This is a genomic window from uncultured Cellulomonas sp. (assembly GCF_947494015.1).
GTDB lineage: Bacteria > Actinomycetota > Actinomycetes > Actinomycetales > Cellulomonadaceae > Pengzhenrongella.
This window is the reverse complement of sequence record NZ_CANLTL010000002.1, coordinates 112,750-170,420: the sequence shown is the minus strand read 5'-3', so window position 1 is coordinate 170,420 and position 57,671 is coordinate 112,750. Positions and strand designations below refer to the sequence as shown.

At 73.3% G+C, this 57,671-nt stretch carries 47 protein-coding genes, 1 tRNA gene and 1 pseudogene (2 of these 49 only partly in view); 30 read left to right on the top strand and 19 right to left on the bottom strand.

Annotation, left to right across the window (positions count from 1 at the left end; translation table 11 throughout):
• The 6 genes in view from Q0840_RS02625 to Q0840_RS02600 are tightly spaced (at most 38 nt apart) and all read left to right on the top strand, a layout consistent with a single transcriptional unit that may run on beyond the window.
• A protein-coding gene (locus Q0840_RS02625; RefSeq protein WP_298455926.1) for a substrate-binding domain-containing protein crosses the window boundary here: on the top strand, window positions 1–997 show its 3' portion. It extends 197 nt beyond the left edge of the window; the window shows 997 of its 1,194 coding nt (coding positions 198–1,194); the start codon falls outside the window, past its left edge; the stop codon is at window positions 995–997.
• A 38-nt stretch (window positions 998–1,035) separates the two neighbouring features.
• Complete coding sequence (locus Q0840_RS02620) at window positions 1,036–2,601, top strand: sugar ABC transporter ATP-binding protein (RefSeq protein WP_298455924.1); 1,566 nt, start codon at window positions 1,036–1,038, stop codon at window positions 2,599–2,601.
• A gap of 2 nt (window positions 2,602–2,603) precedes the next feature.
• Window positions 2,604–3,593, top strand: coding sequence for an ABC transporter permease (locus Q0840_RS02615; protein WP_298455922.1), 990 nt, complete (start codon window positions 2,604–2,606; stop codon window positions 3,591–3,593).
• On the top strand, window positions 3,590–4,675 hold the full coding sequence (locus Q0840_RS02610; RefSeq protein ID WP_298455919.1) for a Gfo/Idh/MocA family protein: 1,086 nt from the start codon (window positions 3,590–3,592) through the stop codon (window positions 4,673–4,675). The genes Q0840_RS02615 and Q0840_RS02610 overlap by 4 nt, the downstream gene beginning before the upstream one ends.
• The gene (locus Q0840_RS02605; protein WP_298455916.1) at window positions 4,672–5,319 is read left to right on the top strand and encodes a gluconate 2-dehydrogenase subunit 3 family protein; all 648 of its coding nucleotides are present in this window, start codon (window positions 4,672–4,674) and stop codon (window positions 5,317–5,319) included. Before Q0840_RS02610 ends, Q0840_RS02605 begins: the two co-directional genes overlap by 4 nt.
• A 5-nt stretch (window positions 5,320–5,324) precedes the next feature.
• A complete protein-coding gene (locus Q0840_RS02600) occupies window positions 5,325–6,971 on the top strand; it encodes a GMC family oxidoreductase (RefSeq protein ID WP_298455913.1) in 1,647 nt (548 codons plus the stop codon).
• Between the two features lie 110 nt (window positions 6,972–7,081).
• On the opposite strand, the gene Q0840_RS02595 is transcribed toward Q0840_RS02600, so the two are convergent.
• The 3 genes from Q0840_RS02595 to Q0840_RS02585 form a co-directional block, all read right to left on the bottom strand.
• Entirely contained in the window at window positions 7,082–7,621 is a 540-nt protein-coding gene (locus Q0840_RS02595) for a helix-turn-helix transcriptional regulator (protein ID WP_298455910.1), read from the bottom strand.
• A 583-nt stretch (window positions 7,622–8,204) separates the two neighbouring features.
• Window positions 8,205–9,380 carry a zinc-dependent alcohol dehydrogenase gene (locus Q0840_RS02590; protein WP_298455907.1) on the bottom strand — a complete coding sequence of 392 codons (1,176 nt, stop codon included), beginning with the start codon at window positions 9,378–9,380 and terminating at the stop codon, window positions 8,205–8,207.
• Entirely contained in the window at window positions 9,377–9,916 is a 540-nt protein-coding gene (locus Q0840_RS02585) for an SRPBCC family protein (RefSeq protein WP_298455904.1), read from the bottom strand. Before Q0840_RS02585 ends, Q0840_RS02590 begins: the two co-directional genes overlap by 4 nt.
• Window positions 9,917–10,170: 254 nt before the next feature.
• On the opposite strand from Q0840_RS02585, the gene Q0840_RS02580 reads away from it, so the two are divergent.
• The 6 genes from Q0840_RS02580 to Q0840_RS02555 all read left to right on the top strand — a co-directional run bounded on the left by Q0840_RS02580 (window position 10,171) and on the right by Q0840_RS02555 (window position 15,453).
• The gene (locus Q0840_RS02580) at window positions 10,171–11,322 is read left to right on the top strand and encodes a glutathione-independent formaldehyde dehydrogenase (RefSeq protein WP_298455901.1); all 1,152 of its coding nucleotides are present in this window, start codon (window positions 10,171–10,173) and stop codon (window positions 11,320–11,322) included.
• A gap of 1 nt (window position 11,323) precedes the next feature.
• Entirely contained in the window at window positions 11,324–11,899 is a 576-nt protein-coding gene (locus Q0840_RS02575) for a type 1 glutamine amidotransferase domain-containing protein (RefSeq protein WP_298455898.1), read from the top strand.
• On the top strand, window positions 11,896–12,390 hold the full coding sequence (locus Q0840_RS02570; RefSeq protein ID WP_298455893.1) for a hypothetical protein: 495 nt from the start codon (window positions 11,896–11,898) through the stop codon (window positions 12,388–12,390). Before Q0840_RS02575 ends, Q0840_RS02570 begins: the two co-directional genes overlap by 4 nt.
• Entirely contained in the window at window positions 12,387–13,562 is a 1,176-nt protein-coding gene (locus Q0840_RS02565; protein WP_298455890.1) for a zinc-dependent alcohol dehydrogenase, read from the top strand. Before Q0840_RS02570 ends, Q0840_RS02565 begins: the two co-directional genes overlap by 4 nt.
• Before the next feature lie 135 nt (window positions 13,563–13,697).
• On the top strand, window positions 13,698–14,372 hold the full coding sequence (locus Q0840_RS02560; RefSeq protein ID WP_298455887.1) for a DUF1345 domain-containing protein: 675 nt from the start codon (window positions 13,698–13,700) through the stop codon (window positions 14,370–14,372).
• 46 nt (window positions 14,373–14,418) lie between these two features.
• Window positions 14,419–15,453, top strand: a complete 1,035-nt coding sequence (locus Q0840_RS02555; protein WP_298455881.1) for a potassium channel family protein — start codon at window positions 14,419–14,421, stop codon at window positions 15,451–15,453.
• Window positions 15,454–15,559: 106 nt separating this feature from the next.
• Here Q0840_RS02555 and Q0840_RS02550 read toward each other — a convergent pair whose 3' ends face one another.
• A complete protein-coding gene (locus tag Q0840_RS02550; RefSeq protein WP_298455878.1) occupies window positions 15,560–16,642 on the bottom strand; it encodes a response regulator transcription factor in 1,083 nt (360 codons plus the stop codon).
• Window positions 16,643–17,064: 422 nt separating this feature from the next.
• On the opposite strand from Q0840_RS02550, the gene Q0840_RS02545 reads away from it, so the two are divergent.
• Entirely contained in the window at window positions 17,065–18,306 is a 1,242-nt protein-coding gene (locus tag Q0840_RS02545; RefSeq protein ID WP_298456566.1) for an EAL domain-containing protein, read from the top strand.
• A gap of 183 nt (window positions 18,307–18,489) precedes the next feature.
• Here the strand turns inward: Q0840_RS02545 and Q0840_RS02540 are convergent, their stop codons facing one another.
• The 3 genes from Q0840_RS02540 to Q0840_RS02530 all read right to left on the bottom strand — a co-directional run bounded on the left by Q0840_RS02540 (window position 18,490) and on the right by Q0840_RS02530 (window position 21,716).
• On the bottom strand, window positions 18,490–20,241 hold the full coding sequence (locus Q0840_RS02540) for a selenocysteine-specific translation elongation factor (RefSeq protein ID WP_298455876.1): 1,752 nt from the start codon (window positions 20,239–20,241) through the stop codon (window positions 18,490–18,492).
• 5 nt (window positions 20,242–20,246) lie between these two features.
• Complete coding sequence (selA, locus tag Q0840_RS02535; RefSeq protein WP_367183059.1) at window positions 20,247–21,566, bottom strand: L-seryl-tRNA(Sec) selenium transferase; 1,320 nt, start codon at window positions 21,564–21,566, stop codon at window positions 20,247–20,249.
• A gap of 55 nt (window positions 21,567–21,621) precedes the next feature.
• A tRNA-Sec gene (locus Q0840_RS02530) sits at window positions 21,622–21,716 on the bottom strand.
• A 50-nt stretch (window positions 21,717–21,766) separates the two neighbouring features.
• Here Q0840_RS02530 and selD point away from each other — a divergent pair.
• From selD to Q0840_RS02490, 8 genes are all read left to right on the top strand, one after another.
• Complete coding sequence (gene selD, locus Q0840_RS02525; protein ID WP_298455869.1) at window positions 21,767–22,783, top strand: selenide, water dikinase SelD; 1,017 nt, start codon at window positions 21,767–21,769, stop codon at window positions 22,781–22,783.
• 66 nt (window positions 22,784–22,849) lie between these two features.
• Entirely contained in the window at window positions 22,850–26,176 is a 3,327-nt protein-coding gene (gene fdh, locus Q0840_RS02520) for a formate dehydrogenase (protein ID WP_298455866.1), read from the top strand.
• Complete coding sequence (locus Q0840_RS02515) at window positions 26,176–27,138, top strand: 4Fe-4S dicluster domain-containing protein (protein ID WP_298455863.1); 963 nt, start codon at window positions 26,176–26,178, stop codon at window positions 27,136–27,138. Before fdh ends, Q0840_RS02515 begins: the two co-directional genes overlap by 1 nt.
• A 170-nt stretch (window positions 27,139–27,308) precedes the next feature.
• Window positions 27,309–28,283, top strand: a complete 975-nt coding sequence (nrfD, locus tag Q0840_RS02510) for an NrfD/PsrC family molybdoenzyme membrane anchor subunit (RefSeq protein WP_298455860.1) — start codon at window positions 27,309–27,311, stop codon at window positions 28,281–28,283.
• 66 nt (window positions 28,284–28,349) lie between these two features.
• Window positions 28,350–28,892 (top strand): flavoprotein, encoded by a 543-nt coding sequence (locus Q0840_RS02505; RefSeq protein ID WP_298455857.1) that lies wholly within the window; start codon window positions 28,350–28,352, stop codon window positions 28,890–28,892.
• A gap of 316 nt (window positions 28,893–29,208) precedes the next feature.
• A complete protein-coding gene (locus Q0840_RS02500) occupies window positions 29,209–31,932 on the top strand; it encodes a family 43 glycosylhydrolase (RefSeq protein WP_298455855.1) in 2,724 nt (907 codons plus the stop codon).
• A gap of 188 nt (window positions 31,933–32,120) precedes the next feature.
• Complete coding sequence (locus tag Q0840_RS02495; protein ID WP_298455853.1) at window positions 32,121–33,794, top strand: non-reducing end alpha-L-arabinofuranosidase family hydrolase; 1,674 nt, start codon at window positions 32,121–32,123, stop codon at window positions 33,792–33,794.
• 212 nt (window positions 33,795–34,006) lie between these two features.
• On the top strand, window positions 34,007–35,158 hold the full coding sequence (locus Q0840_RS02490; RefSeq protein ID WP_298455849.1) for a LacI family DNA-binding transcriptional regulator: 1,152 nt from the start codon (window positions 34,007–34,009) through the stop codon (window positions 35,156–35,158).
• 72 nt (window positions 35,159–35,230) lie between these two features.
• On the opposite strand, the gene Q0840_RS02485 is transcribed toward Q0840_RS02490, so the two are convergent.
• The 3 genes from Q0840_RS02485 to Q0840_RS02475 form a co-directional block, all read right to left on the bottom strand.
• Window positions 35,231–36,241: a LacI family DNA-binding transcriptional regulator gene (locus Q0840_RS02485; RefSeq protein WP_298455846.1), complete on the bottom strand. Its 1,011-nt coding sequence runs from the start codon at window positions 36,239–36,241 to the stop codon at window positions 35,231–35,233.
• A gap of 92 nt (window positions 36,242–36,333) precedes the next feature.
• Entirely contained in the window at window positions 36,334–37,158 is an 825-nt protein-coding gene (locus tag Q0840_RS02480) for an alpha/beta hydrolase (RefSeq protein ID WP_298455841.1), read from the bottom strand.
• Entirely contained in the window at window positions 37,155–38,192 is a 1,038-nt protein-coding gene (locus Q0840_RS02475; RefSeq protein ID WP_298455839.1) for a LacI family DNA-binding transcriptional regulator, read from the bottom strand. Before Q0840_RS02475 ends, Q0840_RS02480 begins: the two co-directional genes overlap by 4 nt.
• A gap of 524 nt (window positions 38,193–38,716) precedes the next feature.
• Here Q0840_RS02475 and Q0840_RS02470 point away from each other — a divergent pair.
• The 6 genes from Q0840_RS02470 (at window position 38,717) to Q0840_RS02445 (ending at window position 46,617) form a co-directional block, all read left to right on the top strand.
• Window positions 38,717–39,673 (top strand): carbohydrate ABC transporter permease, encoded by a 957-nt coding sequence (locus Q0840_RS02470; protein WP_298455835.1) that lies wholly within the window; start codon window positions 38,717–38,719, stop codon window positions 39,671–39,673.
• Window positions 39,670–40,596: a carbohydrate ABC transporter permease gene (locus Q0840_RS02465; RefSeq protein WP_298455833.1), complete on the top strand. Its 927-nt coding sequence runs from the start codon at window positions 39,670–39,672 to the stop codon at window positions 40,594–40,596. The genes Q0840_RS02470 and Q0840_RS02465 overlap by 4 nt, the downstream gene beginning before the upstream one ends.
• A gap of 32 nt (window positions 40,597–40,628) precedes the next feature.
• Complete coding sequence (locus Q0840_RS02460) at window positions 40,629–41,972, top strand: ABC transporter substrate-binding protein (RefSeq protein WP_298455831.1); 1,344 nt, start codon at window positions 40,629–40,631, stop codon at window positions 41,970–41,972.
• 125 nt (window positions 41,973–42,097) lie between these two features.
• Window positions 42,098–43,609: an alpha-N-arabinofuranosidase gene (locus Q0840_RS02455; protein ID WP_298455829.1), complete on the top strand. Its 1,512-nt coding sequence runs from the start codon at window positions 42,098–42,100 to the stop codon at window positions 43,607–43,609.
• 56 nt (window positions 43,610–43,665) lie between these two features.
• A complete protein-coding gene (locus Q0840_RS02450; protein ID WP_298455826.1) occupies window positions 43,666–44,592 on the top strand; it encodes a glycoside hydrolase family 43 protein in 927 nt (308 codons plus the stop codon).
• Window positions 44,593–44,649: 57 nt separating this feature from the next.
• Window positions 44,650–46,617 carry a right-handed parallel beta-helix repeat-containing protein gene (locus Q0840_RS02445; RefSeq protein ID WP_298455823.1) on the top strand — a complete coding sequence of 656 codons (1,968 nt, stop codon included), beginning with the start codon at window positions 44,650–44,652 and terminating at the stop codon, window positions 46,615–46,617.
• An 88-nt stretch (window positions 46,618–46,705) separates the two neighbouring features.
• Here Q0840_RS02445 and Q0840_RS02440 read toward each other — a convergent pair whose 3' ends face one another.
• Window positions 46,706–47,932 carry an MFS transporter gene (locus tag Q0840_RS02440; RefSeq protein WP_298455820.1) on the bottom strand — a complete coding sequence of 409 codons (1,227 nt, stop codon included), beginning with the start codon at window positions 47,930–47,932 and terminating at the stop codon, window positions 46,706–46,708.
• Window positions 47,933–48,133: 201 nt separating this feature from the next.
• Here Q0840_RS02440 and lnt point away from each other — a divergent pair, with 201 nt between their 5' ends.
• Window positions 48,134–49,816 carry an apolipoprotein N-acyltransferase gene (gene lnt / locus Q0840_RS02435; protein WP_298455817.1) on the top strand — a complete coding sequence of 561 codons (1,683 nt, stop codon included), beginning with the start codon at window positions 48,134–48,136 and terminating at the stop codon, window positions 49,814–49,816.
• A 60-nt stretch (window positions 49,817–49,876) separates the two neighbouring features.
• Here lnt and Q0840_RS02430 read toward each other — a convergent pair whose 3' ends face one another.
• The 5 genes from Q0840_RS02430 to Q0840_RS02410 form a co-directional block, all read right to left on the bottom strand.
• Window positions 49,877–50,299: a hypothetical protein gene (locus tag Q0840_RS02430; protein ID WP_298455815.1), complete on the bottom strand. Its 423-nt coding sequence runs from the start codon at window positions 50,297–50,299 to the stop codon at window positions 49,877–49,879.
• Window positions 50,300–50,355: 56 nt separating this feature from the next.
• Window positions 50,356–50,880 (bottom strand): ATP-binding protein, encoded by a 525-nt coding sequence (locus Q0840_RS02425; RefSeq protein ID WP_298455812.1) that lies wholly within the window; start codon window positions 50,878–50,880, stop codon window positions 50,356–50,358.
• Between the two features lie 141 nt (window positions 50,881–51,021).
• On the bottom strand, window positions 51,022–51,804 hold the full coding sequence (locus Q0840_RS02420; protein ID WP_298455810.1) for an SCO1664 family protein: 783 nt from the start codon (window positions 51,802–51,804) through the stop codon (window positions 51,022–51,024).
• A gap of 16 nt (window positions 51,805–51,820) precedes the next feature.
• Window positions 51,821–52,387: a DUF3090 family protein gene (locus Q0840_RS02415; protein ID WP_298455807.1), complete on the bottom strand. Its 567-nt coding sequence runs from the start codon at window positions 52,385–52,387 to the stop codon at window positions 51,821–51,823.
• Window positions 52,388–52,397: 10 nt separating this feature from the next.
• The gene (locus tag Q0840_RS02410) at window positions 52,398–53,117 is read right to left on the bottom strand and encodes an MSMEG_4193 family putative phosphomutase (RefSeq protein WP_298455805.1); all 720 of its coding nucleotides are present in this window, start codon (window positions 53,115–53,117) and stop codon (window positions 52,398–52,400) included.
• A 130-nt stretch (window positions 53,118–53,247) separates the two neighbouring features.
• On the opposite strand from Q0840_RS02410, the gene Q0840_RS02405 reads away from it, so the two are divergent.
• Window positions 53,248–54,765 carry an ATP-binding protein gene (locus Q0840_RS02405; protein ID WP_298455802.1) on the top strand — a complete coding sequence of 506 codons (1,518 nt, stop codon included), beginning with the start codon at window positions 53,248–53,250 and terminating at the stop codon, window positions 54,763–54,765.
• A gap of 22 nt (window positions 54,766–54,787) precedes the next feature.
• Here Q0840_RS02405 and Q0840_RS02400 read toward each other — a convergent pair.
• Window positions 54,788–54,901, bottom strand: a pseudogene (locus Q0840_RS02400) (peptidase E); the annotation flags it as partial.
• 137 nt (window positions 54,902–55,038) lie between these two features.
• Between Q0840_RS02400 and Q0840_RS02395 the strand changes: the two are divergent.
• Complete coding sequence (locus tag Q0840_RS02395; protein WP_298455799.1) at window positions 55,039–55,758, top strand: SDR family oxidoreductase; 720 nt, start codon at window positions 55,039–55,041, stop codon at window positions 55,756–55,758.
• A 55-nt stretch (window positions 55,759–55,813) separates the two neighbouring features.
• Here Q0840_RS02395 and Q0840_RS02390 read toward each other — a convergent pair whose 3' ends face one another.
• Entirely contained in the window at window positions 55,814–56,965 is a 1,152-nt protein-coding gene (locus tag Q0840_RS02390) for a substrate-binding domain-containing protein (RefSeq protein WP_298455797.1), read from the bottom strand.
• Window positions 56,962–57,671: the 3' portion of a heparinase II/III family protein gene (locus Q0840_RS02385; RefSeq protein ID WP_298455795.1), read on the bottom strand. Its footprint extends 1,216 nt past the window's final position; only the last 710 of its 1,926 coding nucleotides appear in the window; its start codon lies beyond the right edge, outside the window; the stop codon is at window positions 56,962–56,964. The genes Q0840_RS02390 and Q0840_RS02385 overlap by 4 nt, the downstream gene beginning before the upstream one ends.

The window sequence follows — 57,671 nt, the reverse complement described above, 5'->3', positions numbered from 1 at the left end:
CGGCCCGAACGGGGAGGAGCCCGAGTCGGCCGAGGCGGCCGAGCTGACCGACGAGCAGGTCGAGCAGGTCAAGGCGCTCGGCGCGAGCGCCGCGATCGTCATGCACTACGCCGGCGACGACTGGTCGACGTCGCAGATCAAGGGTCTGCGGGACGAGTTCGGCCGCCTCGGCATCGAGGTCACCTCCGTCACCGACGCCGACTTCGACCCGGCTCAGCAGGTGTCGGACATCGAGAACGCGCTGACGCAGCAGCCCGACGTCATCGTCTCGCTGCCCACCGACCCGGTGGCGACCGCCGGCGCGTACCGCGCGGCCGCCGAGGCGGGCGTGAAGCTCGTCTTCATGGACAACGTCCCCGACGGCTTCGTGGCCGGCGAGGACTACGTGTCGGCGGTATCGGCGGACAACTTCGGCAACGGCGTCATCTCCGCGCACCTGCTGGCCCGTGCGCTCGGGGGCGAGGGGACCATCGGCGCGATCTACCACGAGGCCGACTTCTTCGTGACTCAGCAGCGCTTCGACGGCTTCACGCAGACGATCGAGGAGGACTACCCCGACATCGAGATCGTCGCGGAGCAGGGCATCGCCGGCCCCGACTTCGCCGGCGACGCGCAGACCGCGGCCAACGCCATGCTGAGCCAGAACCCCGACCTCGACGGCCTCTGGGCGGTCTGGGACGTGCCCGCCGAAGGTGTGCTGGCCGCCGCCCGCTCCGCCGGGCGCACCGACCTCAAGGTCGCGACCCAGGACCTCGGGCTCAACGTGGCGATCGGCCTCGCCCGGGACCAGACCGTCGTCGGGCTCGGCGCGCAGCGGCCCTACCAGCAGGGGGTCACCGAGGCCCGGCTGGCTGCCCTCTCGCTCCTCGGCGAGCCCACCCCCGCCTACGTGGCGCTGCCCTCTCTCGGGGTGACGCACGAGAACGTCCTCGACGCGTGGCAGACGGTGTACGGCGAGGAGCCGCCCGCGGACCTCACCGACTCCTACGTCGACTGACGCCCGGACGACACGGTCCAGAGCGCAGAGGGAGCGACATGAGTCACGTCAACGAGAGCCACAGCGACGTCGGCCACGCGACGGTCGACGTGCCCGCTGTGCGGATGCGTGCCATCCACAAGAGCTTCGACGGGGTCCCGGTGCTCAAGGACGTCGACTTCGAGGTGCGGCCCGGAGAGGTCCACGCGCTCGCCGGGGGCAACGGCGCCGGGAAGTCCACGTTGATGAAGATCCTGCAGGGGGTCTACAGCAAGGACTCCGGTGCGATCGAGGTCGACGGACGCGCGGTGGCTCTCAGCAGCACGCACGACGCCCGCGCGGTCGGCATCGGGATGGTGTTCCAGGAGTTCAGCCTGGTGCCGACCCTCACGGTGGCGCAGAACATCTTCCTCGGCGTCGAGCCGCTGGCGTCCGGGCTCATCCGGGACAGGGAGGCGGTGGCCCGGTCCCGGGAGGTCTTCGCCCGGATGGAGGTCGACGTCGACCCGGAGGCCACCCTCGGACAGCTCGGCACGGCGTACTGGCAGCTCACCGAGATCGCCAAGGCGCTCGCCCAGGATGCCCGGATCCTCATCATGGACGAGCCGACCGCCAGCCTCGCCAAGCACGAGGCGGACACCCTGTTCGACCTGGTGGGCCGGCTGAAGGCCCGGGGCATCTCGGTCATCTACATCTCGCACCGGATGGACGAGGTGTTCCGGATCGCCGACCGCATCACCATCCTGCGCGACGGCCGCTGCCTGCTCACCGAGGCGCTGAGCGACCTCACCCCGGCACAGGTGGTGGAGGGCATCGTCGGGCAGCAGATGGACGGCGAGCTGGAGTACCGGCTCCGCGCGGCCCACTCCGGGTCCGCCGACTCCACCGGCGCCGCCGCTGTCCCGGTCATCGAGCTGCGCGGCGTGACCGCCGGCCCGCGGGTCCAGGACATCTCCTTCTCCATCGGGCGCGGCGAGATCGTCGGTGTGGCCGGGCTGATGGGAAGCGGACGCACCGAGCTCGCCCGGGCGCTGTTCGGGATCGACCCGATCACGTCCGGCGAGGTGCTCATCCGTGGCCGCGCGGTGAAGCTCGCCAACCCGCGCACGTCCATCGCCGCCGGGATCGCGATGATCCCCGAGGACCGGCGCGCCCAGGGCCTCGTCCTGGACCACTCGGTCCGGGACAACCTCCTGCTGCCACTGCTGGGCCGGTTCCGCAGGGGGCCGCTCGTCGACGACCGAGCCGCCCGGACGGCGGCCCGCGAGCTGATCCAGCGCTTCCGGATCAAGGTGGCGGACGACTCCCGGGCCGTGCGCCGCCTGTCCGGCGGCAATCAGCAGAAGGTGGTCATCGCCAAGTGGTTGGGCACCGACCCGGCCGTCCTGCTCATGGACGAGCCGACGGCAGGGGTGGACATCGGCACCAAGACCGAAATCCTCGAGACCATCCGCGCCCTCGCCGACGAGGGCATGGCGGTCCTCGTCATCTCCTCCGAGTACTCCGAGCTGCTCGCTGTCAGCGACCGCGTCGTGGTGCTGCGCGACGGCAAAGTCCACCGCGTCCTGGCGCGGGCCGACATCCCCGACGAGCAGTCCCTCCAACTCTCCGTCCAAGGAGCCTGACCATGCCCACCACCACGTCCACGCCCGCCACCGGCCGCGGCACCGTCGCGGCGAGCCCCGGCTCGTTCCTCCAGGGGTTCGACTGGCGCCGCTACATCATCTACATCGGCTTCGCCCTCGTCTTCGTCGCCTTCGCGGTGACTCTCGGCGACGACGGCTTCCTGACCGCCAACAACCTGCTCAACATCGTGCGGCAGTCGGCGATCATCGCGATCATCGCCGTGGGCGTGACCTACGTGATCGCGTGCGCGGAGATCGACCTGTCCGTCGGGTCCACCGCAGGGTTGGCCAGCGTGGTCACCGCGATGGCGATCTCCGACTACGGCCTCGTGGCCGGCATCGTCGCCGGGCTGCTGGTGGGCGTCGTCGTGGGGTCGATCAACGGCGCACTGGTCAGCCTGCTCAACATCCCGTCCTTCCTGGTCACCCTCGGCATGCTGGGCATCGCCGTCGGGATCGCCCAGTGGATCACCCAGTCCGCCCCGCAGCCGATCCTCGACCCCACCTACAACCTCGTCTTCGGCGGTGGCAACTTCGGGCCTGTGCCCGGGTTGCTGGGGTGGATGGCGATCGTCGTGGTCATCGGCGCCGTCGGCCTGGCCAAGACGCGCTTCGGACGGAAGGTCCTGGCGACCGGCGGCAACCGGATGGCCGCCGAGTTCACCGGGATCAACACCCGGCGGATCAAGTTCCAGGTCCTGGTGATCTCCTCCGTGCTGGCCGCCCTGGCCGGCATGCTCTACGCCGGCCGGCTCGAGTCCGGACGCTTCCAGTGGGGCAGCGGCGACGAGCTGTCCGCCATCGCGGCGGTCATCCTCGGCGGCACCAGCCTCTTCGGCGGCGCCGGCTCCGTCGTGGGGACCCTCGTGGGCGCCCTGCTGATCGGCCTGATCAACAACGGGCTCGTGCTCGCCGGGCTGGACACCAGCCAGCAGCAGGTCGTCCGGGGCGTCATCATCATCCTCGCGGTGGCCCTGGCGAGGCGGAAGTGAACGGCAAGCCGCTGCGCCACGGCATCGTCGGCACGGGGTTCATGGCCGACGTCCATGCCCGCGCGGTCCGCCGGGGCGCAGGAGTGGTCACCCTCGTGGCCGGCAGCACCCCGGAGCGGGGGCAGTCCGCCGCGGCACGGCTCGGCGCCGAGGCCGCGTCCGCCGACGCGGCCGAGCTCGTGGCCTCGGACGACGTCGACGTCGTCCACGTCTGCACACCGAACGACACGCACGCGTCGCTGGTGCGCCTGGCGCTGGCGGCCGGCAAGCACGTCGTGTGCGAGAAGCCGCTCGCGACCGACCCCGCCGACGCGGCCGAGCTCGAACGGCTCGCCGCCGAGGCGGACGTCGTCGCCGCCGTCCCGTTCGTCTACCGCTTCTACGCCACCGTCCGGCACGCCCGGGCCATGGTGGCCCGCGGCGACGTGGGGACACTGTGGCTGCTGCACGGCTCGTATCTGCAGGACTGGCTGGCCGCAGCCTCGGGCACGAACTGGCGGGTGGACGCGGCGCGCGGCGGGGCGTCGCGGGCGTTCGGTGACGTGGGCATCCACTGGTGCGACCTCATGGAGTTCGTCACCGGGCACCGCATCACGGCTCTGACCGCACGGACCGCCGTGGTGCACCCGGAGCGCGCCGGTCGTGCGGTGACGACCGAGGACGGCGCCTCGGTGCTCTTCGAGACGGACCGCGGAGCGACCGGCTCGCTCGTCGTCTCCCAGGCCTCGCCGGGACGCAAGAACCGCCTCGCGTTCTCCTTCGACGGGACGCTCGCCTCCCTGGCCTTCGACCAGGAGCGCCCCGAGGAGCTGTGGGTGGGCGGCACGGACGTGAACCGCACCGTCCTGCGGGACCCCGCCGCACTGGAACCGGCCGCCGCCCCCTACGCCGTCCTTCCGGCGGGGCACCCGCAGGGCTACCAGGACAGCTTCGACGCCTTCGTGGCCGACGTCTCGCGCCGGGTCCGCGGCGAGGACGTGCCCGGCCTGCCGACCTTCGCCGACGGCGCCCGCGCCGCTCGGATCACTGACGCGGTGGTGCGCTCGTCGCGCACCCGGACCTGGGTGGAGGTACCCGTATGACCGACACGTTCTTCGATCCGCACCAGCGGGCGACCGTCGCCGCGGCGATGGCCCGGATGATCCCCACCGACGACACGCCCGGCGCGGCGGAGGCCGGGACGATCGACTTCCTCGACCGCTACCTGTCCGGTCCCCGGTACGTCTACGCGACCCCGGACGGCAGCGGCTTCGAGACCCTCTCCGGGCGCCGGCGCGACGCCTGGACGCGCCGCATCGAGCTCGTCCGGGAGCGGTACGTCGCCGGCATCCAGGCACTGGACGCCGCGGCCCGCAAGCGCGGGGCCGACTTCGTCGACCTCGACCCCGACGCGCAGGACGACGTCCTGCGCGAGGTCGAGCGCCCCGAGGGGCGTGAGCAGGAGGCCGACCTGGCCCGCAGCCAGGTCACCCTGTACGGCGCCCCGGTCGAGACGGCTCTGCAGCAGACGAGCGCAGAGGTCGACCTCGGCTTCATCCCGCTGCTCGCCCTGCACACCCGCCAGGGCTTCTACTCCGACCCGGTATACGGCGGCAACCGGGACCACGTCGGCTGGCAGGTGATCGGGTTCCCCGGTCCCGCCAACCTCGCGGAGGTCCATCAGGGCCGCTACACGACCATCGACTACTTCGCCGAGAACCGGGTGCACCCCGGCACGGAGGACTGACCGACATGAGCCGCACGACCAACCACGACCGCACCGACGTCCTGATCATCGGGGCCGGCGCCTCCGGCGCCACCGCCGCCAAGGTCCTCACCGAGCGTGGGTTGCGCGTGGTCGCCCTCGAGAAGGGCCCCTGGCGCACCAAGGAGAGCTTCAGCGGCGACGAGCTCGCCAGCATCAACAGGTACGACCTATGGCCGGACCCGCTGCTCAACCCGCGGACCGTGCGCGACGGCGTCGACGAGGAGACCAGGACCGAGCTGTTCTGCCCCGTGCCGCAGATGGTCGGTGGTGGGACGGTGCACTGGCAGGGCTGGTTGCCGCGTTTCACCGAGGACGACTTCCGCTTCCACAGCATCGTCGGGGACGTGGCCGGCGCCTCGCTCGCGGACTGGCCCATCACCTACGCCGAGCTCGAGCCCTACTATACCGCTGTCGAGTGGGCGTTCGGGGTCTCCGGCAAGGCCGGGGCCAACCGGTACGAGTCGTTCCGGTCCAAGGGCTACCCGTGCCCGCCGATGCCGATGTCGCGGTACGCCGAGAAGTACCACGCGGGCGCCGCGAAGCTCGGCTGGAACACCTTCCCGACCCCGCAGGCCGCCCTGTCCCAGCCGTTCGACGGTCGCCCCGCGACGGTCCTCAGTGCGTTCGCGCAGCAGCACGGCGACCCGTCCGGAACCCGCTCGAGCGCCCTCAACGTCTTCGTCCCCCACGCGGTGGCCACCGGCCGGTACGACCTGCGCCCGGAGAGCTACGTCCGGGAGATCACCGTCGACGCGCGCGGACGCGCCAAGGGCGCCGTCTACGAGGACGCCCAGGGCCGCCTGCACGAGCAGGAGGCCGACGTCGTCGTCCTGGCCTGCGGGGCGGTGGAGACGGCCCGCCTCATGCTGCTGTCCACCTCGGCGCAGCACCCGCACGGTCTGGGGAACGAGAACGACCTCGTGGGTCGCAACGTCACGTTCCACGAGTTCAGCTCGGCGGTCGGCACATTCGACGACCCGATCTACGCGTGGGCCGGTGGCGGCTACGTCAGCGCGAGCTCGTTCGAGTTCTACGGGCACGACGACAGCCGAGGCTTCGCCGGCGGCGGGCACCTGGCGACGTCGGGCGTCGGGATCCCGCTGCCCATCAACTGGTCCCTCCCGGACCGTCCGGCATGGGGAGCGGAAGCCAAGCGGGTCGACCGGGAGTTGTTCAACCACTCCATGGCCGCGTCCATGGTCGTCCACGACCTGCCGCAGCACGACAACCGGGTCGACCTGGACGACACGGTCGTCGACGACTGGGGCCTCCCGGTCGCGCGCATCACCCTCACCCCGCACGAGAACGACCTCGCGATGGGCCGGTTCCTCATCGACCGCAGCGCGGAGATCCTCGAGGCCGCCGGCGCGACGAGCGTGCAGAAGGTCTACCCCGAGCGCATCACCGGGAACTGCTCGCACCAGCACGGGACCACCCGCATGGGCGACGACCCGGGCACGTCGGTCCTCGACCGGGACTGCCGGGCGCACACCGTGGAGAACCTCTTCGTCGTCGACGGCGGCCCGTTCCCGACCGGCACCGGGGCCAACCCCACGCTCACGATCATGGCCAACGCCTGGCGGGTGGCCGAGCGCATCGCGGACGGCCGCGACGCGGGCAGCCGGAGCTGACGGCCGACGCCGAGGCGTGCCCGGGCGAGGCGGTGAGGACCGCGACGCCCGGGCACGCGCGCAGCTCGATGACTCCCGGGTGCGGGTCCCGTACGGCGAGCACCGGCGGCTCAGGGGACGTGGCCTGCATGACCCGCCCCGGCAGCCGCGGGCACGTACAGGCCCTCCCGGTAGGCATGCACGGCCGCGAGCGTCCGCGTGGAGACCGCCAGCTTGGCCAGCAGGTGCTCGATGTGCGCCGCGACCGTGCGTGGGGCCACCACCAGTGCACGGGCGATCTCCTGGTTCGAGGACCCGTCGACCAGGAGCCCGAGCACCTCCAGCTCCCGGGGCGTCAGACCGTGCAGGTCAGGCCCGGACGACAGCACCACCGCACCCACCACGAGCGCCGGCACGTCGTCGGGTGCGGCGAGCACCGTGACGCGCGTGTGCCCGTCGGGGGCATGCCGGCCACCCAACGGCCACACGAAGGCCAGGTAGACCTGCCCGTCCGCGATCCGCTCGCGAGCCACGGCCAGAACTGGAGAGCCGACCCCGAGCAGCGGGTCGTCGGCCAGGCCCGGCAGTCGTCGGGTGAGGCCGTCCAGGAGGAGCACTGTCCCGGCAGTCGCCCCGTGGACCAGGCGTGCGGTGATGAGCAGGGAGTGCATCGGGCGAACCGGTTCTGGAGCCACGGCGCCGGCGTGGGGGGACGTCTTCGCCCGCGGAGCGACGAGCGGCGCTGCAGCCGGCCGAGGGACGGGGGCCTCATCGCGCCGCCTGGGGCATCCCCGGGCGCGGCTATCGGGGCCCGGAGAAACCCTCGGTACGTGTTCCCGCACGGTCGCCCCGCTGCGGCGGACGCCTGGCGCGGGCGTCCGTCGGCCGCCTCGGTCATCGAGTGATCGCGCGGCGGCGAGGGGGAGAGGTTCCCGGCCACGGGGCGCCTCGTGAGCCTCCCGTCACGGAGGCAGATGCTCAGCGCGGACGAAGACCGCTGCAGGTCCCGCGGACCACCGTGCGGTCCGTTCGTGGCCGCCCGGTGGGCGCCATGTCGTCGACGACCGAGCCTACCCGCGTCGTGACGGGGGCGCGCGGCGGCGATGTCGCGCCGGCAGGACTGCGCGCCGCACTCGGCCGACGGCGATCCGACATGCCTCCGGCCCGGCAACACGTGTCGCCGAGCCGGAGGCAGGCGAGGCCGTGGCGAGCGGGCCGGCCGTCTTCGGGCTCAGCTGTCCCGCGTGGCCGCGGTCACGGCTTCAGGATGATCTTCTCGCAGTCGTCCTCCTTGTTCTTGAAGATGTCGTAGCCGTGCGGGGCCTCGGCCAGGGGCAGCCGATGGGTGATCACCCGCGTGGGGTCGATCTCGCCTCGCTCGATCCGGTCCAGCAGCGGGCGCATGTACCGCTGGACGTGGCACTGCCCGGTCCGGAGGGTCAGCGACCGGTTCATCCAGGCCCCGGCCGGGAACTTGTCGACCAGACCGCCGTAGACGCCGATGACCGAGACGACGCCGCCGCTGCGGCAGGCCATGATCGCCTGACGCAGGGCGTGCGGCCGGTCGCTCTCGGAGCGCGTCGCCTGCTTGAGCCGGTCGTACAGGTGGATGTGGGCGGCGCCGTGCGTCGCCTCCATGCCGACGGCGTCGATGCATTTGTCCGGTCCCCGGCCGCCGGTCAGCTCGAGCAGCGCGGACCGGACGTCGACCTGGTCGAAGTCGATGGTGGCATACCCCTGGTCGGCGGCCATCGACAAGCGGTAGGGCTCCTTGTCGATAGCCACGACCTGGGCCGCGCCGAGCACCCGGGCGCTGTCCATCGCGAACTGTCCCACGGGCCCCGCCCCCCAGACGGCGACGACGTCCCCGGGCTGGATGTCGCACATCTCGGCGCCCATGTAGCCGGTCGGGAGGATGTCTGACAGGAAGAGGACCTGCTCGTCGCTGAGGTCGGACTCGATCCGCAGCGGGTTGACGTCCGCGAAGGGGACGCGGGCGTACTGCGCCTGCCCACCGGCGAACCCGCCGGTGAGGTGGGAGTACCCGAAGATGCCCGCGGTCGGGTGCCCGAACATCTTCTCCGCGATGCCCGCGTTGGGGTTGGTGTTCTCGCAGCACGAGTACAGCTCGGCTCGGCAGGCGGCGCACGCCCCGCAGGCGATGGGGAAGGGGACGACGACGCGGTCCCCGACCCGTAGCCGCGAGGCGTCCACCCCGGGCCCGACCTCGACGACCTCGCCCATGAACTCGTGCCCCATGACGTCGCCCTCCTGCATGGTCGGCACGTAGCCGTCCAGGAGGTGCAGGTCCGACCCGCAGATCGCCGTCGAGGTGATCCGCACGATCGCGTCCCTGCTGTTCAAGATGCGCGGGTCCGGGACGTCCCGGACCTCGACCTTGTTCGGCTTCACCCAGCAGTTCGCCTTCACGCCTGGATCTCCCTCCACTCGTCCTCGGTCAGCGGCTGTGCCGGACGCTGCGGGAACTCCTTGCGTGCCCGCTTGCCCCACGGGGCGCCGTCGGAGCGGACCACCTCGCCCGTCTCCATCACCTGCTTGAACCGGCGCAGGTCGTCGTCGAGCTGCTGGGACGGCTCCTCGCCGAAGTACTTCGCCACCGCCTTGCCCAGCGGCCCGGCAGGCGCGTCGTAGCGCAGCGTCACGCGCACCTCGGTGCCGCGGCCGCCGGGCGCCGGCGCGAAGATCACCTCCCCGGCGTTGTCGATGTCGGCACCCTCGACGGATCGCCACGCGATCCGTTCCGCGGTGACCTCGTCCACGATCTCGGCGTCCCACTCGACTGTCGTGTCGAAGGGCGCGCTCGCCTTCCAGTGGCTGGTCCGCGGCCCGGTGGTGCGGACGTCGTCGAGGTGGGCCATGAAGGTGGCCAACCGTTCCAGGTCGCGCCAGAAGGCGTACACGTCCTCGACCGGCCGCGTCACGGTGGTCGTGGCGGTCAGTTCCATGGGCTGCTCCTGTGTGGGGGAGTCGGGTCAGACCAAGACAAGGCCCACCGGCATGTCGACTGCCATGGGTCGTTCGACCGATATCGCGGGAACGCGATGGGCAGCGGGGCCCGACACGACGGGGCACCCAGCCGCCGCAGACATCGGAGACGGAATGGGCATGTCTGCCGATACCGGACCGGACCCGCACGGGAGTCCAATGGCTGCCCCAACCCGTGCCCCGACCGGTGGGGTCGCCACGACGAGGAGGCATCATGAAGGCAGTCGTCTACGAGGGACCGCGGCAGGTCAGCGTCAAGGACGTCCCGGACGCCCGGATCGAGCGGCCGACCGACGTCCTGGTGCGGATCACCTCCGCGAACATCTGCGGCTCGGACCTGCACATGTACGAGGGGCGGACCGACTTCGAGACGGGCCGCTCGTTCGGGCACGAGAACCTCGGGCAGGTGATCGAGGTCGGCGACGGCGTCGACAAGGTCCAGGTGGGCGACTGGGTCGTCCTGCCGTTCAACATCGCCTGCGGCCACTGCAAGAACTGCGAGCGTCAGCTGACGAACTACTGCCTGACCGCACAGCCCGAGCCCAGCATGGCCGGCGCCGCGTACGGGTTCGCCGACATGGGTCCGTACGCGGGTGGACAGGCGGAGCTGCTGCGCGTGCCGTGGGGTGACTTCAACTGCCTGCGGCTCGGGGAGGACGCCGAGCAGCGCCAGACCGACTACGTGATGCTCTCCGACATCTTCCCCACCGGGTACCACGCCACCGAGATGGCGGGCGTGAAGCCCGGCGACCAGACGGTCATCTTCGGTGCGGGACCGGTGGGTCTGATGGCCGCGCTCTCGGCGACGATCCGCGGCGCCGGCAAGGTGATGGTCGTCGACCGGCAGCCCGACCGGCTCCGGCTGGCCGAGTCGATCGGGGCGATCGCGATCGACGACTCCACGGTCGACCCGGTGCAAGCGGTTCTCGACCAGACGATGGGGCTGGGCGCCGACAACGGCTGCGAGTGCGTCGGCTACCAGGCGCACGAGCCCGACGGCCAGGAGCAGGCGAACCTGACGATGAACCGCCTCGTCGCCTCGGTGCGCTTCACCGGGAAGATCGGCACGGTCGGCGTCTTCGTGCCGCAGGACCCCGGGGCGAACGACGAGCTCGCCAAGCAGGGAAAGCTCGCCTTCGACTTCGGCATGTTCTGGTTCAAGGGCCAGCACATCGGTAGCGGCCAGGCGCCGGTCAAGAAGTACAACCGGCAGCTGCGCGACCTCATCGCGGGAGGCAAGGCGGAGCCGTCGTTCATCGTCAGCCACGAGCTGCCGCTCGACCGGGCACCGGAGGCCTACGAGCACTTCGACAAGCGGGACGACGGCTGGACCAAGGTCGTCCTGCACCCCGGGCAGGGGGCCTGACATGGCCGGGACGCTGGAGGGACGCAGGGTCGCCATCCTGGCGGCCGACGGGGTGGAGCGGGTCGAGCTGGAAGAGCCGCGCAAGGCGCTGGACGACGCCGGTGCGCGCACGGTCGTCCTCTCCATCAGCCCCGGGGAGATCCAGGCCCGCAACAACGACCTGGAGGACGCGGGCGTGTTCGGCGTGGACGAGCTGGTCAGCGGCGCGTCACTCGACGACTACGACGCGCTCCTCCTGCCGGGCGGGACGGTGAACCCGGACAAGCTGCGGATGGAGCCCGCCGCGGTGCAGTTCGTCCGGGACTTCGTCCGGTCGGGCAAGCCGGTCGCCTCGATCTGCCACGGCCCGTGGAACTTCGTCGAGGCCGACGTCGCACGCGGACGGCGCCTGACCTCCTGGCCGAGCGTGCGCACCGACCTGCGCAACGCCGGCGCCGAGGTGGTGGACGAGGAGGTCGTCACCGACGGCAACATCACCACGAGCCGGTCACCGGACGACCTCCCCGCCTTCTGCGAGCGCATCGTGCAGGAGTTCGCCCGGGCGCCGCAGTCCCCTGGCACGGGAGGCACGGCATGAGCGCCGCGGCCGGGAAGGTCGCCGTCGGGGCCGTCGTCGCCATCGGAGCCGTGGGAGCCGTCCGCCTGGCGCGGTCGGCCGTCGATCCGTCCGGTGGCGGGCCGGCAGGCACGGGCACGTCGGCGTCCGGGTGGCTCGCGGTGACCCTGTTCGTCGAGCCGTCCGAGGTCGACAGCGCCCGGCTCCCCGAGCCCCTGGCGGCGTTCGGCGACCGGATCGAGACCCGGGTCCGCCCGGCCCCCGGTGGCAAGGGCACCGAGCTGGCCGCCCGGCTGCGCGACCAGCCGTCGACGGGCACCGTCGTCGGTCGCCTCAGCGGCCAGGATCCGCAGGCCGACCTGCGGTCCGCGCTGCGCCGGGCCAAGCAGCTGATCGAGGTCGGGGAGGTGCTGGCGGTGGACCCGGTGCCGCACGGCAGGCGGACGGCGACGCCCGGCGGTGCGCTGCTGGAAGCCTGGACCAAGGTGGCACCCAAGGCAGGTGTGCGATGAAGGCGGTGACCTGGCGGGGCGTCAACGAGATCGGCGTCGAGGACGTCCCGGAGCCCACGATCCACAACGAGCACGACATCATCCTCGAGGTCACCCTCACGGCGACGTGCGGCTCGGACCTGCACCTCATGGGCGGCTACATCCCGGCCATGCGCGCGGGCGACGTGCTCGGGCACGAGTTCATGGGAACGGTCGCCGAGGTCGGCCGTGGCGTCACCAAGCACCGCGTGGGTGACCGGGTGGTCGTGGTGTCCTTCACCAGCTGCGGGCAGTGCTGGTACTGCCGGCAGGGGCTGTGGTCGCTGTGCGACAACGGCAACCCCAACCCGGGGATCACCGAGGCGCTGTGGGGACAGGCCATCGGCGGCTGCTACGGGTACTCCCACGCACTCGGCGGGTGGGCGGGCAGCCACGCCCCGTACATCCGGGTGCCCTATGCCGACCAGGGGGCGTTCGCGATCCCCGACGGCGTCTCCGACGAGCGGGCCCTGTTCGCCTCCGACGCGGCACCCACCGGCTGGACCGGCGCGCACGGGGCGGAGGTGCGGCCCGGTGACGTCGTCGCGGTGTGGGGTGCCGGGGGAGTGGGACAGATGGCGGCCCGCGCCGCGATGCTCATGGGGGCCGAGCGGGTCGTCGTGATCGACCGGTTCGACAACCGGCTCGAGCAGGTCCGCACGCACATCGGCGCCGACACGCTCGACTACGAGCAGGTCGACGTCCCGGCGGAGCTGCGGGAGATGACCGGTGGCCGCGGACCGGACGTCTGCATCGAGGCCGTGGGCATGGAGGCGCACAGCCCGGGTCCGCAGTACCTGTACGACCAGGTCAAGCAGCAGATGCGGCTGCAGACCGACCGGACCCCGGCGGTGCGCGAGGCGATCTACGCGTGCCGCAAGGGCGGGACCGTGTTCACCCTGGGGGTGTTCGCCGGCCTGGTGGACAAGTTCCCGCTCGGCGCCGTGATGAACAAGGCGCTGACCCTGCGCGGCGCCCAGCAGCACGGGCACCGCTTCATCCCGGAGATCCTCGAGCGCATGAGCCGGGACGAGGTGCGGACCGAGCACCTCGCCACCCACGTCATGCCGCTGGACGACGGGCCGACGGGCTACCGGATGTTCAAGGAGAAGGAGGACGGGTGCGTCCGGGCGGTGTTCCGGCCGGGCGCGTGAGGGGCCGCAGGGCGGAGGGCCTGGGGCCCGGCGCGGAGCCGGTCGGCCGGCCCGCGCCGGGCCCGCGCCGGCCCCGTGCCGGGCGCGACGTCCGAGGCGGGCCGGACGCCCGTCGGCCTGGCGGGAGCCACCACGGTGAGTGACGCACGGGGGAGCTCGGGGGCCGATCCGGACCCGCGGCCGACGATCCTGTCGTGGCGCCGCCTGCTGATCTGTCTCGGTGGCGGCCTGGTCGCCGGAGCCCTGGCCGCGGTCCTCGGCGTCCCGGGGACCGCCGTGCTCCTCGGGTGGGTCGTCGCCGCCGGCGCCCTGCTGGTCTGGGTCTGGCAGATCAGCTGGCCGCGCGACCCGGGAGGGACCAAGCATCTCGCCGAGGAGGAGGGGCGGACCCGAGTCACGGACACGGTCGTGCTGGGCGCGGCGGTGGCGAGCCTGGCCGCCGTCGTGGAGGGGCTTGTCCGCTCCGGGACGAGGGACGCCGTCGGGGTGCTCACCGTGCTGCTCGCCGTCCTTGTGGTCATCCTGTCGTGGGCGCTGGTCAACACGGTCTTCGCCCTCAAGTACGCGCGTCTGTACTACTCGGGCGGGGACGGTGGCATCGACTTCCACCAGGAGCAGCCTCCCGCCTACAGCGACTTCGCGTACGTCGCCTTCACCGTCGGCATGTCCTTCGCCGTGCCGGAGACGCCGCTCGTGGACACGCGGATCCGCAAGGTCGGGCTGGGGCACGCCCTCATGTCCTACCTCTTCGGCACCGTGGTGATCGCCGTGGCCGTGAACCTCGTGACCGACCTGGGGCAGTCGTCGTGAGCCGCGGCTGCCGAGACCTGCCCGTCGCGGACGCCCGGAGGTAGTCGTGCTCGCCGTGGTGGTCGGTCTGCTGCTGGTGGGGCTCGTGACTGGGGACGCCGTGCTCACCGTGCTGCACCCCACGCGTCGTGGCCCGCTGACGCTCGTGACCGGTGCGGCCGTCTGGACGACGGCGCGGGCCCTTGCCCGGGCCGTCGGACGTCCCGGCCTGCTGGCTGGGGCCGGGATGCTGGCCGTCGTCGCGGTCTTCGCCGTCTGGACGGCGCTGATGTGGCTCGGCTGGGCCCTGGTCTACCTGCCCAACCTCGGTGACTTCTCGTTCGACAGCGCGGTTCCCTACGGCGACCGGGGGCTGGCCGAGGCGCTGTACCTGAGCGGGATGTCGCTGACGACGGTGGGGTACGGCGACGTCGTCGGGGCCACCGACCCGATGCGGTTGGCCACCGTCGCCGAGGCCGCCGCCGGATTCGGTCTCATGACCGCAGCGATCACCTACGTCCTGTCGATCTACCCGCTGACGACCGACGTCCGCAGCGCCGCACGGATGGTCTCGACGCAAGCGGGCGACACCGCTCGGGCCACGCGGCTGGTCGTCCTGGGCGGGGCCTCGTACCTCCAGGACCTCCAGCACGACCTGCTGACCATCGACGAGAACTTCGAGCGCTTCCCCTTCCTGTACTACTTCCGGGCCAAGGACCCCGACGCATCACTCCACACGTTGATGCACGGAGCCACGGTGGTCTGCCTGGCGGCGCGCTGGGGCGTCAGCGCGGAGTCGACCCCTCACGCACGGCTCCTCGGGGACGAGCTGCAGCTGCGGCTGGAGCGGGTCATGGCTCACTACGCGACCCGCTTCCTCATGCGCGCCCGGGAGCCGCTTGGCGAGTCTCTCGACCCGGACGACGCGCGGAGGCGACTGGAGCGACTGCGCCGCGCAGCCGGCGCCGACGGCGCGGAGCCCGTCGTGGACGAGACCGACCTTCGCCGTTTCGCGCTCTTCCTCGGGCGGTCCCAGGCGTTCCTCGACGACCTCGCCGAGCACCACCTCCTGCCTCCTGCACAGGTGCTCGGCGACGGCTGAGGAGCGGCGCCGCCGGTCAGGTCGTCGGGGTACGGCTCGACCACGGCGCGATCCGCTCGTCTCGCGAGGACGTGACGTGCGGAGGTCCGTGGTCGGCGTGCGTCGCTCAGGGTGGCTTCGTGGCCGGCGGCCGAGCGGCCCCGTGCCGCACGGCCGCGGGATCGGGGGCGGCGTGATGCGCCCGCGGGCAGGGCGGCGCGGGGACGTAGAGGCCGTCCCGCTCGGCGCGGACCGCGGCGAGTGTCCGGGTCGGTGTGCCCAGCTTCACCAGCACGTGCTCGACATGGGCGGCCACAGTTCGCGGGGCGACGACCAGCCGGTGGGCGATCTGCTGGTTCGAGCACCCCTCGGTCAGGAGGCCCAGCACCTCCAGCTCTCGTGGGGTGAGCCCGCGCAGGTCGGCCGCCGGTGAGAGCAGGGCCACGGCTGTCAGGTCGGGCGGCGCGTCCTCGGGCGCGGCCAGGACGGTCACGCGCACGTGCCCGTCGGGGGCGTGGGCGCCGCCCAGCGGCCAGACGAAGGTGCAGTAGACCTGCCCGCCGCCGATCCGGTCCCGTGCGGCGGCCAGGACGGGCGAGCCCGGGGCCAGCAGCCCATCCGTCCGCAGGCCGGGCAGTGCCTCGCAGCCGCCGCCCGCGCGAAGAACTGCGCCGGCTGTGGCGCCACGGACGAGGCGTGCGCCGGCGAGCAGGGAACGCATGGGATCGATCCCGTGCGCGAACACCGGAGCGAGCCGCGCGAGTCGGCGCCGGGTCTCCGGCGACGGCGGCCGGCGACTGCCGGACAGCACGGCCAGGTGGCCCACGTGCCGCCCGCCGGGGGCGAACAGGGCGAGGCCGAGACCTTCGTGGATGCCGGACGGGATCAGGCACTCGGCCCAGGTCGGGAGCTCCTCGGCGGGGTATGGAAGGTCCGACGGGCCCAACGGCGGACGCTTGCGGTCGGTGCCGGTCACCTCGATGTCATGGGCGATCTGCGGGCCGGACAGGAACTCCACCGCCGGGGCGTCCAGGTCGACGGTGACCAGCGAGCGGTACCCCTCGGCCAGGGGGTCGGCGATGGCCAGGAAGGCTGCGTCGAACGGGACCGTCCGGCGCAGCACCTCGAGCAGCGCCTGCGCGCGGTCGGAGGTCGTCGTGGCGGCCGCGGTCTCGGCCAGCAGGAGCTCGTCGGCTCCGTACGAGCGCATGGTGCCCCCCGGCAGTCAGCGGCAGCGGGACGACTGTGCCGTGACCGAGCCGCTGCTCGACCGACCGGAGGTCACGGCGATGCAGTCATACCGCACCATCGGGCCGTCCACCGCTCGAACGAGTGAGGTGGCTCACAGGCGGCTGCCGCGTGCCCGTGGGCCTGTGTGGACGTGCGCACGGGTTCGAGGTGGGCGCCCGCATCCGGGCGCGCGACGGTGGGACGGGGGTTGAGCGGGAACCGGGCTGGCCTCATGCTGTCGCCACCGTCGAGGGCGAGCGTTCACATTCGCGGGCTCCGTGCCGATGGTGAGCGACGAGGCCGACCGGGCCTCGCGATGAGATCGTCCGGAGGGCTCGAATGGCCAGGCATGTCCCCGACCACCGTGCATTCGCTGCCCGCGCCGCTCCGGTGACGGCGGTGATGCAGGGCCTGGCGGCGGTCGTGGATCGGCGGTCCCACGCTGCAGCCCGGCTCTCGCCCGCCGCGGCGGTCGTCGTCCTGGCCACGATGCTGGCCATCGTCTGGGCGGTGGTCTCGGTCGCGGGCACCAGGACCGCTCTGCCCCATCTGTTCTATCTGCCGATCATGCTGAGCGCGATGATGCTCGGTGCCCGCGGTGCTGTGCCGACCGCCGTCGCCGCGGCGATCCTGTGCGGACCCCTCATGCCGATCGACTCGGCCACCGGCGCTGCCCAGAGTGTCGCGGGGTGGAGCCTGCGCGGTGCCATGTTCCTGTGCGTGGGCCTCGTCGTCAGCGCGGCGCTGGCCTCGCGCGAGCGGCGCATCGGCCAGGAGGTCACCGGGGCGATGAGCAGCGTGCTCTTCCCGACCGGGTCACGTGCGGCCGAGATCGCCCTGGTGCCCCTGGTCGCGGGCGTGCTCGAGCGGCGGGAGTTCCACCCCGTGTTCCAGCCGATCTACTCGTTCAACGACGGCCGCCTGGTGGCGGTGGAAGCCCTGACGCGCTTCGACACGGTGCCCCGACGCCCACCCGACGCCTGGTTCGCCGCCGCCCGGTGCGCCGGCTTGCGGGTCGAGCTGGAGGTCGCGGCCATCGAGTCCGCCCTGGAGGCGAGCGGAAGCCTCGAGGGTGTCCCGCTGTCGGTCAACGCGTCACCGACCACGCTGATCCACCCGGCGCTGCGTGACCTGGTCCAGAAGCACACGGACCGGCCGCTGACGATCGAGCTCACCGAGCACGACGCGGTGGACGACTACGCGGCGCTCCTGGAGAGCATCGGCGACCTGCGCCGCCTCGGCGTCCTGCTGGCAGTGGACGACGCCGGTGCCGGTGTGTCCAGCGTGCGTCACATCGTCCAGCTGTGCCCGGACGTCATCAAGCTGGACGCAAGCCTGGCCCAGGGTGTCGCGACGAACCGCACGCTGATGGCGATGGGGCAGTCGATCCTCGACTTCGCCCGCCGGTCCGGGGCCAGGCTCGTGGTCGAGGGCATCGAGGAGATGGCGGATCTGCAGGCCTGGGCCGCCATGGGTGCCGACGCCGTCCAGGGGTACGTCGTCGGACGACCCGGTCCGCTGCCCGCCGCGATTCCTCACCCGACGCTGGTCCGACTCGCGAACCAGCGGTCACGCGCCGGGGCCCCGCTGCCGACCGTGGCCATGCCCAGGCCGGCGCGAGCCCACACCGAGGCGACCCGCTGAGCAGCCGCGCCGGTGCCCGCCCAGGCGACGGTGTGTCCGCAGCTCGGTGCCCTCGCAGGATCGGACACGGTGTGCGACGGCACCCCTGTCCCTGGCGGCGACCGCGAACCGACGGCATGGGAACGAGCCTCCGGCCGAAGCCCGCCGCCGGCCCCTGCCATCGGGACAGCGGGCGCTCGCCCGCTACGTCGGCGGCGGCACGACCATCCGTCGGTCGTCCGGCAGCCGCCGGGTGAGCCGGGCGCGGTCCAGGTGCTCCAGCAGGGGCAGCACGACGCGGCGGCTGGTCGCCAGGCGCGACCGCGCCTCGCTGGCGGTGAACGGCTGCGGGAGCTGCGCGAGCTCGTCCACCGCACGCCGGTCGGCGTCGGGCATCAGCACGATGCCCGGCGCCAGCCGGAGCAGCCGTCCGGCCCTCGCCGCCGCGGCGACCCCCGCCGCGTCGAGCCCCAGGTCACCGAGCCGGTCGGCGGTGGGTGCCTGGAACGGGTGCTCGGCGAGGTCGCCGGCCAGCGTCGCCAGCGCGCGCTCGAGCCCCGCCGGGAGTCCGTCGACGGCCGTCACCCGGCCGCCCTCGACCCGCAGCGGCGCGCGGACCACGGCGGCGACGAGGTCGGGCGACGGCAGGCCGACCCGGTCGGCGAGCACCGTGAGCGGCAGACCGCGGTCCAGCGGGTGCGCGCGGTCGTGCTCGGTGAGGGCCTCGCGCACCTGGTGGGCGGCCTGCTCCGCCCGGTCCGCGCTCATCACCCAGCGTCCGGCCCGGACGAGGGACGCCGGCGCCGGGAGGTCGGGGACCCCGATCTGGCGCAGGGTGTCCAGGTCCACCACCGCGCGCCGCCGCACCTCCGAGAGGACGTCGGGGCCGGTCACGGTCTCGAGCACGCGGGCCCGCTCGAGGGCCGCCCCGCGCCGGCGCAGCGGCGGCGGCAGCGGGTCCAGGACCTGCACGCCCCACACCTGCCGGCTGCCGGGGTCGCGCAGCAGCGCCCGGTCACCCACGTGCAGGGGCAGCGGACGCTGCAGGGTCAGGCGCACCAGGTCCCGGGCCAGGGGCCGGCACCGCGTCGGGAGCGACATGGCGCCGACGTGCAGCATCGGCCGCAGCGGCACCCCGTCCGACCCGCCGGTGAGCCGGACGTCCACGACCTGGGTCCAGCGGTGCGCACCGGGCGTGGTCAGGTTGCTGGTGCGGTCGAGATCGGTGACGTCGCCGGAGACGTTGAGCGCCACCCGGGCGACCCCGGACACCGACTCGACCGTCCGGCCCAGCGTCTGGACGCCCCGGACCCGGACCGTCCCCGTCCCGGTGCTGAGCCGGTCACCCACGGCGACGGTCCCGGCCGGCAGCGTCCCGGTGACGACCGTGCCCGCGCCGCTGACCGTGAAGCGGCGGTCGACCCACAGCCGCACGCCGGCGTGCGGATCGGCCGCCGGGACCGCGGTGACCAGCTCGACCAGCCGGCTGCGCAGTGCGGGCAGCCCGTCGCCGGTGCGGCTGCTCACCGGCACGACGGGGGCGCCCCGCAGCGACGTGCCGGCCAGCTCGGCCGCCGCCCGGGCGGCGGCCGGGCCGGGGTCGGTGAGGTCGCTGCGCGTGACCGCCACGACGGCGTGCTCGACCCGCAGGGCGTCGAGGGCGGCCAGGTGCTCGGCGGCCTGCGGCATCCACGGGTCGTCGGCCGCGACCACGAACAGCACAGCCGGCACCGGTCCGACGCCGGCCAGCATGGTGGTGATGAACCGCTCGTGACCGGGCACGTCGACGAAGGCGAGATCACCGGCACCGGGCAGGGACGTCCAGGCGTAGCCGAGCTGGATCGACAGGCCGCGCCGCCGCTCCTCCTCCAGGCGGTCCGGATCGGTCCCGGTCAGGGCGCGCACCAGGGACGACTTGCCGTGGTCGACGTGCCCCGCGGTCGCGACGACGTGCACGACGCCTACGCCTCGCCGTCCGGGCGGACCGGCTGCACCACCACACGCCGGACGGCGTCGACCAGCAGCCCGTCGTCCTCGGCGGGCACGGCGATCAGGTCCAGCAGCAGGCGGCCGCGCTCGACCCGGCCCATCACCGGCTGAACGGCGTCCCGCCGCAGGGGCTCGGCCAGGTGGGCGGGCACCGACACGGCGGCGCTCGGCAGGGGCACCTGCGGCGCGCCCCCGCCGCCGACCGCCGCGACGGACGTCACCGCGCGGGCGTCGACGACGTCCGCGAGCTGCGCCGCGATGCTCCCGGCCCGGGCGAGCAGCGCGTCGGGGCTCGCGGCGAGCGCGGTGACGACCGGCGGCGGCGGCCCGGTGAGGGTGGCCTCGAGCGCGGCCAGCGTCAGCTTGTCCACCCGCAGCGCCCGGGCGAACGGGTGCCGGCGCAGGGCCTCGACCAGGTCGGCGCGACCGAGCATGAGCCCGCACTGCGGGCCGCCGAGCAGCTTGTCCCCGGACGCCGTGACCAGGTCGGCGCCGGCGCGCAGGGCGGACGCAGCGCTCGGCTCGTCGGGGAGCCGGGGGTGGGGGGCGAGCAGGCCGGAGCCGATGTCCGCGACCACGGGCACCGGCAGCGAGGCGAGCTCGGCGATCCCGACGGAGGAGGTGAACCCGGACACGACGAAGTTGGACGGGTGCACCTTCAGGACGAACGCCGTCCGCTCGCCCACCGCGGCGGCGTAGTCGGCCAGGCGGACCCGGTTCGTCGTCCCCACCTCGCGCAGTCGGGCGCCCAGCGACTCCAGCAGCTCCGGGATCCGGAACCCGTCGCCGATCTCCACCAGCTCACCGCGCGCGATGACGATCTCGCGGCCGGACGCGAGCGCGCACGTGACCAGGGCGAGGGCCGCGGCGCCGTTGTTGACGACGTGGACCCCGCCGGCGTCGGGCACGGCGGCGGCCAGCGCCGCCAGCGCCGAGCGTCCGCGCCGGCCGCGCCGCCCGGTCGCCAGGTCGAGCTCGACGTCGGTCGTGCCGGCGGCCACGCCCAGCGCCTCGGCGGCCGACGCGGACAGCGGCGCCCGCCCGAGGTTCGTGTGGATGACGATCCCGGTGGCGTTGACGACCCGGCGCAGGGCGGTGGCGTGCGCCGGCAGACCGGCCACGACCTGCGCGACGACGTCGTCGGGCGCGACCTCGCCGGCGCGGCACCGCTCGAGCGTCGCTGCCACGACCCGCTTGACGAGGTCGGTGCCCAGACGTCGGGCCGCGTCCTGCAGCCTCGGGTCGCGCAGCACGGTGTCTGTCCGGGGCGTCGCACTGCGCGGGTCCGTCACGTTCACCTCTCCGCGCCGACTCGGGCCGGAGCGGGCCCAGGGACACCCCGTCATGTGGCGGAGGCGGACGGGAATCGAACCCGCCTGACCGAGATGCTCGGTCACTACGGTGTTGAAGACCGCGCCCGTCACCAGACGAGGAACGCCTCCGCGGGTCATCCTAGGCAGATGCACCCTGACGCACCGACCGGCCCGACGCGATGACCACCGGGCTCACCGACGTCCGTCTCACCCAGTACGCCGCCGGTGGGGGGTGCGCCTGCAAGGTGCCGCCCGGTGAGCTCGAGCGGGTGCTGGCCGGCCTGCCCGGGGGGCGCGCCGCCGGGACCGGGGTCGGCGACCTGCTGGTGGGTCTGGAGCACGGCGACGACGGCGCCGCGGTGCGGATCGACGACGGTCCGGGCGGGCGTGCGGTGATCGCCACCGCTGACTTCTTCACCCCGGTGGTCGACGACGCGTACGACTGGGGGCGGATCGCCGCCGCCAACGCTCTCTCCGACGTGTACGCGATGGGCGGCGAGCCGCTGCTCGCGATCAACCTGCTGGGGTGGCCGCGCAGCAGGATCCCGTTCGAGCTCGCCGCCGAGGTCCTGCGGGGCGGCGCCGACATCTGCCGGGAGGCCGGCACGCACCTGGCCGGCGGGCACAGCATCGACGACCCGGAGCCGAAGTACGGCCTGGCCGTCACCGGGCTCGCCGCAGCCGATTCGCTGCTGCGCAACGACGGCGCGACCCCCGGTGCCGCGCTGACCCTGACCAAGCCCCTCGGCCTGGGCATCCTCAACAACCGGCACAAGGCGACCGGGCAGCGCTTCGAGCAGGCGATTGCGACCATGGTCGCCCTCAACCGCGACGCCTCCCGGGCCGCCGTGGCCGCGGGGATCCGGGCGGCCACGGACGTCACCGGCTTCGGCCTGCTCGGTCACCTGTACAAGATGGCGCGCGCCAGCGGGGTCACCGCGGTCGTCGACGCCGCGGCGGTGCCCTACCTGCCCGAGGCGCGCGAGTCCCTCACGCAGGGCTTCGTGCCCGGCGGGAGCAGGCGGAACCTCGACTGGGTGCGCCCGCACCTGGATGCCCGGGTGGACGACGACGAGCTGCTGATGCTCGCCGACGCCCAGACCTCCGGCGGGCTGCTGGTCGCCGGGGAGCTGCCCGGGCATCCCGTCATCGGCGAGCTGGTGCCCGCCGGCGAGTTCCCGCTCGTGATCAGGTGACAGGTCTGCGAGGATCCGGGGATCCACCCGTCGGGTACGGGTGGGCGACGCGCGAGGAGGCGTGGCATGGGCATCGGTGACGGGCTGAGCAGGACGTTCCTGTCGTGGCCCGTGGTGCGCCAGGTCACCGGTGCCGACCCGCTCGGCCGGGGTCCCGCGGCCCGGTCCGCGCACACCGACGGCCTGACCGCCCGCACCGAGACCGCCGACCGCGTCGCCCGCAGCGTCTGCCCCTACTGCGCCGTGGGCTGCGGCCAGCTCGTGTACGTCAAGGACGAGCAGGTCGTCCAGATCGAGGGTGACCCCGACAGCCCGGTCTCGCGCGGGCGGCTGTGCCCCAAGGGGTCCGCGAGCAAGAACCTCGTCACCAGCCCGCTGCGGCAGACCACGGTGCGCTACCGCGCGCCCTTCGGCACCGAGTGGGAGGACCTCGAGCTCGACGTCGCGATGGAGATGATCGCCGACCGGGTGGTCAAGGCGCGCGACGACACCTGGCAGGAGCTCGACGACGACAAGACGGTCCGGCGGACGCTGGGCATCGCGAGCCTCGGTGGGGCGACCCTCGACAACGAGGAGAACTACCTCATCAAGAAGCTGTTCACCGCGATGGGCGCCATCCAGATCGAGAACCAGGCGCGTATTTGACACTCCGCCACGGTCCCCGGTCTGGGGGCCTCGTTCGGGCGCGGCGGCGCCACCGGGTTCCTCCAGGACCTGGCCAACGCGGACTGCATCGTCATCCAGGGCTCCAACATGGCCGAGGCCCACCCGGTGGGGTTCCAGTGGGTGATGGAGGCCAAGGCGCGGGGTGCGACGGTGATCCACGTCGACCCCCGGTTCACCCGCACCAGCGCGCTGGCCGACACGTTCGTGCCGCTGCGCGTCGGCACGGACATCGCGTTCCTCGGTGGCGTCATCAACTACGTGCTGCAGAACGGGTTGGACTTCCGCGAGTACGTCGTGGCCTACACCAACGCCGCGGTGATCGTCAGCGACGACTACCAGGACACCGAGGACCTCGACGGGCTGTTCTCGGGGTTCGACCCGGCGACGCGCACCTACGACCCCGCCAGCTGGCAGTACGCCGGCCGGGACTCGGCGCAGGACGGCGACGACCAGGACCACGTCGTCCAGCGCGAGACGGCCAGCGCCCTGCAGCACGAGACGCACGGCATCGGCGTGGAGAGCGACCCGCCGCGCGACGAGACCCTGCAGCACCCGCGGTGCGTCTACCAGATCCTCAAGCGGCACTTCGCGCGGTACACCCCCGAGCTGGTGTCGCAGACCTGCGGCGTGTCGACCGAGGCCTTCCTCGAGGTGGCGCGCGCCTTCACGGAGAACTCCGGTCGCGACCGGACGACGGCGCTCGTCTACAGCGTGGGCTGGACCCAGCACAGCGTCGGGGTGCAGTACATCCGCACCGGCGCGATCCTCCAGCTGCTGCTGGGCAACATGGGCCGTCCCGGCGGCGGGATCATGGCGCTGCGCGGGCACGCCAGCATCCAGGGCTCCACGGACATCCCGACCCTGTTCAACCTGCTCCCGGGCTACCTGCCGATGCCGACCGCCGGTGTGGACGACAGCCTCGACGACTGGCTCGACGGGATCAGCCACCCCGGGTCCAAGGGGTACTGGGCGAATGCGCGCGCCTACGGCGTGAACCTGCTCAAGGCCTACTGGGGCGACGCCGCCACCGCCGAGAACGACTTCTGCTTCGACTACCTGCCGAGGATCACCGGCGACCACGGCACCTACCGCACCGTCCTCGACATGATCGACGGCAAGGTCAAGGGCTACTTCCTGCTCGGGCAGAACCCGGCCGTCGGCTCCGCGCACGGCAAGGCGCAGCGGCTGGGGATGGCCAACCTGGACTTCCTGGTGGTGCGGGACCTGTTCGAGATCGAGAGCGCGACGTTCTGGAAGAACTCGCCCGAGGTCGAGACCGGCGAGATCGTGCCCCAGGAGTGCCGCACCGAGGTGTTCCTCATGCCCGCGGCGTCGCACGTGGAGAAGGAGGGCACCTTCACCCAGACCCAGCGCATGCTGCAGTGGCGGGAGAAGGCCGTCGAGCCCCCGGGCGACTGCCGCTCGGAGCTGTGGTTCTTCTACCACCTGGGCCGGCTGATCCGGGAGCGCCTGGCGGGCTCCACCGCCGAGCGTGACCGGCCGCTTCTCGACCTCGCCTGGGACTACCCGATGCTCGGCGACACGGACGACCCCGACGCCGAGGCCGTGCTGATGGAGATCAACGGGTACGACGTCGCGACCCGCCGGCCGCTGTCCTCGTTCACGGAGATGAAGGCGGACGGCTCCACGCTCGGCGGGTGCTGGATCTACACCGGCGTCTTCGCGGACGGGGTGAACCAGGCGGCGCGGCGCACGCCCGGCTCCGAGCAGAGCTACGTGGCGCCCGAGTGGGGATGGGCCTGGCCGGCGAACCGGCGGACCCTGTACAACCGCGCCTCCGCGGACCCGCAGGGGCGGCCCTGGAGCGAGCGCAAGGCCTACGTCTGGTGGGACGCCTCGCGCGGCGCGGCGGGGGAGTGGACCGGGCACGACGTCCCCGACTTCGAGGTCACCAAGCCGCCGTCGTACCGGGCGCCGGCGGGCAGCGACGGCGTCGAGGCCATCGAGGGGGTGGACCCGTTCATCATGCAGGGCGACGGGAAGGGCTCCCTGTTCGTCCCGAAGGGCCTCATCGACGGTCCGCTGCCGACCCACTACGAGCCGGTGGAGTCGCCGTTCCGCAACCCGATCCACGGTCAGCAGGCCAACCCCACGCGCAAGGAGTACTCGCGGCCGGCGAACCGCCTGAACCCGAGCCCGCCGGAGCCGCACGCCGAGGTCTTCCCGTACGTCTTCACCACCAGCCGGCTGACCGAGCACCACACCGCCGGCGGGATGAGCCGCTACGTCGGGCGACTGGCCGAGCTGCAGCCGGAGATGTTCGTCGAGGTCTCCCCGGAGCTCGCCGCCGAGCGCGGGCTGCAGAACGGTGGCTGGTGCCACGTGGTCACGGCCCGCGCAGCGGTCGAGGGCCGGGTGCTGGTGACCGACCGCCTCTCCCCGCTGCGCGTCGAGGGCCGGGTCATCCACCAGGTGTGGCTGCCGTACCACTGGGGGACGGGCGGCATGGTCACCGGCGACTCCGCCAACGACCTGTTCGGGATCTCGCTGGACCCGAACGTCCTGATCCAGGAGAGCAAGGCCGGCACCTGCGACGTGCTGCCCGGGCGTCGCCCGACGGGCCGTGACCTCCTCGCCTTCGTCGAGGGCTACCAGCGCCGCTCCGGCGTGCACGACGACCATGCCCGGCCCATCGTGACCGTCGGTCCCGGGGCCCAGGCACCCGACGACGGCGACGAGACGCCCGACCCCGCAGGAGGCACCTGATGGCAGGCAAGCACAGCCTTTTCGGCCCGGTGGACCCGGCGGCCGATGCCGGCTACGGCGAGGACCACCCCCCGCGGATGGGGTTCTTCACCGACACCAGCATCTGCATCGGCTGCAAGGCGTGCGAGGTGGCGTGCAAGGAGTGGAACGACGTGCCGGCCACGCACTTCGACATGCTCGGCTCGTCCTACGACAACAGCCTCTCGCTGAACGCGAACCAGTGGCGCCACGTCGCGTTCATCGAGCAGGCCAAGCCCCTGGGCGAGCAGGAGTCCGGGCTGAGGCGACAGGCCGTGGACCTGGGGATGCCCGGGATGGCGCCGCCCGACGGGGCGTCGGCCGCGCACGCGGGGCAGGACGACGACGCCGGTCGGCCCGACTTCCGCTGGCTGATGTCCTCCGACGTGTGCAAGCACTGCACGCACGCCGCCTGCCTGGACGTGTGCCCGACCGGCTCGCTGTTCCGCACCGAGTTCGGCACCGTCGTCGTGCAGGACGACATCTGCAACGGCTGCGGCTACTGCGTGCCTGCCTGCCCCTACGGCGTGATCGAGCGCCGCAAGGGGCCCGAGGGCGCCAAGAACGTCGGCATCGCCCAGAAGTGCACGCTGTGCTACGACCGCCTCGGCGCCGGCAGCACCCCGGCGTGCGCGCAGGCGTGCCCGACGCAGTCCATCCAGTTCGGCGACGTCGACGAGCTGCGCGAGCGGGCCGACGCCCGGCTCGCGCAGCTGCACGAGGCGGGGACCACCGACGCCCGGCTCTACGGCCACGACCCCGAGGACGGCGTCGGCGGGGCCGGGGCGTTCTTCCTCCTGCTGGACGAGCCGGAGGTCTACGGCCTTCCGCCGGACCCGGTCGTGACGACCAAGGACCTGCCGCACATGTTCAACCGGGCCGGGGTCGCGGCCCTGACGCTGCTGGCCGGTGCCGCCCTGTCCTTCCTGGGCCGGCGCCGGTGAGCGCCGCGACCGACGACGGCGCGACCGACGACGCCGCGACCCACGACGGCGGATCGGTGGGCCGCGACGGCGTCCAGGACGCGCGGCCGGACCGGGCCGCCACGCCGGGCTCGGCGGGCGGCCGATCGAGGCGGCGTCGTGGCGGCCGCGGCGGGGGCGGGGATCGACCGATGGTCCCCGAGGCGACGTTCACCTCCTACTACGGGCGGCCGATCGTCAAGCCGTCGCCGTGGGAGGCCGACATCCCGACGTACCTGTTCGCCGGCGGCGTCGCGGCGGGGTCCTCGCTGATCGCCGCCGGTGCCGACCTGACCGGTCGCCCGACGCTGCGCCGGTCCGGACGGCTGGGGGCCGTCGCCGCGCTGTCAGTGTCCATGGTCGCCCTGGTGCACGACCTCGGGAAGCCCAGCCGGTTCCTGAACATGCTGCGGGTGGCGAAGGTGACGTCGCCGATGTCGGTCGGCACCTGGATCCTGACGCTGTACGGACCGTTCGCCGGGGCGGTCGCCGCCACCGAGGTCGTCGCCATGCTGCCGGCGCGCTGGCGCGTCGGGCCGCTGCGGCTGGCCGCCGTCGTGGACCGCCCGGCAGGCCTGCTCGCGGCCCTGTTCGCCCCGCCCGTGGCGGCGTACACCGCCGTGCTGCTCGCCGACACGGCGACCCCGTCGTGGCACGCCGCCTACCGGGAGCTGCCCTTCGTGTTCGTCGGCTCCGCAGCGGCGGCCTCGGCGGGGCTGGGCCTGGTCACCTCGCCGGTCGGCGAGACCGGCCCGGCCCGCCGGTTCGCGGTGGGCGGGGCGGCCCTCGAGCTCGTCATGGAGCACCGGATGGAGCGCTCGATGGGGATCACCGCCGAGCCGCTGCACCGGGGCACGGCAGGTCGGTGGATGCGGGCGGCCAAGGCGCTGACCGTCGCCGGAGCAGCGGGCTCCCTGCTCGCGGGGCGCAGCCGCGCGGTCGCCGTCGTGTCGGGGACGGCCCTGCTCGCCGGGTCGGTGTGCACCCGCTTCGGCATCTTCGAGGCCGGGCAGGAGTCCGCCAAGGATCCGCGGTACACCGTCGTCCCGCAGCGGGAGCGGCTGGCGGCCGGGATGCCCGTCCGGTCCGGGCCGGCCGCGCCACGCACGTCGCACCCGGCGACCTGACCGGTGACCGGATGACCAGCCGATGAGCAGCCGATGAGCAGCCGATGAGCAGCCGATGAGCAGCCGATGAGCACCGTCGCCGTCGTCGCGGCCGGCGCCGGCGGGGTGCAGTCCGTGCGCACCGGCCTGGTCGAGCCGCTGCTGCGGGACGGGCACACCGTCGCCGTCACCCTGACGCCGACGGCGGGCGCGTGGCTGACCGACGTCGGCGAGCGCCGGCTGCTGCAGGAGGCGACCGGTCTGCCGGTGCGCGACCGGCCGCGGCTGCCGAGCGCACCGAGCCCGCACCCGCCGATCGACGTCTACGTCGCCGCACCGATGACCGCCGGCTCGACCGCGAAGCTGGCCCTGGGCCTCGGGGACAACCAGGCCCTCACCGTGCTGACCGAGGCGATCGGCACGGCCGCCCCCCTGGTCCTGTTCCCGTGCATCAACGCCGCGCACGCCCGCCACCCGGCCTGGCCCGGGCACCTGGCGACCCTGGCGTCGGCGGGCGTGGAGCTCCTGGTCGGTGACGACGTCTGGCCGCTGGCCGAGCCGCGCGCGCCCGGCACCCGTGAGCTGCCGTGGGCGGCGATCCTCCGCGCGGTCGGACGGCACCTGACCTGAACGGCCGGGTCCTCGCGCCGCACCCAGGGGCCCGCCCCTCTTGCGGTGGGCACGTGTGAGCGTTAACAATAAGTTTAACGTCACACTCAGCGGTGTCGTCGTCGGGCGCTCGAGGATGCGCGCCCCGGTCCGTGCGGACCGCGAGGGGGCGATCGACGTCCGTGCCAGGGGAGCGGACGAGGTGTGTCGCCGGCGTCGGTGCCGGCGGTGACCCGGGACCGGCTGGTGTGGCCACGGGGGCGACCGCTCGAGGAGCGGGACGTCCGTCCTGCCGGTGCACGGCCGGCGGGGCGAGCAGAGGATCGAGGAGGATCTGGTGCGACTACTGCACATGCATCGAGCGGGTGTCCGAGGGGCCACGCTGGCGACGGTCGGCGCGCTGGTCTCGGCCTGCCTGGTCGGGTCGACGTTGCCCGCGTCCGCCGCGGACGACGTCCAGCTGATCGTCAACGGTGGCTTCGAGGCCGGACTGACCGACTGGTTCCCCAACAACGGCAACGCCGACGACGGCGGCACGCTGTCCGTGGTGGGCGAGGCCTTCGCCGGGACGGGCGCGATCGCCATCACCGGCCGGACGACCACCGGGTCGGGTCCGATGCAGGACCTGTCCGGCGAGCTGCAGGCCGGCGGCACCTACACGGTCACCGCCAGGATCCGGTACGACGACGCCGCCAGCCCCGAGACGAAGCAGTTCTTCGCCACGATGCACTACGGCGGCGGGACGTACACCAACGTCGGGACGGTCGAGGCGACGCGCGGTGAGTGGGCGCTGCTCGAGAGCACCTTCACGATCCCCGCCGGCCAGGACGTGGCCACCGCGCGGCTGTTCTTCGAGACGCCGTGGGTCCCGCCGGCCGACGCGCAGGCGGCGCCCGACCTGCACCTGATGGACTTCATGGTCGACGAGGTGTCCCTGATCGGGGCGGCCGCGCCCGAGCCCCCGGCTGCGCCGTCGAAGACGATCGAGGTCGTGGGCAAGCTGCCGGGCGAGCACAACCCGCTCATCTCGCACAAGTTCGGCGCGGACGGCTTCGGCTTCGTCGACGACGGTCGCGTGTACATGTACATGACCAACGACACGCAGGGGTACGCGCCGGACCCGCAGACCGGGATCTCGCCGCAGATCAACTACGGCCAGATCAACCAGATCACGGTCATCTCCTCCGAGGACCTGGTCAACTGGACCGACCACGGGGAGATCCAGGTCGCGGGGCCTGACGGTGTCGCCCCCTTCACCAACAACTCGTGGGCCCCCGGCATGGCCACGAAGATGGTCGACGGCGAGCAGAAGTACTTCCTCTACTACGCGAACGGCGGCGGGTCGAGCAACGTCATCACCGGTGAGTCCCCGCTCGGCCCGTGGAGCAGCGAGCGGTCCAGCACCCTGATCAACAGCAGCACCCCCGGTGCCGAGGGGGTCAACTGGCTGTTCGACCCGGCCCCGTTCGTGGACGACGACGGTCAGCCCTACCTGTACTTCGGCGGTGGCCCGGCCGCGGCGGACCTGCCGCCCGAGGAGCGGTTCAACAACCCGAAGAACCTGCGGGCGATCGAGCTCGGGGACGACATGGTCTCGACCGAGGGGTCGGCGGTCGTGGTCGACGCCCCGGTCGCGTTCGAGGCGGGGCACGTGTTCGAGCGTGACGGCCGGTACTACTTCTCCTACTCCTCGCACTTCGGTGGTCCGGACTTCGGCGGCAACCAGCCGCGCGTGCCGGGCTACCCCGGGGGTGGCCAGATCGGCTACATGATCTCCGACGACCCCATGACCTGGCCCAAGGAGACCTACGCCGGCGTGCTCTTCCCGAACCAGGCGCAGTTCTTCGGTCCAGGGACCGGCGGGAACAACCACCAGTCCGTGTTCGAGCTCGACGGCGAGTACTACTTCACGTACCACGCGCCGACGCTCAACAAGCGGATCAACGGGGACACCACGCAGGGGTACCGCAGCCCGCACATCCAGAAGCTGGAGTTCAACGACGACGGGACCATCGAGCCCGTGGTGGGCACCTACGCGGGGCCCGAGCAGGTGCGCGACTTCGACCCCTACCGCGTCATCGAGGCCGAGACCATCGCCTGGCAGCAGGGTCTGGCCACGACCGTGATCGACGCCCCGTCGACGCAGTTCGGTGCCGGTGCCCCCAACCTCGCCCTGCACGACGTCGACGACGGCGACTGGACGTCCCTGTCCGCGGTCGACTTCGGTGCGGGTGCGGCGCGGGTGACGGCGACGGTGCGCCCCCTCGTCGACGGCGGCCGCATCCGGGTGCGGCTCGACGACCGGGAGTCCGCGCCCGTGGCGACCGTCGACGTGAGCGGCGAGCCCGGGCAGTGGACCGAGGTCAGCGCCGCGCTGGCCGGAGTCAGCGGGGTGCACGACGTGTACTTCACCGTCGAGGGCCCGACCGGCGAGGACCTGTTCGAGGTCGACACCTGGTCGTTCGAGGCGGCCGAGGACGCCGGGCCGACGTCCCCGGTGTTCGTCGACGTGCAGCCGGGGGCCGCCTTCTACTCCGACATCCGGTGGCTGGCCGACAACGGGCTGTCCCTGGGCACCCAGGTGGGTGAGGACACCTGGTTCTACCCGGCATCGGCGATGAGCCGGCAGGCGATGGCGGCCTTCCTGTACCGCTACGCCGGGGCGGGCTGGACCCCGGCGCCCGGGACGCAGACGTTCTCCGACGTCCCGGTCGACCACCAGTTCTACGACGCGGTCGAGTGGATGAAGGCCGAGGGGCTCGCCGACGGGTACGCCGACGGCACGTTCGGCGCCACCCGGCCGGTCTCGCGCCAGGCGATGGCCGCGTTCCTCCACCGTCTGGCGGGGGAGCCCGACGCGGCTGCGCCGGTGACGTTCAGCGACGTGACCGACGCCGCCCCGTTCGCCGAGGCGATCGCGTGGCTCGAGTCCGCCGACATCGCCGAGGGGTACCCGGACGGGACCTTCGGCACCACGCGTCCGGTGACCCGCCAGGCCATGGCGGCCTTCCTGCACCGGTACGACGCGTTCCTGTCCGACGCCAGGAACGCCCTGGGGTAGCCGGCCGGCGGCAAGGGACCGGCCTGGGTGGCCGGTGAGTCGCACCTCGTCGGCCACCCACCCCGCGGCAGCCGCGGGCTGCTGCACCGCGCAGCAGCCCGCGGTCACCGCACGAGCCGTCGGCGCCGACGGCCACCCCACAGCGACCCGGTGACCACACCGTCACTGACGACCACCCAGGAGCACCGATGAGATCCACCCTGCCCGCCGCCCGTCGAGCCGCCCGGACGGGCGTGGCCGCCGCCTTCGCGCTGGCCGCCGCCGCGTCCGTGCTCGCCGTCCCGGCCGCTGCGGCCACCGACTCCCCCGACACGTTCGAGTGGAGCTCGACCGGCCCCCTGATCACCCCGCAGCCCGACGCGACCCACGGGTCGGTCGCCGTCAAGGACCCGACGATCGTGTTCCACGACGGCGAGTACCACGTCTTCATGACGACGACCCCCGGCGAGGGCGAGGGGTGGGCGCTGGCGTACACGCACTTCGCCGACTGGGCCGACGCGGACGACGCCCCGATCACCTACCTCGACCAGTCCGGCATCGGGGAGGGGTACCGGGCCGCACCCCAGATCTTCTTCCACGAGCCCGACGGCCTGTGGTACCTCGTCTACCAGACGGGCAACGCCAGCTACTCCACGACCGACGACATCAGCGACCCGCTGTCGTGGAGCGAGCCGACCAACTTCTTCGCCGACATGCCCCAGATCATCCGGGACAACATCGGTAACGGGTTCTGGCTGGACTTCTGGAACATCTGCGACGAGGAGATGTGCTACCTCTACTCCTCCGACGACAACGGCCACCTGTACCGGGCCGAGACCACGCTCGAGGACTTCCCGAACGGCTACACCAAGACGGTCATCGCCAAGGAGGAGGCCGAGCGCTTCGACCTCTTCGAGGGCGGTGCCGTCTACCGGATCGGCGACACGGGTCGGTACCTGCTGAGCGTCGAGGCGATCGACGACGAGGGCGTGCGCTGGTTCCGGTCCTGGGTGGCGGACTCGCTCGATGCCGTGGGGGACGAGTGGGTCCCGCTGGCAGCCACGCTGGAGAACCCCTTCCTCGCCTGGCCCAACGTGACGTTCGAGTCCGACGCGTGGACGCGCGACGTGTCGCACGGGGAGCTGCTGCGCAGCAACGTCGACCAGACCCCGACGATCGACCCCTGCACCCCCTTGCAGTTCCTCTACCAGGGCCGCGACCCCGAGATCGAGGCCGCGTACGGCGACCTGCCCTACCGGCTGGCGCTGCTGACCGCCCAGGGTGACAACCCGATCAGCGCGATGTGCAGCGCCGAGGTGCCGGCCTTCGCCGACGTGCCGGCGGACTCCCCGTTCGCGGTCGACATCGCCTGGCTCGCCGAGCGCGGGCTGTCCACCGGCTACCAGGTGGACGGGCAGACCGTGTTCCAGCCGGCCGCGCCGATGAGCCGGCAGGCGATGGCGGCCTTCCTGTACCGGTATGCCGGTGACGACTGGCAGCCGGCCGCGGGGACGCAGACCTTCACCGACGTGGGCCCGGACCACCGGTTCTACCCGCAGATCGAGTGGCTGGCGGCCATGGACTACGCCGACGGCTACTCCGACGGCACGTTCCGTGGAGCGGCCCCGGTCTCGCGTCAGGCGACCGCCGCCTTCCTGCACCGTCTGGCCGGGTCGCCCGCGGTCGCGACCGGCCCAGGTTTCACCGACGTGCACGCCGACGACCCCTTCGCCGAGGCGATCGCCTGGGCGCGGGCCAGCGGCATCGCCGACGGGTACGACGACGGCTCCTTCGGCGTGACGCGTCCGGTGACGCGGCAGGCGATGGCGGCCTTCCTGCACCGCTTCGACACCTTCCTCACCGCGGCGGTCGTCGTGCAGTAGCCGCAAGGTCCCCGCAGCCCACGCGGGGACATCCGCACGACGGGAGCCGGTGACCCTCTCGGGTCACCGGCTCCGGTCGTGCGCCGCCGGTCGCGGTCGACCTTGACCGCGCCCGGGTAGCACGCCACGATGTCCGGACCGCTGACTTACGACGTCGTAAACTTCGGGCCACCGGACCCCGCCCACCGGCCCGACCCAGGTGACGGGAGATCATGGGCTCACAGGTCGGCACCACCGCCGGCAGCGATGCAGCCGGCGCGCCGTGGACCATGGCCGACATCGCCGCGGAGCTGGGCCTGTCCGTCGCCACCGTGTCCAAGGTCCTCAACGGTCGGCGTGACGTCGCCCCCGGCACCCGGGCGCGGGTCGAGGCCGCGATCGAGCAGCACCGGTACCGGCGCCCGCCCGGCCGGGCGGCCGCGCGCCCCGCGCTCCTCGAGCTGGTCCTGGACGCGTCCCACCTCGCCTGGTCCGTGCAGGTCCTCCAGGGCGTCCACGAGGTCGCGGCCCGAGCGCGGGTCGGCGTCGTGCTCTCCGACCTCGGCGGCGAGCACCGCCACGCCGAGGACTGGGTCGACGACGTGCTGGCTCGGCGTCCCCTCGGGGTGGTCCTCGTGCGGTCCGGGCTCGACGCGACGCAGCGCGGCCGGATCGAGTCGCGGGGCATCCCGGTGGTCCTGGTCGACATCGACGGCGAGGTCGCGACCGGTGTCCCGACCGTCGGGTCGGGGCACTGGGGCGGAGGACTGGCAGCGACGCGGCACCTGCTGGCCCTCGGGCACCGTCGCGTCGCGGCGGTCGCCGGACCGTCGGACGTGCTCGCGAGCCGGGCCCGGGTCGACGGCTACCGCACCGCGCTGGAGGGGGCGGGCCTGCCGGTCGTCCCGGCGCTGGTGCGGCACGGCGCCTTCTCGATCGACGCCGGCCACGCCCAGGCCCGGGACCTGCTGTCCCGGGCCGAGCCGCCCACCGCGATCGTCGCCGGCAGCGACCTGCAGGCCGTCGGCGTGCTGCGCGCCGCATCGGAGCGGGGCGTGCGGGTGCCGCAGGACCTGTCCCTGGTCGGCTACGACGACGTGCCGCTCGCGGCGTGGACGGACCCACCGCTCACGACCGTGCGGCAGCCGCTGCGGGCGATGGCGAGCACGGCGGCGCGCATGGTGCTGGACCTGGCGCAGGGCCGCACGCCCGAGCACCGTCGTGTCGACCTCGCCACCGAGCTCGTCGTGCGGGGCACCACCGCGCCGCCGTCCCCGGTGGGCCCTCGTGCTTCCGTGCCGCCGGAGCGGGCTGCGCCGGCCGGTCGGTCGCCCCGGGGGAGCGGACCACGGTCGCCCGGCGCGATCGGGTGCCGACGGGTCTGACGTCGTCGATGTCGATCGACCAGCGCGGTCGGGCCACCCGGCGGCGCGCCGCCAGGCCCGCCGGGGACGGGGTCAGCGGGTGCTCTCGCGCAGGACGAGGTGCGAGTTGACCGTCGTCGTCGCCTGCGAGCGCAGGTCCCCGGCGCCCGCGGTCCGGATGCGCCGCTCGAGCAGGTCCAGGACGAGCTCGGCGATGGCGTCGTTGCCCGGTTCCACCGACGACAGGCGGGGGATGAGGAAGTCCGCCTCCTCGCCGTTGTCGAACCCGATCACCTGGACCTCGCCGGGCACCTGCAGGCCGAGGTCGGCCAGGGCGCGCAGGGCGCCCATCGCGAGCGCGTCGGTGACGCAGAAGACGGCGTCGAACGCCACGCGCGCCTCGTGCAAGGCCGTCACGGCGCGGTAGCCCTCGTCCCACGAGTACGTCCGGACCTCAACCACGAGGCCCTCGTCGACCTGCAGGCCGCGGTCGCCGTGGGCCTGACGGAAGCCGCGGGTGCGCAGGGACGCCATGTCCTCGGTGTCCTCGTGCCGGCCGCCGACGATGACGACGTGCCGCGCGCCGGTGCCGAGCAGGTGGTTGGTCGCGTCCCGGCTGCCCCCGACGTTGTCCATCATCACGTGGTCGAACCTGCGCGGGACCGGGCTCTCCCCGAGGAAGACGACCGGCGTCTCGAAGCGCAGGGAGTCGAGATCCGTCGCGTCGAGCCGGACCAGGTTCACGATCGCCCCGTCGTACCGGCGCAGGTGGCCGAAGGAGATGGCCTCGAGCTCGCGTTCCCGGGTGCCGCCCGTCCGCTCCACCAGCAGGTGCCGGCCGCGGTCCTGCGCGGCGGCGGAGAGCCGGTTCGACAGGTGGGCGTAGTACGGGCTGTCCAGCTCGGGCAGGACGACGCCGATCGCGCCGGTCCGCCCCGTGCGCAGGCTGCGGGCGGTCGCGTTGACCTGGTAGCCCAGCTCGTCGATGGCGTGCAGGACGCGCATCCGGGTGTCGGCGCCGACGCCGGGCCGTCCGTTGATGACGTTGGACACCGTCATGGTCGACACCCCGGCGGCCCGTGCCACGTCGACCATCCTCACCATGGCGCGATCCTCCCATCCCGGCACGCCGCCGGACGACGCCGCCCTCGCCGGACCCCGCCGAGGACGCCGCCGCGACACCGCCCGCGTCCGGGTCAGAACCCGGACGCCGCCAGCCAGCCCAGGAAGGCGTCGAACCAGCGGTCCGAGCGGGTGCCGCGGGACTGCATCCCGAAGCCGTGGCCTCCGGTCGCGTAGGCGTGCGCCTCGACCGAGGCGCCGGCGCGCGACCACGCGCCCAGGATGCGGGTGCACGCGTCGACGACCGTCTCACCGAACTCGTCGTCGGTCGCCCAGGCCAGGAACATCGGCGGCGCCGGCTGCGGCACCGGGACGTCGCCCCACCACGCGGGGTAGACCGGCGCCAGGAAGGACGGCCGGTCGACGGCCGTCCCGTCGACCGTCGCGGCCAACGACACGAACGCCCCGGCGGAGAACCCGAGCATGCCCAGTCGCTGGGGATCGACCGCCCACTCGGCGGCGCGGTCGCGCACCAGCCGCAGGGCGGCCGTGGCGTCCGCCACGACGGTGGCCCGGTGCGCCCGCGAGACGGCGGCGAGGAAGTCACGGTCGGTGGCGATCCGGTGCGCCACCGCCGCGAACGCGTCCTCGGCGACCGGCGTCGGTGCGACCCGGTACCGCAGGACGAAGGCGGCGACGCCCTCGGCGGCGAGGCGCTCGGCGACCGTCGTGCCCTCGTTCTCGATCGCCAGGAAGTGCAGGGCGCCGCCCGGGGCGACGACGACGCCCGTGCCGGTGGCCCGACCGGCCGCGGGCAGGTACGGCGTGAGCGTCGGGACGGTGACGTTGCGCAGCAGGGGCTGGTCGTCGCCGGGGTCCCACGAGGCCGGCCCGACGATGGACCGGTCGTCCGCCGTGACGCCGCCGAGCGTGATCGGGTCGAGGTGCCGCACCCTCATGCGCGTCGCCCGGAGCCGCCGGTGGACTCGCGAGCCACGATGTGGAACGCGGCCTTGTGCAGCCGCGGGGTCTGCGGCGTGCGGGTGCCGGACTCGATGCGCTCGACGAGCATCGCGACCGCCGTCTCGGCGATCTCCTCCCGACCGGGGTCCACGCTGGACAGCGACGGGAGCGTGAACTGACCGTTGGCGATGTTGTCGAACCCGATGACCGCCACGTCGTCCGGCACCCGGCAGCCCGCCTCGCCGAGCGCGCGCAGGATCCCGATGCCGAGGGTGTCGTTGAGCGCGAAGATGCCGTCGAACTCCACGCCCGAGGCGAGCAGCTCCCGCGTGGCGTCGGCTCCGTTCTCCGGGTGCCACGGTGCGACGGCGCGCTCCAGTCCGGCGTCCAGGGGCAGGCCGGCCGCGACGAGGGCCTCACGGTAGCCCTGCACCCGCAGGTCGGACGGTCGCAGCTGGCCGGTGCGGTGGTCGGGGTGGGCGCCGACCACGGCGATCCGGCGACGTCCCAGGCCGAGCAGGTGCTCGACGGCGGCGCGGGCGCCTGCCACGTTGTGCATGGTGACGTGGTCGGTCGGGCCGCCGAAGATGCGCTCGCCCAGCATGACCAGCGGGTACTCCACGTCGTGGAGCAGGTCCCGGTCCTCGGTGCCCAGGCGCTCGGGGCTGAACAGCAGCCCGTCGGTCTGCCGGAGCCCGTGGGCGAGCACGTTCATCTCGTGCGCGCGGTCCGCGCCGGCCTGTCCCAGGATCACGCTGAGGTTGCGGGCCTCGGCGGCCGCGATCACCGCGTCCGCGAGCTCGGCGAAGTACGGCTGGCGCAGCTCCGGCACGGCGAGGCCGATGACGCCGGTCCGCCCCGAGCGCAGGCCCCGCGCCGACAGGTTGGGGCGGTACCCGAGCTCGTCGATGGCCTGCTGCACGCGCGCCCGCGTGGCCGGGTGGACGTGCGGGTGCGCGTTGACCACGTTCGACACCGTCTTGTTCGACACGCGGGCGAGGAGCGCCACATCGCGCATGGTCACACTCACGACGGCTGCTCCGCGCTCTTCGTCGCGCCGTCGACGCCCCGCGGGGCGCCCCGGCGCATGCTTGTCCCGGCGTCGCACCGGCGGCCCCCGCGGCTCCACGAGCCGGAGGATGCGCCCCGATCTGGCGAGGCCGGCGCAGGGCGCACTCTACAACGATGACCGGCGGCGGCGGAGGGCCCTCGCCGGGTTCGCGCGGGGTCCGCGCGGGGTCCGCGCAGGGGTCCCGCAGGGTTCCGCGCGGGGTCCGCGCAGGGTCTGCGCGGAGCCCGGGCAGGACCTGAGCCGGGCCGGCTCGGTGCACGCCGTGCGGTTCTTGACAGCCCGCACCGCGGAAGCAACACTGGCGGCCTTACAACGTCGTAATGAGCCAGGTCACAGATTTGTAACGTCACAGTCGACGTGCCACGTGACCGCGCCGGCACGGCGACGCCGCGGCGGGCGAGATCGGCCCACCGCACCGCAGGACACGGCCGTCGAGCGAGGGTGCACGACGGCCGACACGCCGAGGGAGCAGGAGAACCGAAGTGGCAGTGTCGCAACGGCTCGAGTCGCCGCCGAGCAGCAGGACCGGCAGGCGCCCGGTCAAGAACGTGCTGTACTCCCAGCGCCTGGCTCCGTACTTCTTCATCGCTCCGTTCGTCATCACGCTGCTCGCGTTCTGGGCCGTCCCGCTCGGCCGCACCTTCGTCATGAGCACGCAGGAGGTGCTGTTCGGCGAGTCCGCCTTCGTCGGGATGGAGAACTACGAGCGGCTCTGGCGCGACCGGATCTTCTGGCAGGCGCTCTTCAACAGCGCGCGGTACATGGTGCTCACCCTGCTGCTGCTGATCCCGGTGCCGCTGGTGCTGGCGGCCATCATCAACTCCAAGCTCGGCAGCGAGCGCGTGAAGAACGTGTTCAAGTCCTCGATGTTCGTGCCGGCGCTGACGTCCATCGTGGTCGCCGGCATCATCTTCCGGCTCATGTTCGCCGAGACCGGCACCGGACTGATCAACCAGACCATCGGGCTGTTCGGCGTGGACCCGGTCCGCTGGCTGCGCAACGACATCGGTGGCCTGACCGCGCTGCTCACCCTGGCGATGTGGCGCTACACCGGGGTCAACATCCTCTATTTCCTCGCGGGGATGCAGTCCATCCCGAAGGACTACTACGAGGCTGCGTCGATCGACGGCGCCGGTCGGGTGCAGCAGTTCTTCAAGATCACGCTGCCCAACCTCGGGCCGACGCTCGTCTACGTCACGACGATCAGCATCTACGGCGGCCTGGCGATGTTCCTCGAGAGCTTCATGCTCTACGCCGGCAACAACTCGCCGAACAACCAGGGGCTGACCGTGGTGGGCTACCTCTACCGCCAGGGGATCGAGGAGAACGACCTCGGGTTCGCCTCCGCCGTCGGCGTCGTCCTGCTGGTGGTGATCATGGCGATCAACCTCACCTACCTCGCTTTCACCGGCACCTTCAAGAAGGAGGACTCCCGATGAGCGCGCCGATGCGCACGACCACCGCCGTCACGGCGACGCAGGCCTCGACGCAGCCCCGGCGGCCCCGCCCCGAGGTGCGCTCCAAGCACGAGCTCCCGCGCGGGCTGTTCGCCGCCGTGCAGACCGGCTTCCTGGTGCTCATCACCCTCATCGTCCTGGCGCCGCTGGTGGCGATCTTCATCGCCACGTTCCAGGACGGCAACCAGATCATCCGCAACGGGCTCTCGCTCGACATCGAGCTGGGCGAGCTGTCGCTGGACAACTACGTGATGCTGTTCACCGACTCGGGCCTGTACTTCCGGTGGTTCCTGAACTCGGTCGTGCTGACCGCGGTGCAGGTGGCCGGCACGCTGCTGGTCAGCTCGTTCGTGGCCTACGGGTTCGCGATGTACGACTTCAAGGGCAAGAACTTCTGGTTCATCACGGTGCTGCTGCTCATGACCGTGCCCTTCGAGATCATGATGCTCCCGCTCTTCGTGATGGTGAACGACTTCGGGCTGGCGGACTCCTACTCCGTCGTCGTCTTCCCGTTCCTCGCGGCGTCGGTGACCATCTTCTTCTTCCGGCAGTACTTCCTGGGGATCCCGAAGGAGCTGCTGGAGGCCGGGCGGGTGGACGGTGTCACCGAGTTCGGGATCTTCTTCAAGATCGTGCTGCCCATCGCGCGTCCGGCGATAGCCGCGATGGCCATCCTCAACGGGATGATCATCTGGAACAACTTCCTGTGGCCGCTTCTGGTCCTGCGGTCCGCGGAGAAGTTCACCCTGCCGATCGGACTGAACACGCTGCTCACCCCGCACGCGAACAACTACGAGCTGCTCATCATCGGATCGCTGTTCTCCCTGCTGCCCGTCCTGGTCCTGTTCATCCTCTTCCAGCGATTCTTCGTCGCCGGGATGACGGCCGGGGCGCTCAAGGGCTGACCGACACCGCAACGCACAACGAAAGGCACATCATGGCTGGAACTCGAAAGCTCACCTCACTGGCCGCGGCAGGCGTCGCGAGTCTGCTCCTGCTCTCCGCGTGCGGCAGCGACGGCGACGGCGACGAGGGGGCGGCGCCCGCGGAGGAGGGCGGCACCACTCCCCTGGACATGTGGGTGTTCGCCGAGCTGCACGCCGACTACTACGAGCAGATGGCGGAGTCCTGGAACGAGGAGAACCCTGACCGCCCCGTCGACCTCAACGTGACGGTGTACCCGTACGACGACATGCACAACAAGCTGCAGCTCGCCGCCAACGCCGGCGAGGGGCTGCCCTGCGTGGTGGACATCGAGGTCAGCAAGTTCGGCAACTTCGTCACGGAGGACGGCCGGACGCCGCTGATGGACCTGGCGGACGCGGCCGAGCCGTACCAGGACGACATCGTCCAGGCGCGGATGGACCTGTACAACCGGGCGGGTGGCCAGTACGGCCTGCCGACGCACGTCGGCGCGTTCGTCGCCTTCTACAACACCGAGGCGCTCGACGCGGCCGGGGTCGACTACACGACCATCGAGACGTGGGACGACTTCCAGGCCGCCGGCACGGCGTACAACCAGGCGACCGGCAAGGCGTTCGGCGTGGCGAGCACGGGCGTCGACATGGTCGAGCCGCTCATCACGGCCCAGCTCGGCGGCAACTTCTTCGACGAGGACGGCAACGTCGCCGTGAACAGCCCCGAGGTCGTCCAGGCCCTCGAGATCGAGCAGGACATGCTCGACGCCGGCGCGATCTCCACCATCCCCGGTGGGAGCCCCGACTCCGAGGAGGCGTTCGGTGCCATCAACCGCGGTGACTACGCCGCGATCGTCTACCCCGCCTGGTACACGTCGCGGTTCGTCGACTACATGCCCGACCTCGCCGGCAAGGTCGCGATCGCCCCGGCCCCGGTGGTCGAGGGTGGCGAGGTCGCGACGATCGGCGGCGGTGGTACCGGCACCGCGGTGACCGAGGCCTGCGAGAGCAAGGAGCTGGCCGCGGAGTGGCTCGCCTACGCGAAGCTGTCGCCGGCGGCGAACGTCGCGGTCTGGGAGGTGCTCGGCTTCGACCCCGTCAACATGGCGGTGTGGGAGGACGAGGAGGTCACCAAGAACCCGGACAACAAGTTCAACCAGTACTTCGAGACGAACCTGTTCGACACGCTCAACACGGTGAAGGACGACATCGGCAACTTCGAGTCGTTCAGCAACCCGAACCTGCCGGCGGTCGACAACATCTTCACCACCGTCACGTGGACCGAGATCTTCGAGAACGGTGTGGAGCCGCAGGAGGCTCTCGACCAGGCACAGGCCGACCTGGAGAACCAGATCGGCGAGTAGTCCCACGGCTCCCGGGCGCCGGCCAGCGCCGGCGCCCGGGAGCCATGTCCGTCCCGCCCCACCTCCGTCATCCGGTCGCGATCCCCGCCGACCGAGCAGTCCCACCACATCTCCAGGAGCAGTCAATGCAGAGGGCCAAGCTGTCGATCGACCCGGCGTTCGTCGTGGCACCCGTGAACCGCCGAGTGTTCGGGTCGTTCGTCGAGCACATGGGCCGGTGCGTGTACGGCGGCATCTTCGAGCCGGGCCACCCGACCGCCGACGACGCGGGCCTGCGGGGTGACGTGCTGGCGCTGGTGCGCGAGCTGGGGGTGACGGCGGTGCGGTACCCCGGCGGCAACTTCGTCTCGGGGTACAAGTGGGAGGACGGCGTCGGGCCGGTCGAGGACCGCCCGACCCGGCTGGACCCGGCGTGGCGCACGATCGAGACCAACGCGTTCGGGCTCAACGAGTTCATGGAGTGGGCCACGAAGGCCGACATCGAGCCCATCATGGCGATGAACCTCGGGACGCGCGGGCTGCAGGAGGCGATCGACCTGCTGGAGTACGCCAACCACCCGCAGGGCACCGCGCTGTCGGACGCCCGGATCGAGCACGGGGCGAAGGAGCCGCACGACATCCGGATGTGGTGCCTGGGCAACGAGATGGACGGCCCGTGGCAGCTGGGTCACAAGACGGCCGAGGAGTACGGCCGGCTGGCGGCCGAGACCGCGCGGGCGATGCGCCAGTTCGACAAGGACCTCGAGCTCGTCGCGTGCGGCTCGTCGGGGCGCGCCATGCCGACGTTCGGGGCGTGGGAGGCGACCGTCCTGGAGCACACCTACGACGTCGTCGACCTCATCTCGGCGCACGCCTACTACGAGCTCGAGGGCGACGACGTCGCCAGCTTCCTGGCGTCGTCGGTCAACATGGACCTGTTCATCCGCGAGGTCGTCGCCACGGCCGACCACGTGGGCGCGAAGCTGTCCTCGGCGAAGAAGATCAACATCGCCTTCGACGAGTGGAACGTGTGGTACCTGCGCGAGCTGCAGCGCAGCGGGATGCCCGAGGACTGGACGGTGGCCCCGCGACTGAGCGAGGACGCCTACACCGTGCTGGACGCCGTCGTCGTCGGGTCGCTGCTCATCACCCTGCTCCGGCACAGCGACCGGGTCACGGCCGCCTGCCAGGCGCAGCTGGTCAACACGATCAGCTCCATCCGGGCCGAGCCGAACGGGCCGGCGTGGCGCCAGTCGATCTTCCACCCGTTCGCCCTGACCGCCCGGCACGCCCAGGGCCAGGTGCTGGACCTGCGGGTGGACGCGCCCACGCTGGACACCACCAAGCACGGCGCGGTGTCCCTGCTGGACTCCGTCGCGACCTACGACGCCGACGAGGGCACGCTGGCGGTGTTCGTGGTGAACCGCGACCCGGCCCAGCCGGTCGCCTTCTCGACCGACCTGCGTGCGTTCGGTGAGGTGACGCTCGGTGACGCGGTGATGGTCTGGGACGAGGACCTGTTCGCGGTCAACACCATGGACGACCCCGACCGCGTCGTCCCGCAGCCGCACCGCTCCGCCGAGGTCGTCGGGACGAGCCTGCAGGCCGAGCTGCCGCCGGCGTCGTGGAGCATGTTCGTCGTGCAGGTGTCCCGCTGAGGCCGGCCGGGGGGAGCGTCCCGGAGCCCACGGGTGACGGGTTCGGCTACCTCCTCGTGCACTTCGTCGAGGACCCGGACGGGTACGGGGAGCAGGTCTACTTCTCGCTCAGCGACGGGGACGACCCGTGCACGTGGGTCCGCCTCAACGCGGGCGAGCCGCTCCTGCGGTCCGCCCTCGGCACCACCGGGATCCGTGACCCGTACGTGGTGCGCGGCCCGGACGCCTGCTACATCGTGGCCACCGACCTGCGCATCTACGGCGGGGACGGTGCCGGGTGGGACGCCTGGACGCGCCACGGCAGCCGCAGCGTCGTGGTGTGGCGGTCGACCGACCTGGTCACCTGGTCCGACCCGTGGCAGCTCGAGGTCGCGCCGCCGGAGGCGGGCATGGCGTGGGCGCCCGAGGCCGTGTACGACCCCGACCGCGGCGAGTTCCTGCTGTTCTGGTCCTCGGCGCTGTACGGGCCGGACGACACCGAGCACCGGGGCGAGGCCTACAGCCGGGTGCTGGCGGCCTGGACCCCGGACTTCCGCCGGATCGGTCCGCCGCAGGTCCTCATCGACCGCGGCACGGACGTCATCGACACGACGGTCCTCGTCCAGGACGGGACCGTGCACCGCGTCTCCAAGCAGGAGTCCCACGGGCCCGACTCGGACCGGGTGTACCACGAGGTGGGGCCGGCGCTGCTGTCCGGCGGGTACCGCGCCGTGGCGAGGCGGATCGGTGCCGACGCGTACGGCAAGCTCGAGGGCCCTGTGCTCTTCAAGGCCCACCACGAGGACGTGTGGTACCTGTTCCTGGACCAGTACGAGCGGCGCCCGCAGGGCTACGTCGGCTTCCGGACGACCGACCTGGCCGGCGGCCGCTGGGAGCCGATCCCCGCGGACCGGTTCCTCATGCCGACCGACACCAAGCACGGTGGGGTGCTCCCGCTGCAAGGCGACGAGTGGTCGCGCCTGCACGCCGCCCTGTCCCGGTAGATCCCGCGGCGCGGTCGCCCGGACCTCCATCCGCTCCTCACGAAAGGCCTGCCCGCCATGACGGACCTCCACGTCGCGACCACCGGATCCGACGAGGCCGACGGCTCGGCGACGTCGCCGCTGCGCACCATCAACCGGGCGGCCGCGCTGGCGCGGCCCGGCGACACCGTGCACGTCCACGAGGGCGAGTACCGCGAGTGGGTCAGGCCGGCCCGGGGCGGCCTCAGCGACCACCGCCGCATCACCTACGCGGCGGTCCCGGGCGACCGGGTCGTGATCAAGGGGTCCGAGCGCATCACGGGCTGGACCCGGGAGTCCGGCACCGTGTGGGTCGCCGTCGTCCCCAACGCCATGTTCGGCGAGGTCAACCCGTTCGCCGAGGAGGTGCAGGGCGACTGGCTCATCGATCCCGTGGCCGCCGGCGCCCGCAGGCACCTCGGGGACGTCTACCTCGACGGCCGCAGCTTCTTCGAGGTCGACGACCGCCGGGCGGTGGACGACCCGCCGCGGCGCGCGGACGCCGTCGACGGCTGGACCGGCACGGTCGAGCCGTTCGCCGACGCGGACCAGACCCGCTACGTCTGGTACGCCGAGGTCGGCGGGTCCACGACGTCGATCTGGGCCAACTTCCACGACGCGGACCCGAACGCGGCGCTGGTCGAGATCAACGTGCGCCGGTCCGTCTTCATGCCGACCGAGCACCACGTCGACTACATCACCGTGCGCGGGTTCGAGATGGCGCACGCCGCCACCCCGTGGGCGCCGCCGACCGCGGACCAGCCCGGTCTGGTCGGGCCCAACTGGGCCAAGGGCTGGATCATCGAGGACAACGTCATCCACGACGCCAGGTGCTCGGCGATCTCGCTCGGCAAGGAGGCCTCCACCGGCCACAACCTGTCCACCGAGCGCGGGGACAAGCCCGGCTACCAGTACCAGCTGGAGTCCGTGTTCGCAGCCCGGCAGATCGGCTGGGACCGCGAGCACATCGGCTCGCACGTCGTGCGCCGCAACACGATCTACGACTGCGGTCAGAACGCCGTCGTCGGGCACCTCGGGGCCGTGTTCTCCACGATCGAGGACAACCACATCCACCACATCGCGACCAAGCGGGAGTTCTACGGGCACGAGATCGGCGGCATCAAGCTGCACGCGGCCATCGACGTGCAGATCGTGCACAACCGCATCCACGACTGCACGCTCGGGATCTGGCTCGACTGGCAGACCCAGGGCACGCGGGTGACCCGCAACCTGCTCTACGCCAACACCCGTGACCTGTTCGTCGAGGTCAGCCACGGCCCGTACGTGGTGGACCACAACGTCCTGGCCTCACCGGTCGCGCTGGAGGTCTTCAGCCAGGGTGGCGCCTTCGTGGACAACCTCGTCGCCGGGGCGGTGCGGCTGGAGCCGGTCGTCGACCGTGCCACCCCGTACCACCGCCCGCACAGCACGCAGATCAGCGGGTACGCCGTCGTCTACGGCGGCGACGACCGCTACATCGGCAACCTCTTCCTCGGGGGGGACGCCGACCTCGCGTTCGAGCCGGGCAGCACCGCGCACGGGCAGGCGACGTACGGCACCCACGGCTACGACGGTCACCCCGCCACCTTCGCCGACTACCTGGGCACGCTCGGGGAGAGCGAGGGGGACCACCGCCGCTTCCACACCCGCCGGCAGCCCGCGTACATCCACCACAACGCCTACGCCAACGGCGCCGCCCCGTACGAGCACGAGCAGCACGCGGTCGTCGTGGCCGGGCCGGTCCGGTTCGGGGTGACCGAGGACGGCGACGCGGTGCATGTGGAGACCGACCTGCCCGAGGAGGCCCTCGCCGCGCTCCGTGAGCCGGTGACGAGCGCCGACCTGCCGCCGGTGCGGTTCGTGGGTGCCGACTTCGAGGACCCGGACGGTCACCCGCTGCTGCTGGACACCGACCTGGTCGGCGAGCGCAAGGAGCCGGGCCGGGCGTACCCGCCGGGCCCCCTGGCGACGCTGCCGCGCGGAGCGGGGCGCATCCGGGTCTGGTGACGCCGCCGCGCCCGGGCGCACGCCCGGGCGCCGCTCGATGAGCCGCCCGTCGGCGCAGCGGGAGGAGGGGGCGGGCGTCGGCGACGGGTCAGCCGACGGCACCCGGCCGGAACGCCCGCCCGCCCCACAGCGCCAGGGCGAGGACGACGGCGCCCGCGGACGCCGCGACGAGCGGCACGACCTCGAGGGCCCCGGTCGCGTGCAGCGCCGAGCCGAGCGCGGACCCGGACACGATGCCGAGCTGGAAGACGATGCCGTGCAGCGCGAAGGCGGTCTCGGCCCGCGGCCCGCGCGCCCGCCGCAGCACCGCGAGCGCCGTGGAGACGACGAGCAGCGAGAACGTGCCGCCCCAGACGACCAGCGCGAGGACGCCGGACCAGCGCCCGCCGAGCTGACCGGCCAGCCACAGGCAGGCGAGCGCCGTGGTGAACACGGCGGCCCCCGCGCGCAGCCCGGACACGGGGTGCCGATCGGCGAGCCGTCCCGCCAGGGTGCTGCCCAGCACCGCGGCCGTCCCGTAGACGAGCAGCAGCACCGAGAACGCCCGGCCGGCCACGCCCAGCCGCTCGTCGGCGAACGGGGCGACGTAGGTGAACAGGCAGAAGTGCCCCGCGACCAGCACGGCGGTCAGCGCCATGACGACGGCCAGCGGGCGGGACCGCAGGGTCGCCACCAGCCCCGCATCGGCGCGCGACGACGACCCCGGCGGCGGCGGCAGCGGTGGCACCAGACGCGCGACGACGAGACTCAGCCCGAGGGCGACGACCGCGACCGCGGCCATCGCGACACGCCAGCCCGCGGCCTGCCCGAGCAGCGTGCCCAGCGGCGTGCCCAGCACGAGGGCGAGCGCGCCGCCGACCGCGACCCTGCTGCCCACCCGGCCCTGGATCTCCGGTCGCGCCAGACGCACCACGGCCGGCGTCGCCACCGCGAAGTACACCCCGTGGGTCAGGGCCGCGACGCCCCGGGCCGCCCCGAACACCCACAGGTTCGGGGCGGCCGCGGCGACGAGCTGGGTGACGCCGAACACCACGGCGCACACCACGAGCACCCACCGCCGGTCGAAGCGCGCCGCGAGCCGGGCCAGCGGCACCCCGGACGCGGCCGCGACGAGCGCGTACCAGCTCACCGTCAGACCGATCTGGCTGACCGTCGCGTCCAGACCCTGGGCGACGGCGCCGATCAGTCCCACCGGGAGCGTCTCGCCGGTCACCACGAGCAACGCGATCGCGGACACGCCGAGGGACGCCGCGGTCTCCTGCGCCCGGGTCAGGGGCGCGCGCGGGGGTGCCCCGACGGCCGTCGCCGTCCCCACCGGCGCACGGCCGGGACGGTGCGGCCCGCGGGCGAGGACGCCGGGGCGTCGGGCAGCCGACAACATCGGCCGCGGCCCCCGGCAACGATCCGGGCCGCGCCGGCGTTGTCATCGGCGAAGGGCGCGCGCTCTCGGCCTCGCCGAGCGGTCACCGCCGCGGCGCGCCCCTCCCTCGTCCTGACGTCGGCACGGAAGGTGGGCATGGACCGGCATCAACCGGTGGAGCTGGTGCGCGCGACGGCACCGGCCACCTCACCGACCGCGACGACCGGGTCCACCGCCCACGACGGCGGAGTCCGCGCGCCCGCGGCGCCGTCCGCACGCGCCCGGGTGCGGGCATCGCGACGGGGGCACCCGCCTCGCCCCTGGACGCTGGGGCTGGCGGTGGCCGGGGGCCTGCTGACCGACACGGCCTTCCCGGGCCGGTCGTGGTGGCCGATGGCCTACGTCGGCATCGCGATGCTCGTGGTGGCGCTGCGCCGCGACTCCGCCCGGTGGGGGTTCCTCGTGGGGCTGGCCTGGGGGCTCGGGTTCTTCCTGCCGCATCTGTGGTGGGCCGACGGCGCGGTCGGCCAGCCGATCGGGTGGGTCGCCCTGTCCGTGGCGCAGGCCGCGGCCGTCGGCCTGCTCGGTGCCGCGTGGGTGTGGGGCCGTCGCGTGCCGCCCGTGCGCCGCAGCCCGTGGCTGGGGGCGCTGGCGTTCGCGGTGCTGTGGGTCGCGGTCGAGCAGCTGCGCGCACGTGTGCCGTTCGGCGGGTTCCCGTGGGGGCGGCTGGCGTTCTCCCAGACCGACGCGCCGCTGCTCGCGCTCGCCCCGTTCGGCGGGACCACGCTGGTCAGCGGCGCCGTCGCGGTGGTGGGCGCGCTGCTGGCGACGGCGCTGGGCGACGTCGGGCGTCGCCGGGCCGCGGGTGCGGTCGCCGTCGCGGCCGTCGTGGCCCTCGGTCCGGCGCTCGTGCCGCTGCCGACCCGGGCCGAGGCGGGCACGCTGCGGGTCGGCGCCGTGCAGGGCAACGTCCCGGCGCGGGGCGCCGAGGCGATGTCGCAGGCCCGCGCGGTGGCGCAGAACCACGCCGACGGCACCGCCGCGCTGCTGGACCGGGTCGACCCCGGCGACCTGGACCTGGTGCTGTGGCCGGAGAGCGCGTCGGACGTCGACCCCCGCACCGACGACGACGTGCGGGCGGTGGTGGACGGCGCCGCGGAAGCGATCGGCGCGCCCGTCCTGCTGGGCACGCAGCGCTTCTTCCCCGAGGTGCGGTTCAACGACTACATCCTGTGGCAGGCGGGGGAGGGCAGCGCGGCGGCGTACACCAAGCAGCACCCGGTCCCGTTCGGCGAGTACGTCCCCTACCGCGACGTGTTCCGGGCCATCACCCCGCTCGTGGACCTCATCGGCCGGGACATGGCCGCGGGGACCGAGGTCGCGCTGCTGCCCGTCCCGGTCGAGCGGCTGGGTCGTCCGGTGCCGCTGACGACGGCGATCTGCTTCGAGGTGGTCTACGACGACCTGATCCGCGAGTCCGTCGTCGCCGGTGGCGAGCTCGTGGTGATCCCCACGAACAACGCGTCGTTCGGGCTCACCCAGGAGTCCACCCAACAGCTCGCGATGTCCCGGTTCCGCGCCGCCGAGCACGGTCGGGCGGTCGTGCAGATCTCCACGGTCGGGGTCAGCGGCATGGTCGCGCCGGACGGCGAGGTGCTGGACCGCACCGGCCTGTTCACCGCGGAGCAGATGGTCCAGGAGCTCCCGCTGCGCACGTCGCTCACCGTCGCGGACCGGCTGGGCGGCTGGCCCGCGACCGTGGTCGACGCCGCCGCGCTCGCCCTGCTGGCCGCGGGGCTGTGGGCCGGTCGCCGGCGCGGACGCGGGCTCACCCGATGACGCGGGCTCACCCGCTGACGCCGGCCGGCGGGTCGGCGTCAGCGGCCGGTCCGCTGCCGGTCAGCCGAAGTTGACGATCAGCCACTCTCCGTCGATCTTCTCCAGCGCGACGGCGACCGGGGTGGAGTCCTCCAGGGCGATGCGGACCTGAGCGGCCGTGCCGTCGTCGTCGACGACCGACTCCTCGACCTCCCAGGTCGACTCGTCCTCCTGCGTCCACAGGCCGGTGACCACCTCGAGGCTCTCGGTGCAGTCGGCGGCGTTGCCGGCGAACTGACCCTCGACGTCGACCAGCTCGCACGCGTCCTCGACGTCGCCCTCGTTGAACTCCTCGAGGAACTCCACCGCGACGTCCTCCGGCGCGTCACCGCCGACCGAGACGCCACCGGGGATGAGGCTGGTCGGCGAGCACGCCGTCAGGGCGGCCACGGCCGAGAGTGCGAGGGCAGCGGCGCCGGTGCGGCGGGTCAGGGTGCGGGACATCGGGTCGTCCTCCGAGGTGTGCGTGCGAGCGAGCGGGTGGGACGTGGTGCCGGCGCCTACGCGAGCCGGCCCTGGACGTCGGGGGCGGGGAACAGCGCCCACACGTGCTTGGTCGTCCGGGACGTGTACCAGCCGACGTCCAGTGCGATGCGCCGGGCGATCTGCAGGCCGAAGCCGCCCAGGCCCGGCGCGCGGGTGCCCGCGATCCGCGGCGCCGTGCGCAGGTCGTGGTCGGCGACGTCGAGCAGGAAGGTCTCCTGGTTGCGGGACAGCTGCACGATGGTGGGCGGGATGCCGTGCCGCAGCGCGTTCGTGGCGAGCTCGGAGGCGACCAGCACCATCTGGTCCGCGACCGTGCCGAGCTCGGGCTCGGGGTCGGCGCCGGCGGCGAGCTCGCGCCGCAGCGCCGATCGCAGCGCCGCCAGCTCCTGCACGGTGTTCAGCGCCCAGGTGCGCACGGCCGCGAAGTTGGCGGGCGGGCGGCTGCTGGCCAGGCCCTCGTCCGTGTCCGCGGGGCTGTCCGGGTCGTTCGGCGAGCCGTCGTCCGCGCCGCGGTCGTCGACCTGTCCGGGGCCGTGCACGTGCAAGGACGCCTCCGAGTCTCGCTGGGGTGCCCGCGGGCGATGGCCCCTGCACGCTAGCCGGGGATCGGTGGCGCGGCGACCGGGCGACCGTCGCCGGCGCTGCGCGCCACGGGTGCGACGCGACCGCCGTCAGGGCCGTCAGAACAGCGGCCAGGGGACGGCCGGCATGTCACCCTCGGGGGCCGGGAAGCGGCCCTCGCCGACCAGCCGGTCGCAGCGGGCCGCCAGCGCCGCGAGCTCCTCGTCGCTGACCAGCTCCGCCAGGCGGCGGCCGAGGTCCCGGGCCAGCCCCTCGCGCACCCGGTGCACGCCCGCGAGCTCGTCGGGGTCCAGGTCCTCCCCGAGCCAGCCCCACAGCACGGTGCGCAGCTTGGGCTCGACGTGGAAGGTGACCCCGTGGTCCACCCCGAGCCGGCGGCCGTCCGGCATGGCCAGCACGTGGCCGCCCTTGCGGTCGGCGTTGTTCACGACGGCGTCGAGCACGGCCATCCGCCGCAGCGCGGCGGAGTCCTCGTGCACGAGCGTCACGGGCCGCCCCCGCTCGTCGCTGCCCTCGACGACCGTGCGCCACCCGGGCCTGGGCAGCGCCCGGCTCGGGACGACGTCGACCGGGTCGCTCGCGGGGTCCGGCTCCTGCCACAGCTGGACCATGCCGGGACCGAGCGGGCCCTCGCGCAGCCACGTGCGCGGCACGACACCCCAGCCGGTGGCCTCGGACACGAGGTAGGTCGCGACCTCGCGCTGCGCCAGGGTGCCGTCCGGGAAGTCCCACAGCGGCCGCTCGCCGGCCACCGGCTTGTAGACGACCGCGACCTCGTCGATCGTGCCGACGAAGGTCGCGTTGGAGGCGACCGTGACCCGGCCGACCAGGGTCAGCTCGCCGCCGTCGAGGTCGACCTGCGGGACGTCCGGGTCGGTCACCGGTCGCCGGTGGTCGTCACAGCTCGTCGGGCGGCGCGCACACGTGGCCGTCCTCGTCGACCGGGCGGCCGCACATCGGGCAGGCCGGCCGGCCGGCGCCGACCACGCGTCGGGTGCGCTCGATGAACGCCCGTGCGGTGCCGACCGGCATCCGGACCAGCAGCATCTCGCTGGGCTCGGCCGACTCCGGGTCGGCCAGCACGTCGTCCGGGTCGGGGTCGTCCTGGTCGTCGGGCGCGTACGGGTACGCCTCGATGATGACCTGCGAGGTGGTGGGGTCCCAGCCCAGCCGGATCAGCCCGGTGCGGAACTGCTCCTCGACGGGCTGGTCCAGCGGGTCGTCGTCGACCAGCTCGGCCGGGGTCTCGGTGGGCACGCTGATGCCCGCCCCCGCGGAGACCAGCTCGCCCAGGAGCGCGTCGACCTTCTCGGCCAGCAGCGCCGACTGCTCCTTCTCCAGTGCGACGCTCGCCGTCCGGTTGCCGGTGCGCGCCTGCAGGTAGAAGGTCCGGGACCCGGGGCGGCCGACGGTGCCGACGACGACGCGGTCCGGCCAGTCGAACTCGTGGACGAGAGTGGGCATGCCGCCCACTCTAGGAGCGTGCGGCGTCGTCGTCGTGGGCGACGGGCCGCGGCCCCGCGCCGCCCCCGACGGCGGCGTCCCCCACGGGGCCGGCGGAGCGCAGCCAGGTGAGGTCGCCGGGGTCCAGGTTCGTCGCGACCACGTCCGGTCGGCTGGACCCGTACCGGACGATCGAGATGGAGGCGGGGCCCACGGTGATGCGCTGGAACAGGTCCAGGTGCATGCCCAGCGCGTCGGCCAGGACCGACTTGATGACGTCGCCGTGGCTCACCGCCGCCCACACCGCACCGGCCCCGTGGGCCGCCTCGAACGCCGCGTCGTGCCGACGGACCGCGGCGGCCGCCCGGGCCTGCATGGCCGCCAGCGACTCCCCGCCGGGGAACGTGGCCGCGGACGGCTGGTTCTGGACCACCGACCACAGCGGCTCCCCGGCGAGCTCGCCCAGCGCGCGTCCCTGCCACTGCCCGTAGTCGCACTCCGTCAGCGCGCGGTCGACCTGCATCGGCGGAGCGGTGGCCTGGCGGTCCAGGACGACGCGGGACGTCTGCCGGCACCGCTCGAGCGGGCTGGACACCAGCCCGACCAGCGGCACGACGGCGAGCCGCTCGGCCGTGCGGGTCGCCTGCTCACGGCCCACGCCGTCGAGCCGGACCCCGGGGGAGCGGCCGGCGAGGATGCCGCCGGCGTTGGCGGTCGTGCGACCGTGCCGGACGAGGATGACGGTGGCCATGCCCCGAGCCTAGGCATGCCGCCGCACCGGCCGGCCGCCGGGACGACGACCCGGGCTCGGGGCGGGCCACACCGACCGGCTGCCGCCGCGGGCGGGGCGCGTCGGCGTCCACGTCCCTAGGCTCGTCGTCATGGTCGCCCAGGACGAGGAAGCCCGTGCGTTCGCCCGCTCGTTCCGGCAGTTCCTGGAGTGGGTGCACACGGACGCGGCGGGGTCACCGCGTCAGCACCCGGTGGTCGCCCGGATCGGGGCGCACCTGGGCGCGGGCGGGCTCGAGCGATCCATCGTCACGCGTGAGCTGCCGCTGTTCGAGCACGTCAACGTCCAGGTGGCGCTGGACCGGTGGATGGCCGCACCGGGGCGCACCGTGGACGTCGAGGGGGTGGCGCTGCCGGCGAACTTCGGGCCGGTGGAGCTGAACCAGCTGCTGCACGGCGAGCACCTGCCCCCGGTGCGGCTCTCGGCCCCCGACCTCATCGACCTGCCGTCCGGGCCGGGGCAGACCACCGCGTGCCTGCGCAGCGCGCTGCTGCTCGTGACCGACGACCGCGGGCGCTACGTGCTGTTCGTCCGTGGTCCCCAGCGGCACCACGAGCCGCTGGTGACGCTCGAGGTGGCCGGCCTCGTGACGGCCGACGCCCAGGCCCTGATGGCCGAGCTCGACGAGCTGCGCCACCGCCACAACGTCTACCGCGGCAAGCTCCTGGAGCTGGCCGGTGCGGAGCTGGGTGGTGGGGCGGTCGGGTTCCCGGTCCTGCCGAGCACGGCCCGCGAGGACGTCGTGCTCCCCGAGGCCGTGCTGCACCGGGTGGAGCGCCACACCCTGCACGTGGCCGCCCAGCGCGAGGCGCTGCTCGCGGCGGGGCAGCACCTCAAGCGCGGGCTGCTGCTGTACGGCCCGCCCGGGACCGGCAAGACGCACACCACCCGGTACGTCGTCCAGCACGTCCCCGGCTCCACCGTGCTGATGCTGTCCGGACGGTCCCTGCACCTGATCGGCCTGGTCACGCAGATGGCACGCGAGCTCGCCCCCTCGGTCGTGGTGCTCGAGGACGTCGACCTGGTGGCCGAGGACCGCGGGCACGGGCCCGGCGCGAACCCCGTCCTGTTCGAGCTGCTGGACGCCATGGACGGCGCCGCCGCCGACGCCGACCTGCTGTTCCTGCTCACCACCAACCGGGCGGACCTGCTCGAGCCCGCACTGGCCGCTCGTCCCGGGCGGGTGGACGTGGCCATCGAGATCGGTCTGCCCGACGCCGACGCGCGCGAGCGCCTGCTCGAGGTCTACACCCGCGGCGTGCCGCTGGAGCTGGGGGCGTCCGACGTGGCGGAGGTGGTGCGCCGCACCGAGGGGGTGACGGCGTCGTTCATCAAGGAGCTCGTCCGTCGCGCCGTGCTGGAGGCGCTCGGCGACCACGGGGGCGTGCTCGGTCGCGTGACGCCCGCTCACGTGGGGGTGGCCCTGGACGACCTGCTCGACAGCGCCCAGGGGGTGACGCGGGCGCTGCTCGGCGTGCCGGCCGACCCGGCGGGCGCGCCGGCCGGAGCCGCGGACCAGTCCGTCCAGCGCGGCGGGCACGGCGGTGCGGGGTGGCTGGCCGCTCCCGACGAGGATGCGTCCGGCTCGCCCGTCGGCGCGACGGGCTAGCCCGCGACCGGGGGTGTGCCGGTCACCCGATCCTGTGCCACCGCCCTTCGGAGACCACCTCGGCGTGGCCGTCGACGACGGTGATCGCCGTCTGCTCGTCGATGGCGTAGGCCGGGGCGCCGAGGTCGGCGGCCCACCCGTCGGACCGCGTCGGAACTCATCGCGGCCCGGCACGCAGCCGGTGCGACGTGCCCGCGTCGGCGCTGCGCCGACGCGGGCGCTGTGGCAGCGTCGGAGCATGACGGCGGACGGACGACCCACCGGACGGCGATGATGGCCGGCTCCCGCGTCCTGTGGGTCACCGGCGCCGGCAGCGGCATGGGTCGCTCGGCCGCGGTCGCCGCGGCGGCCGACCGTCGGGTCGCGCTCAGCGGACGGCGTGTGGACGCGTTGCAGGAGACCGCAGCGCTGGTCGAGAGCGCCGGTGGCCAGGCCCTGGTCCTGCCGCTCGACGCTCGCGACGGTGACGCCCTCGCGCACGCGCACGACGCGATCTCGTCCGCCTGGGGACGCGTGGACGACCTCGTGCTGTCGGCCGGCCTCAACACCCCGCGACGGACCTGGGCGGACCAGTCGATGACCGAGGTCGAGGCCGTCGTCGCCACCAACCTCACGGCGGTCGTGCGAGCGGTGGACACGGTGCTGGCCGACCTGAGGGCCTCGGGCGGACAGGTCGTCGTGATCTCGTCCCTGTCCGCATGGCGCTTCACGCCGTACGCGGGCGTCGCCTACAGCGCGAGCAAGAGCGCCCTGCGCGCGGTGTGCCAGACGCTGAACGCACAGGAGGCCCGGCACGGCGTGCGGGCATGCCATCTGTGCCCCGGCGACGTGGACACCGAGTTCCTGGACCTGCGCCCGACCGTCCCGGACGACACTGCACGCTCGACGATGCTGCGTCCCGACGACGTCGGTCGAGCTGTGCGGTTCGTCCTGGAGTCCCCGCCCTGGGTCCGCGTCGACGAGCTCGTGATCAGTCCCGTGTCCCCGGCCTGACGGCTGATGGCGGACCGGACCCCGGCGGCCACGCCCCCCGGAGGGACGGTCGTGCTCAGCCCTCCGCCGGCGGCGGTCCCGACGACTCCCGCACGCGCAGCGACGGACTGATCACCACCCGGTGCGCGGGCCGCTCGGGGTCGGCCAGCCGCGCCGCCAGCAGGGAGACTGCGGCCCGTCCGATGGACAGCCGGGGCGGGCGCACCGCGGTGAGCTGGGGACTGAACAGGCCCGCGACCTCGTCGTCGTAGGCCACCACGGACAGGTCGGCCGGCACGGACAGCCCGCGCTGCTCGCAGCGCTGCACGAACGCCATCGCCTCGGTGTCCGCGTGGACGAGGAGCCCGGTGGTGCCCGTGCTCAGGCACCGGTCGAGCGCCGCGTCCAGCGCCGCGTCGAAGTCCGCCGACCTCAGGTTCGGCACCACGACGTCGACCGTGGTGGCGGCGTCGGCCCCCGACTCGCCGATCGCCTCCAGCCACCCGCGCCGCACGTGCGGACCGGTCGGGCTGTGCTCGCTCAGGACGAGGCCGACCTTGCGGTGCCCCAGCGAGGCCAGGTGGCGTACCGCCATGGCGGCCCCCAGCGCGTGGTCGGACACGACCGACTCCACGGCGGCGTGGTGCAGGCCCACCGTGGCGGACCGCTCGACCAGGACGACGGGCACCCCGGTGGACACCAGCCACGCCATCGTCTCGGGTGCGTTGGGCACGTCCATCCGCGGGGCGATGACCAGGCCGTCGACCGCGGCCTGCTCGACCAGCCGCGCCAGCTGGGGACGGTCGTCGTGCGTCTCGTACGACGACCCGCGCAGGACCAGCCGCATCCCGTGGGCGGTCGCCTCCTCCTGCGCGCCGCGCACCACGCCGGGCCAGTAGTAGTCCAGCGAGGGGACCAGCATCCCGACCGGGCGCAGCGCGACCTCGCCGCCGGGGGCCGCCCTCGGGACCCCGGCCGGCGGGGCGGCGTCCGGCGCGGCCCCGTCCTGCGGGCGGTCGTCCGCCGTCACGAGGGTGGCGCCGCCGTGGACCCGGCGGACCAGGCCCTCGTTGGCCAGCTGGGCGATGTCGCGCCGCACCGTCACGGGCGTGACCCCGAGCACGTCCGTCAGCTCGGAGACCCGCACCGTGCCCTGCCGCTGGAGCTCCTCGAGCAGCTGGGCGCGGCGGGTCACCGGCAGCGGGCCGCGCGCGTCGATCGTGCTCATCGGATCTCCCCCACGGTCATGGTCAGGCTGCCCGTCGGTGCGTCGCCGACGTCGATCACGAGGCGGGTGAGGCGCTCGCCCCAGACCTCGCCGAGCATAGGGTCGTCCAGCCGCCGGATCTCCAGGTGCGCGCCGCGGGCGGTGCCCGCCCACGTCAGCGCGACGGTCCCGGCCCCCGCGAGCGCGGTCACCACGGCACGCCGGCCGTCCAGCACGACGTCCCCCGCGAGCAGCACGTGCACGCAGGACGACGGCGCCGGGGTCGGGTCGGGGGCGAGGTCCCAGCGGTCCTCGATGGTCACGGCGCCCGACGTGCGGTCCAGCCCCGCGGTCCGCCACCAGTGCCGCACGTCCGGCCGGTCGTAGGCGCCCGCGAGGTCCAGGTGGAGCGCCGCCCGGGCGCCGGTGACCTCGGCGACGGTGTGCCGGGCACCGAACCGGCGGCCCGGCGACTGGCCCGTGCCGCGCACGGTCGGCACGGTGTGCCACTGGCTCTGCATGGTCCACAGCTCGTACCGGTCGGGCCCGAAGGTCTGCGCGGTGTAGGTGGGCCGGCCGGCGTCGACGACGACCGGGACGCCGCCGAGCGCCACCACGACGCTGCCCACGTCGTTGTGGTTGTGGTGCTCGCCGTTGTGGCCGCCCTTGACGGCCAGCGTCAGGCCGTGGGTGCTGCCCTCGGTGGCGCGTGCCACGAGCACCTCGG

Excerpts from the sequence above, each read along its gene's own strand:
- Q0840_RS02620 (WP_298455924.1), top strand. The coding sequence starts at position 1,036 with ATGAGTCACGTCAACGAGAGCCACAGCGACGTCGGCCACGCGACGGTC.
- Q0840_RS02615 (WP_298455922.1), top strand. The coding sequence starts at position 2,604 with ATGCCCACCACCACGTCCACGCCCGCCACCGGCCGCGGCACCGTCGCG.
- Q0840_RS02605 (WP_298455916.1), top strand. The coding sequence starts at position 4,672 with ATGACCGACACGTTCTTCGATCCGCACCAGCGGGCGACCGTCGCCGCG.
- Q0840_RS02600 (WP_298455913.1), top strand. The coding sequence starts at position 5,325 with ATGAGCCGCACGACCAACCACGACCGCACCGACGTCCTGATCATCGGG.
- Q0840_RS02595 (WP_298455910.1), bottom strand. The coding sequence starts at position 7,621 with ATGCACTCCCTGCTCATCACCGCACGCCTGGTCCACGGGGCGACTGCC.
- Q0840_RS02585 (WP_298455904.1), bottom strand. The coding sequence starts at position 9,916 with ATGGAACTGACCGCCACGACCACCGTGACGCGGCCGGTCGAGGACGTG.
- Q0840_RS02580 (WP_298455901.1), top strand. The coding sequence starts at position 10,171 with ATGAAGGCAGTCGTCTACGAGGGACCGCGGCAGGTCAGCGTCAAGGAC.
- Q0840_RS02575 (WP_298455898.1), top strand. The coding sequence starts at position 11,324 with ATGGCCGGGACGCTGGAGGGACGCAGGGTCGCCATCCTGGCGGCCGAC.
- Q0840_RS02570 (WP_298455893.1), top strand. The coding sequence starts at position 11,896 with ATGAGCGCCGCGGCCGGGAAGGTCGCCGTCGGGGCCGTCGTCGCCATC.
- Q0840_RS02565 (WP_298455890.1), top strand. The coding sequence starts at position 12,387 with ATGAAGGCGGTGACCTGGCGGGGCGTCAACGAGATCGGCGTCGAGGAC.
- Q0840_RS02550 (WP_298455878.1), bottom strand. The coding sequence starts at position 16,642 with ATGCGCTCGTACGGAGCCGACGAGCTCCTGCTGGCCGAGACCGCGGCC.
- Q0840_RS02545 (WP_298456566.1), top strand. The coding sequence starts at position 17,065 with ATGCAGGGCCTGGCGGCGGTCGTGGATCGGCGGTCCCACGCTGCAGCC.
- selD (WP_298455869.1), top strand. The coding sequence starts at position 21,767 with ATGACCACCGGGCTCACCGACGTCCGTCTCACCCAGTACGCCGCCGGT.
- Q0840_RS02515 (WP_298455863.1), top strand. The coding sequence starts at position 26,176 with ATGGCAGGCAAGCACAGCCTTTTCGGCCCGGTGGACCCGGCGGCCGAT.
- nrfD (WP_298455860.1), top strand. The coding sequence starts at position 27,309 with ATGGTCCCCGAGGCGACGTTCACCTCCTACTACGGGCGGCCGATCGTC.
- Q0840_RS02505 (WP_298455857.1), top strand. The coding sequence starts at position 28,350 with ATGAGCACCGTCGCCGTCGTCGCGGCCGGCGCCGGCGGGGTGCAGTCC.
- Q0840_RS02495 (WP_298455853.1), top strand. The coding sequence starts at position 32,121 with ATGAGATCCACCCTGCCCGCCGCCCGTCGAGCCGCCCGGACGGGCGTG.
- Q0840_RS02490 (WP_298455849.1), top strand. The coding sequence starts at position 34,007 with ATGGGCTCACAGGTCGGCACCACCGCCGGCAGCGATGCAGCCGGCGCG.
- Q0840_RS02485 (WP_298455846.1), bottom strand. The coding sequence starts at position 36,241 with ATGGTGAGGATGGTCGACGTGGCACGGGCCGCCGGGGTGTCGACCATG.
- Q0840_RS02480 (WP_298455841.1), bottom strand. The coding sequence starts at position 37,158 with ATGAGGGTGCGGCACCTCGACCCGATCACGCTCGGCGGCGTCACGGCG.
- Q0840_RS02465 (WP_298455833.1), top strand. The coding sequence starts at position 39,670 with ATGAGCGCGCCGATGCGCACGACCACCGCCGTCACGGCGACGCAGGCC.
- Q0840_RS02460 (WP_298455831.1), top strand. The coding sequence starts at position 40,629 with ATGGCTGGAACTCGAAAGCTCACCTCACTGGCCGCGGCAGGCGTCGCG.
- Q0840_RS02455 (WP_298455829.1), top strand. The coding sequence starts at position 42,098 with ATGCAGAGGGCCAAGCTGTCGATCGACCCGGCGTTCGTCGTGGCACCC.
- Q0840_RS02445 (WP_298455823.1), top strand. The coding sequence starts at position 44,650 with ATGACGGACCTCCACGTCGCGACCACCGGATCCGACGAGGCCGACGGC.
- lnt (WP_298455817.1), top strand. The coding sequence starts at position 48,134 with ATGGACCGGCATCAACCGGTGGAGCTGGTGCGCGCGACGGCACCGGCC.
- Q0840_RS02430 (WP_298455815.1), bottom strand. The coding sequence starts at position 50,299 with ATGTCCCGCACCCTGACCCGCCGCACCGGCGCCGCTGCCCTCGCACTC.
- Q0840_RS02415 (WP_298455807.1), bottom strand. The coding sequence starts at position 52,387 with ATGCCCACTCTCGTCCACGAGTTCGACTGGCCGGACCGCGTCGTCGTC.
- Q0840_RS02410 (WP_298455805.1), bottom strand. The coding sequence starts at position 53,117 with ATGGCCACCGTCATCCTCGTCCGGCACGGTCGCACGACCGCCAACGCC.
- Q0840_RS02405 (WP_298455802.1), top strand. The coding sequence starts at position 53,248 with ATGGTCGCCCAGGACGAGGAAGCCCGTGCGTTCGCCCGCTCGTTCCGG.
- Q0840_RS02395 (WP_298455799.1), top strand. The coding sequence starts at position 55,039 with ATGGCCGGCTCCCGCGTCCTGTGGGTCACCGGCGCCGGCAGCGGCATG.
- Q0840_RS02390 (WP_298455797.1), bottom strand. The coding sequence starts at position 56,965 with ATGAGCACGATCGACGCGCGCGGCCCGCTGCCGGTGACCCGCCGCGCC.